This is a genomic window from Chitinolyticbacter albus (assembly GCF_024437655.1).
Classification (GTDB): Bacteria; Pseudomonadota; Gammaproteobacteria; order Burkholderiales; family Chitinibacteraceae; genus Chitinolyticbacter; species Chitinolyticbacter albus.
In genome coordinates, this window is the sequence record NZ_JANBVF010000002.1 from 1 (window position 1) to 54,897 (window position 54,897).

56 protein-coding genes, 10 tRNA genes and 1 riboswitch (1 of these 67 only partly in view) are annotated in these 54,897 nt (G+C 64.4%); of the genes, 16 read left to right on the forward strand and 50 right to left on the reverse strand.

The features are described from left to right. Positions 1–28: 28 nt before the first annotated feature. Positions 29–2,011, reverse strand: a complete 1,983-nt coding sequence (nagE, locus tag NLI84_RS01620; protein ID WP_255987728.1) for an N-acetylglucosamine-specific PTS transporter subunit IIBC — start codon at positions 2,009–2,011, stop codon at positions 29–31. Positions 2,012–2,397: 386 nt separating this feature from the next. On the opposite strand from nagE, the gene NLI84_RS01625 reads away from it, so the two are divergent. From NLI84_RS01625 to bamC, 4 genes are all read left to right on the forward strand, one after another. Next, positions 2,398–3,513 carry an efflux RND transporter periplasmic adaptor subunit gene (locus NLI84_RS01625; RefSeq protein WP_255987729.1) on the forward strand — a complete coding sequence of 372 codons (1,116 nt, stop codon included), beginning with the start codon at positions 2,398–2,400 and terminating at the stop codon, positions 3,511–3,513. Positions 3,514–3,540: 27 nt separating this feature from the next. After that, positions 3,541–6,651, forward strand: coding sequence for an efflux RND transporter permease subunit (locus NLI84_RS01630; protein WP_255987730.1), 3,111 nt, complete (start codon positions 3,541–3,543; stop codon positions 6,649–6,651). Positions 6,652–6,798: 147 nt separating this feature from the next. Next, positions 6,799–7,674, forward strand: coding sequence for a 4-hydroxy-tetrahydrodipicolinate synthase (dapA, locus tag NLI84_RS01635; protein ID WP_255987731.1), 876 nt, complete (start codon positions 6,799–6,801; stop codon positions 7,672–7,674). A 27-nt stretch (positions 7,675–7,701) separates the two neighbouring features. Continuing rightward, the gene (bamC, locus tag NLI84_RS01640; RefSeq protein ID WP_255987732.1) at positions 7,702–8,841 is read left to right on the forward strand and encodes an NlpB/DapX family lipoprotein; all 1,140 of its coding nucleotides are present in this window, start codon (positions 7,702–7,704) and stop codon (positions 8,839–8,841) included. Positions 8,842–8,977: 136 nt separating this feature from the next. Here the strand turns inward: bamC and NLI84_RS01645 are convergent, their stop codons facing one another. From NLI84_RS01645 to ribBA, 5 genes are all read right to left on the reverse strand, one after another. Continuing rightward, a complete protein-coding gene (locus NLI84_RS01645; RefSeq protein WP_255987733.1) occupies positions 8,978–9,484 on the reverse strand; it encodes a phosphatidylglycerophosphatase A family protein in 507 nt (168 codons plus the stop codon). Next, complete coding sequence (thiL, locus tag NLI84_RS01650; protein WP_255987735.1) at positions 9,481–10,434, reverse strand: thiamine-phosphate kinase; 954 nt, start codon at positions 10,432–10,434, stop codon at positions 9,481–9,483. Before thiL ends, NLI84_RS01645 begins: the two co-directional genes overlap by 4 nt. A 3-nt stretch (positions 10,435–10,437) precedes the next feature. Further along, a complete protein-coding gene (nusB, locus tag NLI84_RS01655; RefSeq protein WP_255987736.1) occupies positions 10,438–10,929 on the reverse strand; it encodes a transcription antitermination factor NusB in 492 nt (163 codons plus the stop codon). A gap of 15 nt (positions 10,930–10,944) precedes the next feature. After that, the gene (ribH, locus tag NLI84_RS01660; RefSeq protein WP_255987738.1) at positions 10,945–11,412 is read right to left on the reverse strand and encodes a 6,7-dimethyl-8-ribityllumazine synthase; all 468 of its coding nucleotides are present in this window, start codon (positions 11,410–11,412) and stop codon (positions 10,945–10,947) included. 63 nt (positions 11,413–11,475) lie between these two features. Continuing rightward, complete coding sequence (gene ribBA / locus NLI84_RS01665; protein WP_255987740.1) at positions 11,476–12,570, reverse strand: bifunctional 3,4-dihydroxy-2-butanone-4-phosphate synthase/GTP cyclohydrolase II; 1,095 nt, start codon at positions 12,568–12,570, stop codon at positions 11,476–11,478. A 197-nt stretch (positions 12,571–12,767) separates the two neighbouring features. Between ribBA and NLI84_RS01670 the strand changes: the two genes are divergently transcribed. Further along, complete coding sequence (locus tag NLI84_RS01670) at positions 12,768–13,460, forward strand: sensor histidine kinase (RefSeq protein WP_255987743.1); 693 nt, start codon at positions 12,768–12,770, stop codon at positions 13,458–13,460. A 61-nt stretch (positions 13,461–13,521) separates the two neighbouring features. Next, positions 13,522–15,129: a tetratricopeptide repeat protein gene (locus NLI84_RS01675; RefSeq protein ID WP_255987744.1), complete on the forward strand. Its 1,608-nt coding sequence runs from the start codon at positions 13,522–13,524 to the stop codon at positions 15,127–15,129. Positions 15,130–15,132: 3 nt separating this feature from the next. Here the strand turns inward: NLI84_RS01675 and NLI84_RS01680 are convergent, their stop codons facing one another. Genes NLI84_RS01680 through nrdR form a run of 4 tightly spaced genes read right to left on the reverse strand, consistent with a single transcriptional unit; the run spans position 15,133 to position 17,257 of the window. Further along, a complete protein-coding gene (locus NLI84_RS01680; protein ID WP_255987745.1) occupies positions 15,133–15,294 on the reverse strand; it encodes a YfgJ family double zinc ribbon protein in 162 nt (53 codons plus the stop codon). After that, on the reverse strand, positions 15,291–16,412 hold the full coding sequence (gene ribD / locus NLI84_RS01685; RefSeq protein WP_255987746.1) for a bifunctional diaminohydroxyphosphoribosylaminopyrimidine deaminase/5-amino-6-(5-phosphoribosylamino)uracil reductase RibD: 1,122 nt from the start codon (positions 16,410–16,412) through the stop codon (positions 15,291–15,293). The genes NLI84_RS01680 and ribD overlap by 4 nt, the downstream gene beginning before the upstream one ends. Beyond that, positions 16,409–16,795: a hypothetical protein gene (locus tag NLI84_RS01690; protein WP_255987747.1), complete on the reverse strand. Its 387-nt coding sequence runs from the start codon at positions 16,793–16,795 to the stop codon at positions 16,409–16,411. The genes ribD and NLI84_RS01690 overlap by 4 nt, the downstream gene beginning before the upstream one ends. Before the next feature lie 3 nt (positions 16,796–16,798). Then, a complete protein-coding gene (nrdR, locus tag NLI84_RS01695) occupies positions 16,799–17,257 on the reverse strand; it encodes a transcriptional regulator NrdR (RefSeq protein WP_255987748.1) in 459 nt (152 codons plus the stop codon). A 248-nt stretch (positions 17,258–17,505) separates the two neighbouring features. Here nrdR and NLI84_RS01700 point away from each other — a divergent pair, with 248 nt between their 5' ends. Then, positions 17,506–18,735, forward strand: coding sequence for a phospholipase A (locus NLI84_RS01700; protein ID WP_255987749.1), 1,230 nt, complete (start codon positions 17,506–17,508; stop codon positions 18,733–18,735). A gap of 21 nt (positions 18,736–18,756) precedes the next feature. On the opposite strand, the gene NLI84_RS01705 is transcribed toward NLI84_RS01700, so the two are convergent. The 18 genes from NLI84_RS01705 to NLI84_RS01790 all read right to left on the reverse strand — a co-directional run bounded on the left by NLI84_RS01705 (position 18,757) and on the right by NLI84_RS01790 (position 29,596). Then, entirely contained in the window at positions 18,757–19,425 is a 669-nt protein-coding gene (locus tag NLI84_RS01705) for a Dph6-related ATP pyrophosphatase (RefSeq protein ID WP_255987750.1), read from the reverse strand. 90 nt (positions 19,426–19,515) lie between these two features. Next, positions 19,516–20,760: a serine hydroxymethyltransferase gene (gene glyA, locus NLI84_RS01710; RefSeq protein WP_255987752.1), complete on the reverse strand. Its 1,245-nt coding sequence runs from the start codon at positions 20,758–20,760 to the stop codon at positions 19,516–19,518. 347 nt (positions 20,761–21,107) lie between these two features. Then, positions 21,108–21,662, reverse strand: a complete 555-nt coding sequence (locus NLI84_RS01715) for a hypoxanthine-guanine phosphoribosyltransferase (RefSeq protein WP_255987754.1) — start codon at positions 21,660–21,662, stop codon at positions 21,108–21,110. A 23-nt stretch (positions 21,663–21,685) separates the two neighbouring features. Continuing rightward, complete coding sequence (locus NLI84_RS01720) at positions 21,686–22,249, reverse strand: adenine phosphoribosyltransferase (protein ID WP_255987755.1); 564 nt, start codon at positions 22,247–22,249, stop codon at positions 21,686–21,688. A 21-nt stretch (positions 22,250–22,270) separates the two neighbouring features. Next, the gene (locus NLI84_RS01725; RefSeq protein WP_255987756.1) at positions 22,271–23,563 is read right to left on the reverse strand and encodes an NCS2 family permease; all 1,293 of its coding nucleotides are present in this window, start codon (positions 23,561–23,563) and stop codon (positions 22,271–22,273) included. Between the two features lie 59 nt (positions 23,564–23,622). Further along, on the reverse strand, positions 23,623–24,189 hold the full coding sequence (locus NLI84_RS01730) for a TMEM165/GDT1 family protein (protein WP_255987757.1): 567 nt from the start codon (positions 24,187–24,189) through the stop codon (positions 23,623–23,625). An 86-nt stretch (positions 24,190–24,275) separates the two neighbouring features. Next, positions 24,276–24,377: riboswitch (yybP-ykoY riboswitch) on the reverse strand. Positions 24,378–24,437: 60 nt separating this feature from the next. Beyond that, on the reverse strand, positions 24,438–24,920 hold the full coding sequence (locus tag NLI84_RS01735; protein ID WP_255987759.1) for a low molecular weight protein-tyrosine-phosphatase: 483 nt from the start codon (positions 24,918–24,920) through the stop codon (positions 24,438–24,440). A gap of 56 nt (positions 24,921–24,976) precedes the next feature. Then, positions 24,977–25,204 carry a FeoC-like transcriptional regulator gene (locus NLI84_RS01740; RefSeq protein ID WP_255987760.1) on the reverse strand — a complete coding sequence of 76 codons (228 nt, stop codon included), beginning with the start codon at positions 25,202–25,204 and terminating at the stop codon, positions 24,977–24,979. A 3-nt stretch (positions 25,205–25,207) separates the two neighbouring features. Further along, positions 25,208–27,475 carry a Fe(2+) transporter permease subunit FeoB gene (gene feoB / locus NLI84_RS01745; RefSeq protein ID WP_255987761.1) on the reverse strand — a complete coding sequence of 756 codons (2,268 nt, stop codon included), beginning with the start codon at positions 27,473–27,475 and terminating at the stop codon, positions 25,208–25,210. Continuing rightward, complete coding sequence (locus NLI84_RS01750) at positions 27,472–27,702, reverse strand: FeoA family protein (protein WP_255987764.1); 231 nt, start codon at positions 27,700–27,702, stop codon at positions 27,472–27,474. The genes feoB and NLI84_RS01750 overlap by 4 nt, the downstream gene beginning before the upstream one ends. Positions 27,703–27,906: 204 nt before the next feature. Next, positions 27,907–27,982 (reverse strand) — tRNA-Ala (locus NLI84_RS01755). A 41-nt stretch (positions 27,983–28,023) separates the two neighbouring features. Beyond that, positions 28,024–28,099: transfer RNA gene (locus NLI84_RS01760), tRNA-Glu, on the reverse strand. 43 nt (positions 28,100–28,142) lie between these two features. Continuing rightward, positions 28,143–28,219 (reverse strand) — tRNA-Arg (locus NLI84_RS01765). 51 nt (positions 28,220–28,270) lie between these two features. After that, a tRNA-Glu gene (locus tag NLI84_RS01770) sits at positions 28,271–28,346 on the reverse strand. A 43-nt stretch (positions 28,347–28,389) separates the two neighbouring features. Beyond that, positions 28,390–28,466: transfer RNA gene (locus NLI84_RS01775), tRNA-Arg, on the reverse strand. A gap of 51 nt (positions 28,467–28,517) precedes the next feature. Next, positions 28,518–28,593: transfer RNA gene (locus tag NLI84_RS01780), tRNA-Glu, on the reverse strand. 53 nt (positions 28,594–28,646) lie between these two features. Beyond that, positions 28,647–28,722: transfer RNA gene (locus NLI84_RS01785), tRNA-Ala, on the reverse strand. Between the two features lie 73 nt (positions 28,723–28,795). Beyond that, positions 28,796–29,596 carry an outer membrane protein assembly factor BamD gene (locus tag NLI84_RS01790; RefSeq protein WP_255987765.1) on the reverse strand — a complete coding sequence of 267 codons (801 nt, stop codon included), beginning with the start codon at positions 29,594–29,596 and terminating at the stop codon, positions 28,796–28,798. Here NLI84_RS01790 and rluD point away from each other — a divergent pair. The 4 genes from rluD (at position 29,595) to NLI84_RS01810 (ending at position 33,926) form a co-directional block, all read left to right on the forward strand. After that, entirely contained in the window at positions 29,595–30,647 is a 1,053-nt protein-coding gene (gene rluD / locus NLI84_RS01795) for a 23S rRNA pseudouridine(1911/1915/1917) synthase RluD (protein WP_255987767.1), read from the forward strand. The two genes, NLI84_RS01790 and rluD, sit on opposite strands and share 2 nt — an antisense overlap. Then, on the forward strand, positions 30,634–31,380 hold the full coding sequence (pgeF, locus tag NLI84_RS01800) for a peptidoglycan editing factor PgeF (protein WP_255987768.1): 747 nt from the start codon (positions 30,634–30,636) through the stop codon (positions 31,378–31,380). The genes rluD and pgeF overlap by 14 nt, the downstream gene beginning before the upstream one ends. 153 nt (positions 31,381–31,533) lie before the next feature. Then, positions 31,534–32,478 carry a ZIP family metal transporter gene (locus NLI84_RS01805; RefSeq protein WP_255987769.1) on the forward strand — a complete coding sequence of 315 codons (945 nt, stop codon included), beginning with the start codon at positions 31,534–31,536 and terminating at the stop codon, positions 32,476–32,478. A gap of 68 nt (positions 32,479–32,546) precedes the next feature. Then, positions 32,547–33,926 (forward strand): C13 family peptidase, encoded by a 1,380-nt coding sequence (locus NLI84_RS01810; RefSeq protein WP_255987770.1) that lies wholly within the window; start codon positions 32,547–32,549, stop codon positions 33,924–33,926. Between the two features lie 67 nt (positions 33,927–33,993). Here the strand turns inward: NLI84_RS01810 and NLI84_RS01815 are convergent, their stop codons facing one another. From NLI84_RS01815 to NLI84_RS01855, 9 genes are all read right to left on the reverse strand, one after another. After that, complete coding sequence (locus NLI84_RS01815) at positions 33,994–34,203, reverse strand: hypothetical protein (protein WP_255987772.1); 210 nt, start codon at positions 34,201–34,203, stop codon at positions 33,994–33,996. 24 nt (positions 34,204–34,227) lie between these two features. Further along, entirely contained in the window at positions 34,228–35,028 is an 801-nt protein-coding gene (gene fliR / locus NLI84_RS01820) for a flagellar biosynthetic protein FliR (protein ID WP_255987774.1), read from the reverse strand. Positions 35,029–35,031: 3 nt separating this feature from the next. Further along, positions 35,032–35,301 (reverse strand): flagellar biosynthesis protein FliQ, encoded by a 270-nt coding sequence (gene fliQ / locus NLI84_RS01825; RefSeq protein WP_255987776.1) that lies wholly within the window; start codon positions 35,299–35,301, stop codon positions 35,032–35,034. 10 nt (positions 35,302–35,311) lie between these two features. After that, the gene (gene fliP / locus NLI84_RS01830) at positions 35,312–36,055 is read right to left on the reverse strand and encodes a flagellar type III secretion system pore protein FliP (protein ID WP_255987777.1); all 744 of its coding nucleotides are present in this window, start codon (positions 36,053–36,055) and stop codon (positions 35,312–35,314) included. Continuing rightward, positions 36,048–36,461, reverse strand: coding sequence for a flagellar biosynthetic protein FliO (gene fliO, locus NLI84_RS01835; RefSeq protein ID WP_255987781.1), 414 nt, complete (start codon positions 36,459–36,461; stop codon positions 36,048–36,050). Before fliO ends, fliP begins: the two co-directional genes overlap by 8 nt. Position 36,462: 1 nt before the next feature. Beyond that, positions 36,463–36,894, reverse strand: a complete 432-nt coding sequence (fliN, locus tag NLI84_RS01840) for a flagellar motor switch protein FliN (protein WP_255987782.1) — start codon at positions 36,892–36,894, stop codon at positions 36,463–36,465. Then, complete coding sequence (fliM, locus tag NLI84_RS01845) at positions 36,887–37,903, reverse strand: flagellar motor switch protein FliM (protein WP_255987783.1); 1,017 nt, start codon at positions 37,901–37,903, stop codon at positions 36,887–36,889. Before fliM ends, fliN begins: the two co-directional genes overlap by 8 nt. 39 nt (positions 37,904–37,942) lie before the next feature. Further along, positions 37,943–38,476, reverse strand: a complete 534-nt coding sequence (locus NLI84_RS01850) for a flagellar basal body-associated FliL family protein (RefSeq protein WP_255987784.1) — start codon at positions 38,474–38,476, stop codon at positions 37,943–37,945. Between the two features lie 132 nt (positions 38,477–38,608). After that, on the reverse strand, positions 38,609–39,658 hold the full coding sequence (locus NLI84_RS01855) for a flagellar hook-length control protein FliK (RefSeq protein WP_255987786.1): 1,050 nt from the start codon (positions 39,656–39,658) through the stop codon (positions 38,609–38,611). Between the two features lie 163 nt (positions 39,659–39,821). On the opposite strand from NLI84_RS01855, the gene flhB reads away from it, so the two are divergent. Both flhB and flhA read left to right on the forward strand, forming a co-directional pair. After that, entirely contained in the window at positions 39,822–40,967 is a 1,146-nt protein-coding gene (gene flhB, locus NLI84_RS01860) for a flagellar biosynthesis protein FlhB (protein ID WP_255987788.1), read from the forward strand. 95 nt (positions 40,968–41,062) lie between these two features. Next, positions 41,063–43,159 (forward strand): flagellar biosynthesis protein FlhA, encoded by a 2,097-nt coding sequence (gene flhA, locus NLI84_RS01865; protein WP_255987789.1) that lies wholly within the window; start codon positions 41,063–41,065, stop codon positions 43,157–43,159. 127 nt (positions 43,160–43,286) lie between these two features. Here the strand turns inward: flhA and NLI84_RS01870 are convergent, their stop codons facing one another. From NLI84_RS01870 to folD, 12 genes are all read right to left on the reverse strand, one after another. After that, complete coding sequence (locus NLI84_RS01870) at positions 43,287–43,724, reverse strand: hypothetical protein (protein WP_255987791.1); 438 nt, start codon at positions 43,722–43,724, stop codon at positions 43,287–43,289. Between the two features lie 261 nt (positions 43,725–43,985). Continuing rightward, on the reverse strand, positions 43,986–44,636 hold the full coding sequence (gene nth, locus NLI84_RS01875; RefSeq protein ID WP_255987792.1) for an endonuclease III: 651 nt from the start codon (positions 44,634–44,636) through the stop codon (positions 43,986–43,988). Continuing rightward, a complete protein-coding gene (locus NLI84_RS01880) occupies positions 44,633–45,325 on the reverse strand; it encodes an electron transport complex subunit E (protein WP_255987793.1) in 693 nt (230 codons plus the stop codon). Before NLI84_RS01880 ends, nth begins: the two co-directional genes overlap by 4 nt. Then, positions 45,322–45,957, reverse strand: a complete 636-nt coding sequence (gene rsxG / locus NLI84_RS01885; RefSeq protein WP_255987794.1) for an electron transport complex subunit RsxG — start codon at positions 45,955–45,957, stop codon at positions 45,322–45,324. The genes NLI84_RS01880 and rsxG overlap by 4 nt, the downstream gene beginning before the upstream one ends. Then, a complete protein-coding gene (locus NLI84_RS01890; RefSeq protein ID WP_255987796.1) occupies positions 45,954–46,979 on the reverse strand; it encodes an RnfABCDGE type electron transport complex subunit D in 1,026 nt (341 codons plus the stop codon). Before NLI84_RS01890 ends, rsxG begins: the two co-directional genes overlap by 4 nt. After that, positions 46,976–47,431 carry an HAD domain-containing protein gene (locus NLI84_RS01895; protein ID WP_255987798.1) on the reverse strand — a complete coding sequence of 152 codons (456 nt, stop codon included), beginning with the start codon at positions 47,429–47,431 and terminating at the stop codon, positions 46,976–46,978. Before NLI84_RS01895 ends, NLI84_RS01890 begins: the two co-directional genes overlap by 4 nt. A 40-nt stretch (positions 47,432–47,471) precedes the next feature. Continuing rightward, positions 47,472–48,002 carry an RBBP9/YdeN family alpha/beta hydrolase gene (locus NLI84_RS01900; RefSeq protein ID WP_255987799.1) on the reverse strand — a complete coding sequence of 177 codons (531 nt, stop codon included), beginning with the start codon at positions 48,000–48,002 and terminating at the stop codon, positions 47,472–47,474. Next, on the reverse strand, positions 47,999–50,044 hold the full coding sequence (gene rsxC, locus NLI84_RS01905) for an electron transport complex subunit RsxC (protein WP_255987800.1): 2,046 nt from the start codon (positions 50,042–50,044) through the stop codon (positions 47,999–48,001). The genes NLI84_RS01900 and rsxC overlap by 4 nt, the downstream gene beginning before the upstream one ends. Next, positions 50,041–50,595 (reverse strand): electron transport complex subunit RsxB, encoded by a 555-nt coding sequence (gene rsxB / locus NLI84_RS01910; protein ID WP_255987802.1) that lies wholly within the window; start codon positions 50,593–50,595, stop codon positions 50,041–50,043. Before rsxB ends, rsxC begins: the two co-directional genes overlap by 4 nt. Next, positions 50,592–51,173, reverse strand: coding sequence for an electron transport complex subunit RsxA (gene rsxA / locus NLI84_RS01915; protein ID WP_255987804.1), 582 nt, complete (start codon positions 51,171–51,173; stop codon positions 50,592–50,594). Before rsxA ends, rsxB begins: the two co-directional genes overlap by 4 nt. A 117-nt stretch (positions 51,174–51,290) precedes the next feature. Next, positions 51,291–52,316 (reverse strand): quinone-dependent dihydroorotate dehydrogenase, encoded by a 1,026-nt coding sequence (locus NLI84_RS01920; RefSeq protein ID WP_255987901.1) that lies wholly within the window; start codon positions 52,314–52,316, stop codon positions 51,291–51,293. Further along, positions 52,316–53,173, reverse strand: a complete 858-nt coding sequence (gene folD / locus NLI84_RS01925) for a bifunctional methylenetetrahydrofolate dehydrogenase/methenyltetrahydrofolate cyclohydrolase FolD (RefSeq protein WP_255987805.1) — start codon at positions 53,171–53,173, stop codon at positions 52,316–52,318. The genes NLI84_RS01920 and folD overlap by 1 nt, the downstream gene beginning before the upstream one ends. Positions 53,174–53,544: 371 nt before the next feature. On the opposite strand from folD, the gene NLI84_RS01930 reads away from it, so the two are divergent. The 3 genes from NLI84_RS01930 (at position 53,545) to NLI84_RS01940 (ending at position 53,874) form a co-directional block, all read left to right on the forward strand. Beyond that, a tRNA-Pro gene (locus NLI84_RS01930) sits at positions 53,545–53,621 on the forward strand. 40 nt (positions 53,622–53,661) lie between these two features. Then, positions 53,662–53,738 (forward strand) — tRNA-Arg (locus tag NLI84_RS01935). Between the two features lie 60 nt (positions 53,739–53,798). Then, positions 53,799–53,874, forward strand: a tRNA-His gene (locus NLI84_RS01940). Positions 53,875–54,071: 197 nt separating this feature from the next. On the opposite strand, the gene NLI84_RS01945 is transcribed toward NLI84_RS01940, so the two are convergent. Further along, positions 54,072–54,897, reverse strand: partial view of an amino acid permease gene (locus NLI84_RS01945; RefSeq protein WP_255987806.1) — the 3' portion only. It continues 545 nt past the right edge of the window; 826 of the gene's 1,371 nt are visible here — the last part of the coding sequence; its start codon lies off the right edge, out of view; the stop codon is at positions 54,072–54,074.

Sequence of the window (54,897 nt, forward strand, 5' to 3'; positions counted from 1 at the left end):
GCCGGGGCTCCCCGGCAAGCCGGCCGCTTTACTTGCCCTTGAGCGTGTAGAGCGGGGTGTGGCCGGCCTGGACCTGGCCGCTTGCCGGATTTGCGACGCCGACATACTGGTCGACATTGCTCACCACCACCGGGCTGATCAGCGACTGGGCATGGGCGGACAGGTAGTCCAGATCCAGCTCCAGCACCGGGTCGCCCGCATTGACGCGCGCACCCTGCTCGGCCAGGCGCTTGAAGCCCTGACCACCCAACTTCACGGTCTCGATGCCGATGTGAACGATGATTTCCGCACCATTGTCGGCGACGAGAGCGAAGGCGTGGTTGCTGTTGAAGATCTTGACCAGTGTCCCCGACACCGGGGCCACCACCAGCTTGCCGGTCGGGCGGATGGCGATGCCATCACCCACCGCCTTGCTGGCAAAGGCAGCATCGGGCACCTGATCCAGCGGCACCACTTCGCCACTGACCGGTGCCAGCAGCACCAGATCGCCAGCCGCTTGCGGGGCCGGGGCGGCCACGGTCTGGGCCACGGCAGCCTTCTGCGCCGGAGCCAGCGGAGCCGATTCGATCACGGCCGGGGCAGGCACGCCGCCAGTCAGTGCGCGGCGCATGGCGCCGGCAATCATTTCAGCCTTGGGGCCGACGATGATCTGCACGTTCTTGCTGTTGAGCTTGATCAGGCCCGATGCCCCCAGGCGCTTGGCTTCGGCTTCGTTCACCTTGGCAGCATCGTTCAGCGTCAGACGCAGGCGGGTAATGCAAGCGTCGATAGCCGCCACGTTGGCTGCACCGCCGATCACGCCGACGTAGGAGCGGGCCAGCTGGTCGATATCGTCCGACACCTGGGAGCCACCGACGGCGTCCGGCGTATCTTCCTCGCGACCCGGGGTCTTGAGATCGAATGCCTTGATGAAGAACGAAAACAGCGCGAAGTAGATCACGAACCAGACCAGGCCGACGATGACCACGTAGATCTGGTTGCTCGACGCCGGCTGACCCCAGTTGATGAACATGTCGAACGCGCCTGCCGAGAAGCCGAAGCCCAGGTGGGCATCGAGCGCGGTCAGGATATAGGCCGACAGACCGGTGAGCAGTGCATGGATCAGGTACAGCACCGGGGCGAGGAACATGAACAGGAATTCAAGCGGTTCGGTCACGCCGGTGAGGAAGGCGGTAAAGGCCACCGAGAACAGCACGCCACCGACCGCGGCGCGGCGATGGGCCGGTGCGGCGAAGTACATCGCCAGTGCGGCGCCAGGCAGGCCGAACATCATCACCGGGAAGAAGCCGGTCATGAACATGCCCGCGCTCTTGTCGCCAGCGAAGTAGCGATGCAGATCGCCATGCGCCACCGTTTGCACGCCATCCTTCAGATAGCTGAAATCACCGATCTCGAACCAGGCGATGCTGTTGATCACTTGGTGCAGCCCAGTCGGAATCAACAGACGGTTGACCGTGGCGAACACGCCTGCGCCCAACGCGCCCTGTGCGACGATCCAGTTGCCCGCAGCTTTGATTTCAGCCTGGATCGGTGGCCAGACATAACCAAGGATCAGTGCCAGAACCAGTGCGGACAGACCGGTAATGATGGGCACAAAGCGTTTGCCACCAAAGAAGGCCGCCCAGTCTGGCAACTTGATGTTGTGGTACTTGTTGTAGAGCGCACCGGCAAGCAGGCCGGAGAGAATACCGGCGAGCACGCCCATATTGATCGTCTTGTCGATCACGGCCATGCACTTGGTCAACACGAAAAAGCCGACCGCGCCGGCCAGCGCCGCAGCGCCGTCATTGTCCTTGGCCCAGCCGACTGCCACACCGATGGCGAACAGCAACGCGAGGTTGCTGAACAATGCATCGCCACCCGCGGCAACAAAGGCCCCGATTTGACCGAACGTATCCGGACTCATGATGTCCGGTTGCCCCACGCGCAGCATGATCGCCGCCACGGGGAGCGCCGCAATAGGCAGTTGTAGCGACCGCCCCAGCTTTTGAAGACCGCCCAGCAAACTCATCGTTGCCTCCTGTCTGACTTTTGAATAATGGGTAGGTTTGTGAACCCTGTAGCCGTTGTAATGGGCAAACAGACGCCTGTAAACCTCGGCCGATTATTCCACCTGCCCCCAGGTGCTGCAATGTCAGCGGCAAGATAGCATAATGCTGCATTGCGGTAGCGTGATGAAATAAAAGGCAATTAAGATAAAAAGCCGATTTCGGCCAGTTAGGGACTGCAAACCCAGGCTGGCACGTCATCAGCATGCCAGCCTGCTTTCTTACAAAGTTTGCGCTAGCGCAAACCCCGGCGAGTACCCGTATTGCGTAACAATTTCGCATTATTCACTCGCAAAAAACGCCAAGCCGCTGCGTACAATGGCCGCGCAGCGACCAGCAGAGCCCTCATATGAAAGCGCGTATCGCCCTCATCACCGTCGTCATCCTCGCCGTGGGCGTTGCCGCGTGGCTGGGCCTCGCCGACGGCAAAACGCCGCAACCATCGGCACTACCCAAGCACAACTCCGTCGAGCTTGCCACCGCGGACGTGGCGCGCGTGACCCGCGCCGATCTGGCACGCGCGCTACCCCTGACCGGCACCCTGGCTGCGCTGCAGCAAACCACGCTGACCGCGCAGGTGGATGGCCGCATCGCGGCGGTGGAAGTGCGCCCTGGCGACGCGGTACGCACGGGTCAAGTGCTGGCCCGCTTCGATACCGCGGATCTGGAACGCCAGCGCGCCGTATCTGCCGCCCAACTGGCCAAGAGTCGCGAGCAACTTGCTTACCAGCAGAAGCTGTCGCGCCGCAATGCCGACCTGCTGGCGCAGAACTTCATCTCCAAGAATGCCTTCGACAATACGCAAAGCGAGCTGCAGGCCGCTGCCGCGGATGAGCGCGCTGCGCTCGCGCAGCTCGGCCTTGCCGAGCAGGCCATCACCAATGCGACGGTACGCGCGCCGTTTGCCGGCACCGTCGCCAGCCGCCAGATCGAACCGGGCCAGCATGTCGGCATCAACAGCCCGCTATTCACGGTGGTCGACCTCTCCGAGCTGGAACTCGTCGCCAACGTGCCCTCGGCGCAAATTGCCGAGGTCAAGCTGGGTCAGACAGTGAACTTCCACGTGCAGGGCTATACGCAGGCATTCACCGGCAGCATCAATCGCATCAATCCCACGGTGGATGAGGCCACGAAAACCATTCCCCTCTACCTGCGCGTGCCCAATCCGGACGGCGCCTTGCGCAGCGGGCTGTTCGCCGATGGCCTGCTGGTGCTCGACACGCGCAGTGCCGTGCCCAGCCTGCCGCTGCAGGCGGTCCACGCCGATGGCAAAGCGCGCTACGTGCTCGCCATCGAAGAGGGCAAGCTGGTCCGCCGCGATGTGACTCTGGGCGCGAGCGATCTCAAGCGCGACCGGGTCGAGATCGCCGCTGGCATCGCCGCCGGCGCGCAGGTGCTTGCCAGCAACGCCCGCCTGCCGCCCGGCACCGCTGTCACCATCGTAGCCGACAGCCCCAAGCAGTAAGCCCCCTACCCCGCGCAGGTCCATCCCATGTGGTTCACCCGCATCAGTATCCAGAATCCGGTCTTCGCAACGATGATGATGTTGTCGTTGCTGGTGCTGGGCCTGTTCTCGATCAATCGCCTGCCGGTCGAGGAGTTCCCGGATGTGAAGTTTCCGGTAGTGGTGGTCGCGACCAGCTACCCCGGCGCCTCGCCCGAGATCGTGGAAAGCGACATCACCCGCAAGATCGAGGAAGCGGTGAACACCGTCAGCGGGCTGAAGACGCTGTATTCGTTCAGCTACCAGGGTCTGTCGGTGGTCGTTGCCGAATTCGAGCTCAGCGTCGACCCCGAGATCGCGGTGCAGAACGTGCGCGAGAAGATCGCCGCCGTCACGCCGGGCTTTCGTGACGAAGTCCAGGATCCGGTCATCACGCGTTTCAGCCCCGAGGATGCCCCCATCGTGTCGCTGGCAATCCAGAGCGACACGATGACGCCGCGCGAGATGACGACGCTGGCCGAGCAGGTGATCAAGAAGCGCTTCGAGACCATCCAGGGCATAGGTCAGGCCGCGCTGATCGGTGGTCTGGCGCGCCAGGTGAACATCCGCCTGCACCCGGCTGAGCTTGCCGCGCTCAAGCTCGGCGTGAACGAGGTGATGGACGCGATCCGCGCGCAGAACACCGAGATTCCGGTCGGCACCATCACCACCACCAACCAGGAGCGGGTGATCCAGATCCGCGGCCGGCTGAAGTCGCCGGCCGATTTCGGCCGCATCGTGGTGGCCTGGCGCAACGGCGCGCCGATCTATCTGGATAGCGTCGCCACGGTCGAGGATGGGCAGGCCGAGGACGAAACGCTGGCGCTGGTGAACGGCAAGCGCGCCATCACGCTCGACCTGATGAAGGTCAGCAAGGCCAACACGGTGGCGGTCAGCGACAACGTCCAGGAAGTGGCCGCCGAACTCAACCAGGAGCTCGCCGCCACCGGGGTCACGCTGACCACACTGTACGACAACGCCGAGGGCATCCGCGCCTCGCTGTCCGACGTGCGTGCCACGCTGATCGAGGGGGCATTGCTCACCGTCGCCATCGTGTTCCTGTTCCTCGGCTCCTGGCGCTCAACGATGATCACCGGGCTAACCCTGCCGGTGGCCTTGATCGGCACCTTCTTCGCGCTATCGGTCTCGGGCTTTTCGATCAACGTGATGACGATGATGGCGCTGTCGCTCTGCATCGGCCTGTTGATCGACGATGCCATCGTGGTGCGCGAAAACATCGTGCGCCACGCCGCCATGGGCAAGAACCACACCCGCGCCGCGCTTGAGGGCACCGCCGAAATCGGTCTTGCCGTACTTGCCACCACCTCGACCATCGTCGCCGTGTTCCTGCCGGTAGGCTTCATGGGCGGCATCATCGGGCAGTTCTTCCACCAGTTCGGCATCACCGTGTGTGCGGCGGTGCTGATCTCGATGTTCGTGTCGTTCACGCTCGACCCCATGCTGTCGTCGGTGTGGCCCGACCCGCACGTGCACGGTGGCAAGCGCCCGCTCGGCAAGTTGCTCGACAAGCTGGAGGACGGCATGACCTGGCTCGCCGAGCGCTACAGCCGGCTGATCCGCTGGAGCCTGGCGCACCGCATCGCGGTGATCGCCATTGCCATCGCCAGCCTCGTCATCGCGTTCGGGCTCGCACGCTTCATCGGCAGCGAATTCGTACCCAAGGCCGATCTATCCAAGCTGTCGCTGTCGTTCTCGACCCCGGTCGGCTCCAACCTCGACTACACCGCGGCCAAGTCGCGCCAGATCGAGGCCCTGCTCAAGCGCGAGTTTCCCGAGGTGCGCGGCACCTATGTCACCCTCAATACCGGCCAGGCGCAGGGCAAGCACAACGGCACCATGATGGTGTTTCTCACGCCCAAGAAGGAGCGGGAGCGCGGCCAGGCCGAGCTGCTGCCGCTGATGCGCACGGCGATCAACCGCGTGGCCGGCGTCGAGATCATCTCGCTGGAGCCTTTTGGCGGCGGCGGCCCGGAAGGCAAGCCGATCCGCATCTCCTTGCAAGGGCCCAACCTCGACGAGCTGGCGCGACTGTCGCAGCGCTTTACCGCCGATCTGGCCAAGATCCACGGCCTCGTCGATATCGATTCGAGCATGAAGGCGCCGCAGCCCGCGTTCAACGTCGACATCGATCGCGAGCGCGCAGCGAGCCTCGGTCTGACACCCCAACAGATCGGCGACGCATTGCGCCCCCTGATCGCGGGCGACGCCGTCAGCACCTGGCAGGCGCCCGATGGCGAGAATTACGATGTGAACGTGCGACTCGATCGCGCCGCGCGCAGCGACAACGCCATGCTGGGCACACTGTATCTGGCCAGCCCGAGTAGCGACGCGTCCGGCAATCCGAACATGGTGCCGCTGGCCGAGCTGGCGCGCGTCACCGAATCGACGACACCGGTGCAGATCAGCCGGCGCAACCTCTTTCGCGAAGTGAACATCACCGCCAACGTCGCCGGCCGTACCACCGGCGAAATCCAGACCGAGATCGACCAGCTGCAGGCGGGCTTCAAGCTGCCGCCGGGCTACCGCTTCGTCGCCGAGGGCGACGCCAAGGACATGGCCGAATCGGCCGGCTACGCGGTGGCGGCGCTCGCGCTCGGCGTGATCTTCATTTACATGATCCTCGCCTCGCAGTTCGGCCACTTCCTGCAGCCGCTCGCCATCATGACGTCCTTGCCCTTGTCGCTGGTCGGCGTGCTGCTGGCGCTACTCTTGATGCGCAGCACGCTCAACATCTTCTCCATCATCGGCGTGATCATGCTGATGGGCCTCGTCACCAAGAACGCCATCTTGCTGGTCGACTTCGTCAATCATTTGCGCCGCGAGGGCCGCGAGCGCAGCGACGCGATCGCCGAGGCTGGACGCGAGCGTTTGCGCCCCATCCTGATGACGACGGCCGCGATGGTGATGGGCATGCTGCCGCTGGCGCTTGCCGTCGGCGATGGCGCCGAGCAGCGCGCGCCGATGGCGCACGCCATCATCGGCGGCGTGATCACCTCCACGCTCTTGACGCTGATCGTGGTGCCGGTGGTTTTCACCTGGCTCGATGATCTGGGACACTGGCTGCAACGCAAGACCGGCTTCACGCAGAACGATGCGTGATGTCGCCCGGCGCCCGGGCCTGGGTGTATCGTCCTGCCTCGTCGGCGCCTGTCGGCAATGCCACACGGCACCAAGTTTCCCGGCGCTCGTCGCTTCGGTTAGAATGCCCCTCTTCGAATTCAACCCCATCCGACAGGTAAGCGGCCCATGCTGACAGGTAGCCTGGTGGCAATTGTCACCCCCATGTTTGACGACGGCAGTCTCGATTTCGCCAGTCTGCGCAAACTGGTCGACTGGCATATCCAGGAAGGCACGCAAGCCCTCGTCGCGGTCGGCACCACCGGCGAATCGCCGACCGTAGATGTCGAGGAACACATCGAGATCGTCCGCGTGGTCGTCGAGCAGGCCGCCGGCCGCGTGCCCGTGATCGCCGGCACCGGCGCCAACTCCACCCGCGAAGCGATCCACCTGTCGCAACGGTCCAAGGCCGTCGGCGCCGACTATGGTCTCTCGGTCGTGCCCTACTACAACAAGCCGACCCAGGAAGGCCTGTACCAGCACTACAAGGCGATCGCCGAGCAAGGTGGCCTGCCGACGCTGCTGTACAACGTGCCGGGCCGCACCGTGACCGACATGAGCAACGACACCGTGCTGCGTCTGGCGGCACTGCCGGGCATCATCGGCATCAAGGATGCCACCGGCAATCTGGAGCGTGCAGCCGATCTGGTGCGCCGCGCACCCAAGGATTTCCTGCTGTACAGCGGCGATGACGGCTCTGCGCTGGCCTTCCTGCTGCTCGGCGGCCATGGCGTGATCTCGGTCACGACCAACGTCGCACCGGGCCGCATGCAGCAAATGTGCGCGGCCGCACTCAAGGGCGATGTCGCCAGCGCCCGTGAACTCAACAACAGCCTGCAAGGCCTGCACAAGCACTTGTTCGTCGAAGCCAACCCCATCCCGGTGAAGTGGGCGCTGGAGGAGATGGGCCGTATCGGCTCCGGCATCCGCCTGCCGCTGACCCGTTTGTCCGAGAACGCCCATGGCGTCGTCCGCCAGGCCATGCAAATGGCCGGTGTGCTGTAACCGCAACCCCTAACGCGAAGCCAGTCCATGAACGTGAAGCCCCGCCTGCTGTTTGTCCTGCTGACCGCCGCTCTCGCTGCTTGCAGCTCGGACGACCTCCTGATGCAACGCAAGGTCGACTACCGCTCAGGCAGCGACAACATTGCCAAGAACAGCCTGGAAATTCCACCGGACCTGACCGCACCGGCCAGTACCGGCGGCTACACGCTGCCGGGCAAGACCGCGGTCATCGCGCCTGTCACGCAGACCAAGGCGAGCGAAGACACCGCTGCCCAGCCTGCACACAACGCCAAGGCCCAATTGATGCAGGCCGGTGGCCAGCGCTGGCTGGTGGTGCAGGGTGATCCGGCCAAGGTATGGCCGGAGATCCGTGAATTCTGGCTGGACCAGGGCTTTTTGCTGGCCACCGACAATCCCAGCATTGGCATCATGGAAACCGACTGGCTGGAAAACCGCGCCAACCTGCCGCAGGATTGGGTGACCAAGCTGCTGCGCAAGGTCGCCGACCAGTTCATTACCACTGGCTTCCTCGACAAGTTCCGCACCCGGATCGAGCAAGGCATGCAGCCGGGCACCACCGAAATCTACATTTCGCATCGCGGCATGGAAGAAGTGTTTAGCGATGGTTCGACCGAGGCGCAGGTCGGCGCGGCGGATGCGCAGACCAAGACCGTCTGGACGCCGCGCCCATCCGACCCGGAACTCGAAGCCGAAATGCTGTCGCTGATGCTGCAGCGTCTGGGTATGACCGAAGAGCAGGCGGCTGCCGTGGTCAAGCCCGCAGCGGCGGCCAAGGCCCGTGCGGCACTCACCCAGAACAACACGGCGCTCGCGATCGACGACAGTTTCGATCGTTCCTGGCGTCGCGTCGGCCTCGCGCTCGATCGCATCGGCTACGTGGTCTACGATCGCGACCGCAGCAAGGGGGTCTATTTCGTACGCCGCGCCGATGCGGAGATCGCAGCGGAAAAGAAGACCGGCTTCTGGGCCGATCTGGGCTTTGGCAGTAAGGAAGAAGCCAAGAACAAGGCGCTGCCGGAATACGAGATTCGTCTCGCCCAGCAGGTCAACGGCACCTTGCTCACCGTGGCCGGCAAGGACGGCGCCGCAGTCGACGCGGAAAACCGCGGGAAACTGCTTTCCGCGCTGCAGTCTCAACTGCGCTAAGCGGATCAGCCCCAACAAAAATAGGGTGGCCATGGCCACCCTGTTTTGTATTCGGCGCCCCGCTGCGCATTCAGACCCTGTTTACGATCTTTGCGCGACAGCGCCGGGCCGGAACATTCATGAATAGGCGCTCAGGTCACAATGGCAACCAGCGCAGCAGCAACCATAAGCTGGCGATCGCGTAGGCGGCAGCCATCACGTCGTCGAGCATCACGCCAAAGCCGCCGTGGACCTTGCGATCGAACCAGCGGATTGGCCAGGGCTTGGCGATATCGAACAGCCGGAATGCGGCAAACGCCAGCGCCCAGCCAGCCGGCGTCATCGGCGCCGTGCACAGCACCAGCCACATCGCCACGATTTCATCGACCACGATGCCGCCATGGTCGTGCACGCCCAGCGCGCGCCCCGTGCGCGATGCCGCCCACCAGCCCAGCGCAAAGGCGGGCAGGCAAAGCCAGGCAATCTGCACGGGAGACAGCAGCAAGGCCAGCGCGGCATACAGCGGCAACGCCACCAGCGTGCCCCAGGTGCCCGGCGCATGCCGGGCGAGACCGCTACCGAAGCCCAGCGCAATGAAGTGCGCGGGGTGGGCGGTGAGAAAACGCCAGGTCGGGCGTACCAGTGTGGAAGCAGGATGCGTCATGATGCGAAATGATCGAAGCCGGTGCGGCTCAAGGCGATTTCGTCGCCATTGGCGCCTGCTACGGTCACGCCCTCGCCCGCCTCGATACGGCCTATGCAGGACAGCTGCAAGCCCAGCTCCTGCGCCAGAGCTACTACTCGGGCATGGTGCGCGACAGGGGCGGTGAAACACAGCTCGTAGTCGTCGCCGCCCGCGAGCGCCGCCTGCCGGAGCACGACCTCGGGCAAGCCCGCCAGAGCCGGATGCACCGGCACCCGCTCCCAGGCTATCACCGCCGCGCAAGCGGAACGCGCGCAGATATGGCCCAGATCGCCCACCAGGCCATCGGAGAGATCGAGCGCGGCGCTGGCAAGCCCACGCAGGCGCCGCCCCAGTGCCAGCCGTGGCGTTGGCCAGTCCAGCCGCTCGCCGCATAGGCGCAAGGTCTCTGGATTGAGCACCAGCTCGCCGTTGCGCGCCATCACCGCGACAGCGGCAGCACCGAGCTCGCCCGACACCCATATCTCGTCGCCAGCGCAAGCGCCGCTGCGCAACAGCGGCTGGCCGATCGGCACTTCGCCGGCCACCTGGATCGAGATCGTCAACGGCCCACGCGTGGTATCACCGCCGACGAGCTCGATGCCCGCCGCATCCGCCAGCGCGTAGAAGCCGCGCGCGAATGCGCCAAGCCAGGCCTCGTCGGTGCGGGGCAACGCCAGCGCCAGCGTGCACCAGGCAGGCTGCGCGCCCATGGCGGCCAGATCGGACAGATTGACCGCCAGTGCCTTGTGGCCCAGCGACTCCGGGTCGACATCGGCAAAGAAATGCCGGCCTTCGACCAGCATGTCGACTGACACCGCCAGCGCCATGCCGGGGCGCGGCGCCAGCAAGGCACAATCGTCGCCGACCCCGAGCAAGGCGCGCGGGGTCGGGCGCTGGAAGTAGCGGGCAATCAGCTCGAATTCGTTCACGCGTCAGCCGCGGCGCTTGGCACGCACCGCCTGCAGCTCGGCCGGGCGTACTTCGCCCGCCAGCTTGTCGAGCACGCCGTTGACGAACTTGTGACCATCGGTACCGCCGAAAGTCTTGGCCAGTTCGATCGCTTCGTTGACGATCACCGGATACGGCGTTTCCGGCGTGTGCAGAATCTCGAAGGCGCTGGCGAACAGTACCGCTGCTTCCACCGGGCTCACCTCGTCGAATGGCCGATCGATATGCGGTTCCAGCGCCGATTGCAGCGCCGCCGGCTCCTTCAGCACGCCGTACAGGATGGTGCGGAACAAGGCCTCGTCGGCGCGGCCGAACGCGCTGGTGCTGTCCTTCAGGTAGCGCTCGATACCGTTGACGGTGTCACCCGTCAGCTGCCATTGATAGATGCCCTGCACTGCGAACTCGCGCGCGCGGCGGCGGGCGGACTTGGGCTTGGCGGGTTCGGCGGGAACGGGAATGTGTTGTTCTTCGGTCATGGTATGGCCTTGCGCTTATGCGCGGATCTGTTTCAGAAGGAGCGCCATCTCGACGGCGACGCGCGCGGCATCGACGCCCTTGTCGGTCTGGCGGGCAAGCGCTTGTTCATCGTTTTCGACGGTGAGGATGGCATTGGCAATCGGAATGCCGGCGTCGAGGCCGACGCGCGTCACGCCGGCGCCCGATTCGTTGGCAACGAGCTCGAAATGGTAGGTTTCGCCGCGGATGATGCAACCGAGCGCCACCAGCGCGTCAAAGCGACCGGTCTGGGCCAGCGCCTGCAGCGCCAGCGGCACCTCCAGCGCACCCGGCACCTGGAATTGCGCGATCTCGGTGACGCCGAGCCGTTGCAGCTCGCCGCTGCATGCGGCGTTGAGCGCACCGCAGACGGCTTCGTTGAAACGGCAGGTCACGATGGCAACCCGCAAGCCGGTACCGTCAAGATCGGGCAGCGTCTGCTCGCGATTGGGGGTAAAGCTCATGTTTTCAATCCTGCATGGAGTGGCGGGCTGGCAGGGGCCGACCCGATTGAAGCGGGGCTTGCCTCAGTCCTGTGGCGAAGCAAAACCCGTGATTTCGAGGCCGAAGCCGGCCATGCTCGGAATGCGGCGCTCCGGCGAGAGCACCCGCATCTTGCCCACGCCCAGGTGGCGCAGCATCTGCGCGCCAATGCCGAAGGTGCGCAAATCCCATTTGCGCGGGGCCTCCAGCCTGAGCTCGGGGAGCGCGCGCGCCAACAGCTCCTCGCCGCCTTCGGGGCGATGCAGCAGCACCATCACGCCGCAGCCGGCATTGGCGATCGAGGTCAGCGTCTGCCGCACGGTCCACGAGTGGTTGCAGGTGCCCAGATCCAGCCAGTCCACGACCGACAACGGTTCGTGCACGCGCACCAGCGTTTCGCTGTCGGGATGCGGCTGGCCCTTGACCAGCGCGAGATGGGTGGCGTCGCTCATCTTGTCGCGGAACACGGCAAGCTCGAATTCGCCGGCGAAGGTGTCGACGGTGCGCCGCCCCATGCATTCGATCAGCGATTCGTGCTGGCTGCGATAGTGGATCAGATCGGAAATGGTGCCAACCTTGAGGCCATGCTGCTCGGCGAAGGCCAGCAGTTCGGGCAGCCGCGCCATGGTGCCGTCGTCGTTCATCACTTCGCAGATCACCGACGCCGGCTGCAACCCCGCCAGTTGCGCCAGATCGCAACCGGCTTCGGTGTGGCCCGCGCGCACCAGCACACCGCCAGGCTGGGCCAGAAGCGGAAAGATATGGCCGGGGGAGACGATATCGCCAGGCTTGGCGTCGAACGCCACCGCCTTTTGCACGGTGAGCGCACGATCGTAGGCGGAGATGCCGGTGGATACGCCTTCGGCGGCCTCGATCGATACGGTGAAATTGGTGCCGTGGCTGGAACCGTTGTGGTTCACCATCAGCGGCAGATTAAGCTGCTTGCAACGCTCCGCAGTCAGCGTCAGGCAGATCAGGCCGCGCGCATGCTTGGCCATGAAGTTGATCGCCTCGGGGGTGACGAATTCGGCGGCAATGACGATGTCGCCCTCGTTCTCCCTATCCTCCTCGTCGACGAGGATGACCATTTTCCCGTTACGGATATCGGCAATGATGTCCTGGATGGCTGAAATCGGCATGGCATGTGGCAAAGAGCGAAGGTATGGCTAGGATACCTTGTTGCAGTGCACTTGGCTGCAGTGTTAGCCCCTATGCCGTGGTTTACCGGCGGCCGCCGCCGCAATATATTCGAGTTTCATGATATTCATTGGTTTGCTGCCAGCTTCGCCCACAATGGCGTGAGGGCAAACCCCCAAGGCACTACAGGGGAGACACGATGACCGAAGCGACACCGCAAGCCGACATCACGCTGTTCCTGGCGTCGTCGGTGCACGACATGAAGAACTCGCTGGGACTGCTCGGCGGCATGGTGGAAAAGCTGGTCGCCGAACTACCGCCCCACAGCGGCGCCGACCGTGCCGACTACGCGCACATGCTGTACGAGCTCAAGCGCATCAACGACAACCTGATGCACCTGCTCACCGTGTACAAGCTGGGCAACGCGCTCTACCCCTTCGATCCGGTTCCCACCCTCATCGCCGACCTGTACGCCGATCTGGCGGTGCAGAACCGCGTGCTGTTCAGCACGCGCCAGCTGGCGCTGCAGATCGACGTGTCAGCCGATCTCACCGGCTATTTCGATGTCGACCTGATCGCCGGGGTGATCGGCCATGCGCTCGTCAACGCGGCCAACTACACGCGCGACACGGTGCGGCTGTCGGCCCGCGAGCTGGGCGGCGCTCTGGAACTCAGGGTGGAGGACAACGGACGCGGCTATCCGCCCGCCATGCTGCTCGACAGCCGCGCCGGCCTCACCGGAGTCGATTTCTTCAGCGGCAGCACCGGGCTGGGTCTTTACTTCGCGCACGAGGTGGCGCGGCTGCATCGCAACCGCGAGCACATCGGCTCGCTGCGGCTGGAAAACGGCGGCACATTCGGCGGTGGCTGTTTCGTGCTCACCCTGCCCTGAATCGATACGCCGCGTTCCGCGTGCGCATCTTTCCCGAATCCACATCAGGCGACCTGACCGCATGAGCTCCAATCCCCTCGCCCCATACCAGTGCCTCGTCGTCGACGATTTCCAGGGTATGCGCAGCATGCTGCGCGACATGTTGCGCGATTGCGGCGCCAAGAACATCGAGATGTCGTCCAGCGGCAAGGAAGCCATCGCCCTGCTGGCCGAGAACAAGTTCGATATCGTGCTGTGCGATTACAACCTGGGTAGCGGCAAAAATGGTCAGCAGGTGCTGGAGGAAGCCAAGCTGCGCCACCTGATCGGCCCGGCCTGTACCTGGATCATGATCACCGCCGAGAAAAGCTCGGACTGGATCATGGGCGCCGTCGAGTACCAGCCCGATGCCTACCTGATCAAACCCATCACCACCGAGCTGCTGCTCAACCGGCTGGAGCGCATCGCCGCCAAGAAGCAAGCCTTCGCCGAGATCGACCAGGCCATCGTCAACAAGCAGTTCCTGCGCGCCATTGCGTTGTGCGATAGCAAGCTGAAGACCGACACGGCCAACGCAGCCGAACTGCAGCGCATCAAGGGCCAGCTGCTGCTGAACGCCGGTGATCTTGATGCCGCGCGCAAGCAGTTCGAACAGGTGCTGACGCTGCGCGAGCTCGCCTGGGCGCGCACCGGGCTTGGCCGGGTCTGCTACGAGCAGGGCGACTACACGGCCGCACGCGACCACCTGCTGCAGGTGGTGCAAACCCAGCGCACCTATCTCGAAGCCTACGACTGGTTGGCCCGCGCGCAGCAGGCCCTCGGTGACAACGAAGCGGCCGAGGCCGTGCTGGCAGACGCGCTCAAGCTCTCGCCCAACTCGCCACAACGACAGAAAAACCTGGGCCAGCTCGCGATGAAGCGCGGCGATCTCACCACTGCCGACGAGGCCTTCCGCAAGAGCATCCAGGTGGGCGAACACTCCATACTCAAGACGCCGGACGCCTATATCGGATTGGCCAAGGTCTGCAGCGCCAGCGGCAACGGCGGCGAAGCACTCAAGGTGCTCACCGCCGTGCAGCGCCAGTTCGACAGCGATGACGTGAAACTGCGCGCCAAATCGGCCGAAGGGCTGATCTACAAGCAGGAACACCGGCTGGCCCAGGCCAATACGCTGGCCGCCGAGGTGGACGAGCTGCTGCAAGCCAGCACCGAACTGCATGACGACGCGGCCAGCATCGAGGCCGCCGAGCTGTTGCTCGCCACCGGCCGCAAGGACAGCGCAGTGAAGCTGTTGCAACAGGTGGTGAGGAACAACCACGAGAACAAAGGGCTGATCGCCCAGGTGCAGACCGTATTCGATGGCGCGGGCATGCAGCAGGAAGGCGCCGTGCTGGTCGAAGGCAGCCGGCGCGAAGCGGTGGATTTGATGAACCGCGGCGTGCTGCTGGCGCGCGACGGCAAGCTCGTCGAAGCGCTGGACGCGATGCGCGCCGCCAAGATAGCGCTGCCCAACAACGCACGCGTGCTGCTCAACTTCGCCTACGTGGCCGTGCTGTTGCTGCAGCGCGACGGCGCCAACCGCGAGCTGATCGCCGAAAGTCGGCAGGCGCTGCTGCACGCCAACCAGCTCTCGCCCGGCGAGAAGCGCTTCGCGCAGCTGATGGAGGCGCTGGCGCTGCTGGCGGGGTAGTCGTCAATCGCTCGAGGGCGAGGGCGCGGGCGGGGCCTCGATGCGCGACTTGGACTTGAGCTCGTTGCAATGCGGGCAGAAATAGCTTTTGGCGCCACACGCCTGCAGCACCTCCAGTGGCTGGCCGCAGTCCGGGCATGGAATAGTGGCTTGGCTTTCGCTCATGGCGGTTCCCCCGATAAAGTGCTCACGTCGGTGTAGCGCAGCACGGTACGCAGGTCCTCACCCACCATGCGGCGCTCGATCACCGAAAGCGCCTGCCTTTCGGCCAGCGAGGCCAGCGTGAAATCGGCCAGTGGCTTGCCACGGCCAATCAGCACCGGCGCCTGATACAGCACAATCTCGTCGATAAGGCCCGCATCCAGCAGCGCGCCCGCCAGCACGCCGCCCGCCTCGACCGTCACCTCGTTGAGACCGCGCCGGGCCAATTCCGCCAGCACGCCCGCCAAGTCGACGCGCCCATTGGCGCCGGGCAGCAGCAGCACTTCGGCGCCGGCCGCTTCCAGCACCGCCCGGCTGGGGCTATCGAAAGCGCCGACGACGAGCACGCCCGAGCTTTGCAGCAAGCTGGCCGATGCCGGTGTGCGCAGCGTGCTGTCGAGCACCACGCGCAAGGGCTGTCGGCCCTGCCAGAACACGCCTTGTGGCTCGCGTACCGTCAGCTGCGCATCATCCGCCAGCACTGTGGTCACGCCGGTCAGCATGGCGCAGGAGCGTGCCCGCAACCGTTGCACATCGGCGCGCGCAGCCGGGCCGGTGATCCATTGCGATTCTCCGCTCTCCAGCGCGATCCGGCCATCCAGGCTGGCCGCGAGCTTGAGCCGCGACCAGGGCCGGCCACGCACCATGCGGGACAAAAACCCACGATGGTGCTCCAGCGCCTGCTCGCGCAGGAGGCCCGATTGCACCGCGACGCCGGCCGCAGCGAGCCGGGCCAGCCCCTGCCCTGCCACCAGCGGGTTGGGGTCACGCAGGGCAGCGACGACGCGTGCCACGCCAGCGGCGATCAATCCGTCGGCGCAGGGCGGCGTACGACCGTGGTGGCTGCAAGGCTCCAGCGTCACATAGGCGGTGGCGCCGCGCGCCGTCTCACCCGCCTGGCGCAGCGCCATCACCTCGGCGTGCGGCCCGCCAGCGGCCTGGCTATGGCCTGCACCGACCACCATCCCATCCTTGACCAGCACGCAACCCACGCTGGGATTGGGGCTGGTGATGCATTGGCCACGCGCGGCAAGGCGCAGCGCCTGCTGCATATAGCCATGATCGGCGCCGTCGAAACTCATGCCCGCCCCACCGGGGTGACCCGCAATGCCGTCCACACGGCGTCGACCACCAATTGTTCCTGTGGCTCAAAGCCGCGGGCCGCCATCATTTCCGCCATCCGAGTCTCGTCCAGATCGCAGCGCAGCACGCCGGGCTTGGGACGACACAGCCACACACGGGTCGTGGGCTGCAGCATGGGCGCAAGATCGGCCCAACGCTCCGTGAGCATGGCGCTGTCCGACACGAACAGCACGGCAATATCGAGCTCGGTGCTGGCCAGTTGCATGCCATCCGGCAACACGGCAAACAACGGCGTGACCGCGTCGGGCAAGGCTTGCAGCGCGTAGCGCATGCCCGGAGCGAAGCCCAGTTGTTCGGGCAGGCTGAGCACATCACCGGACATGGATCAATCCTTGGCTTTGGCGACTTCCTTGATCACATCGCGGAAGTCGTCGAGATCGGAAAAACTGCGATAGACCGAGGCAAAGCGGATATAGGCCACCTTGTCGAGCTTGGCGAGCTCGTTCATAACCATTTCACCGACCTGGCGCGACATGATTTCGCGATCACCGACGGTAAGCACCTTCTGGATGATGCGGGCGATGGCCTCGTCGACCAGCTGGGTCGGCACCGGGCGCTTGTGCAGCGCGCGATGGAAGGAAGTACGGATCTTCTCGCGATCGAAGTCCACGCGCTGGCCATTGGTCTTGACCACCTGCGGCAGCCGCACCTCGGCAGTTTCGTAGGTGGTGAAGCGCTTGTCGCACACCGCGCAGCGACGGCGGCGGCGCACGGTATCGCCCTCCTCGGACACTCGGGAATCGACGACCTGCGTATCGGGCGAACCACAGAACGGGCATTTCATGGTGGCGGAAGTACCGGGTGAAAGATCGGAGTCTGGGGCGAGGATAACCCGCGACTCGCCGCTTGGAAACGTTGCGCCGATCGGATCCGGCTCAGTCGTGGCGTGAAAGCCGGGCACCAGACCTCGAAGGTCTTGCCGCCAGCCCGTCGCAGCGGCCCGTGCCACTTTTCACAGCCGCACCGGGCCGAGCACGTGCTTTGCTGAGTGCAACCGGCGCGTATCGGCGCCGATCGCACGACGAGCCCATCATGCACCAGCCATTTACGTTACACCGCGTTGCATCCACTCCCGCCTGCGGCATCGGCCTGCTTTTGACTGCGCTGGCGTGGCCGGCGGCCATCCATGCTTCCATCGCCGTTGCGCCGATGCCGCGCCAGGTCGACGTGACGGACTCGCTCGACCTGACCTTGCTGGTGTTCGAGGATGGGCAGGCGGGAACGCCACCCCATTCGCTCGAGGCCAGCCTTACCGCCAACCCGCAGGAGCCCGTCAAGATCATCCTTAACCGGGTGGCCGACCCACCCGCCGTGCCCGGTCAGCCGCGCAAGGTGCGCTATTCCGGCGTGGTTCCGCCGACGGTGCGCGGCGAAGTGCGACTCGAGCTGCTGGAGCTGGACGTGGCGCCGATGATGATAGGCCTCGCCCGCCGCACCGATGCCGAGCCCGTACCGTTGCCGGTGGTCAGCGAAGCCACCGTCGCCACCACCGCCGTCGTGGAGCCGCCGCCCACCGGTGCGACACGCGCGCCGCAGGAAAACCCGGCTGCGCTGTCGCGGCTGTCGTTCCACGATCCGGTTTACTTCGCCGTCGGCGTCAATGGCCGCGAGTACACGCAGTTCCAGTTCAGCCTCAAGTTCCGCCTGTTCGAGCCCGATACGCCGCAATCGCGATCGCTGCTCGACAATCTGTACGTCGGCTACACGCAATCGGCGCTGATGGATCTGGCTGCCGATTCCTACCCCATCCACGATTCGCTGTACAACCCCAGCGTGTACTACTACCTGCCCGATACCGGGCTCAATGCAGGCTGGCTGACCCGCACCTCGCTCGCCGCCGGCTATGAGCACGAATCCAATGGCGAGGACGAGGCGGATTCGCGCGCGCTGGAAATGCTGTTCGTCAAACCGACGTTCTACCTGGGCGACCCGGCCGACTGGCACTGGACCTTCTCGCCCAAGCTTTACTACTACGCGAAGAAAGGCGACTACAACCAGGACATCGAAGACTACCGCGGCTATGGCGACTATCGCCTCACCTTCGGCCATCCGCAGTCGCTGGAACTCGCCGCGACCATGCGGGCCGGCACCCAGAGCTACGCCAGCGGCAAGCTCGAGGTGACCTATCCGCTGGCGCAATGGGTGCCCAGCATGATGGGCTACCTCTACCTGAGCTATTTCGACGGCTGGGGCGAAACCTTGATCGACTACAACCGCCGCAGCAACGCGCAGTTCCGCATCGGCTACAGCCTGTGGCGGTAACAGCAACGCCCTGATCGCGGCTCAACCGGGGCAATCGAGGCGCAGCGCGTGAAAACGCCCGCTGCGGTCGATTTCGCGCGGCACAACGTCGAGCGGGCGGGAAAAACCTGGCATATCGGTCACCAGCGTGTGGAACTCGCCATGCTCGCCGCAGCGGTCGATGCCGGGCGGCAGGCTGGCGATCCAATCAGCGTCATACCATGCGCCACAAAAGTTACCGTCAAGCTGCTCGGTATCGACCGTCACCACGCGCGTGCGAATACCGCGCGCCAGGATTTCCGCCGCCAGGGCCGCCGTGTTCTCCCCCATCAGCGGAAACACGCATTGCCAGCCGGCGGGCTCGATATAGCTGCGGCGGTATTCGGCGATGCCGTTGTGGAACAGGTCGCCGAACGCGATGGCGTTGATGGCAAGGCCACTCGCCTTGAGGCCTTCGACCACGCAGCGCTGGTAAACCGGGTTCGGTGGAAACACCTGCGGCAGTTCGATCGCCGCCAGCGGCAAACCGAGCCGCGCGGCCTGTGCTTCCACGATCGCCAGCGGCGTGTTCTGGTAAGGCACCCAGCCGTCGACATGGGTCGTGCACAGGCCGACCACGTTGTAGCGCGCATCCTCGCGCAGCCGCAGCAACGAGAGCGCGGAATCCTTGCCGGAGGACCAGCTGACCATCACATCGAGCCGAACATTCATCGACCAACCTCCCAGTCCGTATGGCAAAAACAAACCCCGTGCAGGAGCAACGGGGTTTGTCTCGGAACCGGCCGCCAGGCCGGCGACGGATCAGCCGTAGACCGGAAAGCGCGCAGTCAGCGCCTTCACCTTCTCGGCGACGGTAGCGAGGTTGGCTTCGTCTGCCGGATGGTCGAGCACGTCGGCAATCAGGTTGGCCACGATGATCGCCTCGGCTTCCTTGAAGCCGCGGGTGGTGATCGCCGGGGCGCCGATACGGATGCCCGAGGTTACGAACGGGCTTTCCGGATCGTTCGGGATCGCGTTCTTGTTCACGGTGATGTGCGCCTTGCCCAGCGCCGCGTCGGCGGCCTTGCCGGTCAGGCCCTTGGGGCGCAGATCGACCAGGAACACGTGCGATTCGGTGCGGCCGGAGATGATGCGCACGCCGCGCTCGGCCAGCGTCTTGGCCATGGCCTGGGCGTTCTTGATCACCTGTTCCTGGTAGGTCTTGAACTCGGGGGTCGCCGCTTCCTTGAACGCAACGGCCTTGCCGGCGATCACATGCATCAGCGGGCCGCCTTGCAGCGTCGGGAACACGTTGCTGTTCAGGCTCTTCTCGAATTCCGCCTTCGCGAGGATGATGCCGCCGCGCGGGCCGCGCAGCGTCTTGTGCGTGGTCGAGGTGACGAAATCGGCGTACGGCACCGGGTTCGGGTAGACGCCGGCGGCGATCAGGCCAGCGTAGTGCGCCATGTCGACCATGAAGTAGGCACCGACCTTGTCGGCGATCTCGCGCATGCGTGCCCAGTCGAAACGCAGCGCATAGGCCGAAGCACCGCCGATGATCAGCTTGGGCTTGGCTTCGATGGCGATGCGTTCCATCTCGTCGTAGTCGATCTCTTCGTTCTCGTTGAGACCGTAGGGCACGATGTTGAACAGCTTGCCCGACAGGTTGGCCGGCGAGCCGTGGGTCAAATGGCCGCCGTGGCCCAGGTTCATGCCCATCACGGTGTCGCCCGGCTTCAGGATGCTGAAGTACACGGCCTGGTTGGCTTGCGAGCCCGAGTGCGGTTGCACATTGGCGTACTCGGCGCCGAACAGCGCCTTCACGCGGTCGATTGCCAGTTGTTCCACCACGTCGACGTGCTCGCAACCGCCGTAGAAACGCTTGCCGGGGTAACCCTCAGCGTACTTGTTGGTCAGTTGCGAGCCCTGCGCCTCCATCACGGCCGGGCTGGTGTAGTTTTCCGAAGCGATCAGCTCGATGTGTTCGTGCTGGCGCACCACTTCACCGGCGATGGCGGCGGCGAGGTCGGGATCGTATTGGGCGATGGAGACAGACTTGGAGAACATGGGTTCCGTTTTCCGTAGGCGATTGAAAAAACTGGCGCAATTCTACCACGAGCATCGCCGAAATCGCCGTGGAATGCGGCAAGCAGCCATGAACGCCATTCATGATGCACAGCGATCGCCGGCGCGCGGCGTGCGCTTAGCCCATGCCGAGCAAGGCCCCGATCCGGATACCGCAGCGCATGCACGCGGCCGATACGCGGTGCGGGAACCCGAAGAAGCCGCGCAATTTAAGCAGTGTGTAGCACGCCAGCCGGGGCGGCTTGGCCACCCCGTGCGACGGATCGGGCATCCAGGTTGCATAAAAAAAGGCGACCTCACGGCCGCCTCTGCAACTGGGTCGGAACGCGTCAAAGCCCCTTTACCGCATAGATCGCCAGCGTGTTGCGCCAGTAGCCCTGGTAATCCATGCCGCAGCCGAACAGGAAGCGATCTTCGACCTTGAGGCCGACAAAATCAGCCGCGATGCCCGGTGCCTTGCGGTCGTGCTGCTTGTCGACCAGCACCGCCACCAGCACCTCCTTGGCCCCCTGGCGCTTGCAGAAGTCGACCACCGCTGCCAGCGTGTGCCCTTCGTCGAGGATGTCGTCGATGATGACGATGCTGCGGCCCTTCAGCTCCTCGGTCGGCGCGACCTTCCAGTTGAGTGCGCCGCCGCTGGTCTCGTGCCGGTAGCGCGTGGCATGCAGGTAAGAGCATTCCAGCGGGAAACTCAACTTGGGCAGCAGGTGGCCGGCGACGATCAGCCCGCCATTCATGATGGTGTAGACGATGGGGTTGCTGTTGGCGACGCGCGCGGTGATGGCGGCGGCCATGCGATCGAGCGCGGCATGCACCTCCGCTTCGCTGTGCAGGCAGTCGGCGTTGTCGATGATGGTGAGGGCGGCGGGCAATTCCAGCGTCATGCTTGTCTTCCGGTTCGGTCGGCTCAGTGGCCGGCAAAGTCGCAAATCGTATACAACGGGATATTCTTCTCGGCGATCAGCTTCGAGCCGCCAAGCTCGGGCAGATCGACGATGGCCGCAGCCTCGACCACCGTGGCGCCGAGGCGCTGCAGCAGCTTGGCGGCGGCGATCATGGTGCCGCCGGTGGCGACGAGGTCGTCGATCAACAACACGCGATCGCCCGGCTTGCAGGCGTCGGTGTGGATCTCAACCGTGGCCGAACCGTATTCGAGCTCGTACTCCTCGGCCTCGGTCAGGTAAGGCAGCTTACCCTTCTTGCGTATGGGCACGAAACCGAGGTTGAGCTCATACGCCACCACGGCCCCGAGGATAAAGCCGCGCGCATCGACGCCGGCGACGAAATCGAGCCGCATGCCCATATAGCGGTGGACAAAGGTATCGACCAGCAGGCGGAAGGTCTTCGGGTCCTGCAGCAGCGGGGTGATGTCGCGGAACATCACGCCCGGCTCCGGCCAATCGGGCACCGTGCGGATGCGGGACTGGATGTAGTCGGCGTAGAGCGGCAGATCGTCGGGCAGCTTTAACATGGCGGGCCTGTTGAGTAGCGCTTAGTGGAAGAAGGCGAACTTCACCACCCACAGCGCGGCGATGATCACCACGGCCGGGGTCAGGTCGCGAAAACGACCGGCCAGCGTCTTGATCACCACAAAACTGATGAAGCCGAACGCGATGCCGTCGGCGATCGAAAAGGTGAACGGCATGGCCAGCGCGGTCATCACTGCCGGCGCCGATTCGGTCAGGTCGTCCCACTCGATCTCGGCAAGGCCCCTGGCCATCAGCACCGCCACGTAGCACAGCGCGGGCGCGGTGGCATAGGCCGGCACGGTCTTCGCGAGCGGCGAGAACAACAATGCGGCCAGGAACAACAGCGCGACGACGACCGAAGTGAGGCCAGTACGCCCGCCCACGGCGGTGCCGGCGGCCGATTCGATATAGGCGGTGACCGACGAGGTGCCCATGGCCGCGCCGGCGGAAATCGTCACCGAATCGGCGAGCAGCGCGCGCTTCAAGCGCGGCAACTTGCCGTCCTTGTCGAGCAAGCCGGCGCGGTGCGACACGCCGATCAGCGTGCCGGTGGTGTCAAACAGATCAACAAAGAAGAACACGAACACCACGCCCAACAGGCCCACGTTCAACGCGCCGGCGAGGTCCATCTGCATGAAGGTCGGCGCGAGTGACGGCGGCGCGGAGAACACGCCTTCGAACTTGGACAGGCCAAACAGCACCGACAGCACGGTCACCGTGAGGATGCCGATGATGATGGAGCCGTGCACGCGGCGGTATTCCAGCGCCACGATCAGGAAGAAGCCGAAGATCGCCAGCAGCGTGGTCGGTGCGTGGATACTGCCCAAGGTCAGGTAGGTCTCCGGGTGCGGCGCGATCACGCCGGCATTTTTCAGCGCGATGATGGCAAGGAAGAAGCCGACACCGGCCGAGATCGCAAACTTCAGCGACCGCGGAATGGCGTTGACCATGGCTTCCCGCACCTTGAAGAGGCTCACCGCGAGGAAAATGATGCCGGAAATGAACACGGCCCCCAGCGCCACCTGCCAGCTCACCCCCATACCCTTGACCACGGTGAAGGTGAAATAGGCGTTGAGGCCCATGCCCGGCGCCAACGCGATCGGGTAGTTGGCGACAAGACCCATGATGGCGGTGCCAAGCGCCGCGGCAAGGCAGGTCGCGGCAAATACCGCGCTGAAATCCATGCCGGTGGCGGACAGGATCGAGGGGTTGACGAAGATGATGTAGGCCATCGTCAGGAACGTGGTGAAACCGGCCAGAACCTCGGTCCTGACGTCGGTGCCATGTTCCTTCAGCTTGAAGAACGATTCCAGCATGCAAGGCTCCCTGAGATCGACAAACGATCGATAGTTATTGGTTCTGGTTATCCGCCACGCTAGACGCCGAAGTTGGCGAGCGCAAGCACGCCGAGCACGGTGAACATTGCTGCGGCGGCAAAGCGGACATAGCGCAGGAGATGCAGCCGGTCGCTGATCCACTGGCCCAGCCATACCGCCGGCACGTTGGCGATCATCATGCCGAGCGTAGTGCCGACCACCACCATCCACAGCGGCGCATACTTGATGGCCAGCGCCACGGTGGCGACCTGCGTCTTGTCGCCGATCTCGGCGAGGAAAAAGGCGATGGCGGTAGCGATAAAGGCACCGTAGGGCTGGACCTCGGAATCGCCTTCATCCACCTCGTCGGGGATACAGGCCCAGGCCGCGATGGCCAGGAAGCCGATACCGATCATCCAGCGCAGCACATCGGCGTTGACGAAGTGGGCGACCCACTGGCCGACCCAGCCTGCAGCGAAATGATTGAGGATGGTGGCGACGAAGATGCCGGCCACGATGGGCCAGGGGCGGCGGAACCGGGCAGCGAGGATCAGGGCCAGTAGCTGGGTCTTGTCGCCGATTTCAGCGAGAGCGACCACACCGGTCGAAACGAGGAAGGCATCCATGCGGGGCATACTCCGGCGGTGGGCAACGCGAGGCCATGCCACACGGCCCACCCAGAGCGTGCGTGCATGGTCCTCAGGTCTTGCCTAGCCTCGCAGACTGCGAGGCCGGATGCGCCATGGGCTGCGGCCCAAGTATGTTGACGCATCCCCCGCGGCGACTGGCGCGCGGGCGGCTACTCCCCCGAAGGGCAAAAGCGGGCAGTCTACCGGCGCTTCCTTACAACGGCAATCGCGGACTTTGCCTATGGTCAACGTTTCAATTGTTCGCGCGCGTGCTGCAGCACGCCGGCGCAACCGTCCTCGACCAGATCGAGCACGTGCTCGAAGCCTTCAGGCCCGCCGTAGTACGGATCCGGCACTTCACGCTCGCCATGCCGTGTGGCGAACTCGAGGAACAGCCTGACCTTGTGGCGATGCTCGGCCGGGCAACGCCGTTGCAGGATGGAATATTGTCCCTCGTCCATCGCCAGGATCAGATCGAAATGGCGGTAGTCGTCGGCACAGACCTCGCGCGCGCGCAGGCTGGATAAATCATAGCCACGACGCTGGGCGTGCGACTGCGCACGGCGATCCGGCGCCTCGCCGACGTGGTAGTCGTGCGTACCGACCGAATCGACTTCGATCTCGCCCGCCAGCCCCGCCGCCTCGACCAGATGCCGCATCACGCCATCGGCGGTCGGGCTGCGACAGATATTGCCGGTGCACACCATCAGAATTGCGTAGCGCTGCATCGTCATTTCCTGCTGTGGTGCAAAACCGTGATTGTAACCGCAGCCCAAAGCGCACCCTAATCCAGCCAGCGCAGCAAGGTGGAGGGCGCCTGCGCGCAGCAGCCTTGGCACGATTTGCCGGCGCAACCGCTGCCGGTGTGGGCCAGCTGCAGCTTGCCGCGCCCCGCCCAGTCCTCGGCCATACGCTCCACGGCGGACACCTCGACGCCGAAGTGCAGCGCCACCTGCGCCGCGGCGATGGTGCCGCGGCCTTGCAGGTATACCTTCAGTTCAAGCAAACCCATGATTCATGCCTCCATGGCGCGTGGCAACCGGATCAGGCGCGGCAACGCGATCAACGCGGCACACCCGCCCATGCACAGGCCCACCGCCAGCCAGCCTTGCCAGGCCATGACCCCGAAGCTGGCCAGTTGGTAGTAGCTGCTGGCAACGCCGTAGCCGACGGCAAAGGTCCAGACCGCAGCGAACAGTGACCAGCGCACGCCGAGCTCCACCCGTATCGCCCCCAGCGCGGCAAGGCAAGGCGTATAGAGCAGGATGAGCAGCAGGTAGGCAAACGCGCCGACGGCGCCATCGAAGCGCGCCTGCATCGCGGCGAAGGTGGACACCGACGCCTCGAGCGCGCTGGCCGCCTCAGCCTGGTTAGTCAGATCGCCGACGGACAGCCCCAGCGGATCGGCCAACTTGTCGACGAGGCCTGCAAGATTGTCCGGCACCGTCTGCCAGGCCGCCTGCAAGCGCGCGCCAAGCACAAAGGCCTCGTCGCCTGCGGGCTCGGGGGTATACAGCGCATTCAGCGTGCCGACCACCGCTTCCTTGGCCAGCACGCCGGTGAACAGGCCTACCGCCGCCTGCCAGTTATCGGGCTCGATGCCAAGCGGGGAGAAAGCCGGGGCGATGGTCTGGCCGACTGCAGCCAGCACCGACTGCTCGCTGTCCTCGTGCCCCAGGCTGCCATCGGTACCGAGGGTATTGAGGAGGGTCAGCACCATGACCATGGGCACGATGATGCGCCCGGCGCCCGCCACGAAATCACGCAGCCGCTGCATCGCGCGACGGACGATGACCATGGGCCGGGGCAGGTGATAGAGCGGCAGCTCCATCACCAGCGGCGTCCCGTCGCCGGGCAGCAGGCTGCGGCGCAGCAGCCACGCGGTGGCCACGGCGCAGGCGATGCCGACGAGGTAGAGCGCGAACACCACGTTCTGCCCGCTCGCGGGAAAGAACGCCGCGGCGAACAGCGTATACACGGGCAGGCGTGCGCCGCAGGACATGAAGGGCGCCATCATCGCGGTGAGGATACGGTCGCGCCGGTTTTCCAGCGTGCGCGTCGCCATGATGGCGGGCACGTTGCAGCCGAAACCGATCAGCAAGGGCACGAAGGCCTTGCCCGGCAGCCCCAGCGCGCGCATCGCGCGATCCATCACGAAGGCGGCGCGCGCCATGTAGCCGCTGTCCTCCAGCGCGGAGAGGATCAAATACAGGCTGGCGATCACCGGAACAAAGGTCGCCACGGTCTGGATGCCGCTGCCCGCCCCGCGCTGCAGCACGATCAGCCAAGCCGGCGCATTCCAGCTGGCCAGCACGCTGGCCGGACCGTCGACCAGCAGCGCCCCGAAGCCCTGGTCGAACACATCGATCAAGGCGCTGCCGACATCGATGGTGAACAGGAACATCAAATACATCACGCCCAGGAACACCGGCAATCCCAACCAGCGATTGAGCACCACCCGGTCGATGCGTTCAGTTGCCGAGCGCGAGGCCTGCCCCAGCACGCGGCGCGCGGCACGGCAGGCCTCGCCGGCGAAGCGGTAACGCGCATCGGCGATCAGGATATCGGCATCCACATCGTCGGCTGCGGCAATCCGGGCCTGCACCTTGGCCACCAGCGGCAACAGCGCCGGGTGATCCTGCTCGGCCAGCGAGTCGCCCTCCAGCAATTGCAGGGCGGTGCGCGCGGCGTGTTCCCCTGCTTCGGGCAGCAGGCCGGCCAGCGCGGTGATGCCCGTGCGCGCCGACGCCGGCAAATCGAGCGTGATACGCGGCGCGGCCGCGGTGCCCAGCACGACGGCCGCCTTCAGCTCGCGGATGCCGTGGCGGCGTGCGGCGGAAATGGCCAGCACCGGGCAACCCAGTTGCCGCGCCAGCGCGTCGCTATCGATCTCGACGCCGGCCGCGGTCGCGACATCCACCATATTGAGCACCAGCATCAGCGGCACGCCGAGCTCGAGCAGTTGCGTGGTCAGGTAGAGATTACGTTCCAGATTCGCCGCGTCGACGATATTGACGACCAGATCGGCCCCGCCCTCGCGGATGAAATCGCGCGCCACGCGCTCGTCGGCAGCGCCTTCGCCAGCGGCGTTGAGCGTGTACAAGCCGGGTAGATCGATGATCTCGACCTGCACCCCTTCGTGGCGCAGCACGCCACTCTTGCGCTCGACGGTCACCCCGGGCCAGTTCCCCACCTGCTGGCGGCTACCGGTCAGCACATTGAACAAAGTGGTCTTGCCGCAATTGGGATTGCCGATCAGCGCCACCCGGCGCGGCGCACTCATGACACGGCCTCGACCAGCAGCATCGCCGCCTCATGCTTGCGCAGGCTGAGCGTATAGCCGCGTACCGTGATCTCGTAGGGGTCGCCCAGCGGTGCCACCCGCACCACGGTAAACCCCGTCCCCGGCATCACCCCCATCGCCAACAAGCGCTGCCGGTACGCCTTGTACCCGGGCCCGAACGCCAACACCGTTCCCCGCTCGCCTGACTTCATTGCCGATAGTTGCATGATCGCCACCCTAACTGATAGTGGTTCTCATTTTGTACCCGGCTGCAATACCGGCATTGATCGATATCAATGTGGAAGGCATCGCGTGATCACGGAAAATCACGTCGCCCACCTGCGCACGCGGGCAGCGACGGAGAGCGGAAACGAAAAAGCCGGCGCAAGGCCGGCTGGTTCGGTAGCAACGATCAGATGTCGCCAGGTGAGTGGTGGAGCTAAGCGGGATCGAACCGCTGACCTCTTGCATGCCATGCAAGCGCTCTCCCAGCTGAGCTATAGCCCCACGATGCTGGAGTCGATACGACAAGTGTCGGACCAACGTATTGGCGTCCCCACGGGGATTCGAACCCCGGTTATCGCCGTGAAAGGGCGGTGTCCTAGGCCTCTAGACGATGGGGACTGAGGCGACGTTGCTTCATACCGACAACAACGTGACATATAGGTGGCGCACCCGGAGCGATTCGAACGCCCGACCCTCTGGTTCGTAGCCAGATACTCTCTCCAACTGAGCTTCGGGTGCGCAGCAAACTTTCCTGGTGGGCCGATACCGCCAGCCCTAGCCAAGATAACTTGGCGTCCCCACGGGGATTCGAACCCCGGTTATCGCCGGGAAAGGGCGGTGTCCTAGGCCTCGAGACGATGGGGACTGAGGCGACGGTGCTTCATACCGACAACCACGTGACATATAGGTGGCGCACCCGGAGCGATTCGAACGCCCGACCCTCTGGTTCGTAGCCAGATACTCTATCCAACTGAGCTACGGGTGCGCAGCAAACTTTACTGGTGGGCCGATACCGCCAGCCCTTGCCAAGATAACTTGGCGTCCCCACGGGGATTCGAACCCCGGTTATCGCCGTGAAAGGGCGGTGTCCTAGGCCTCTAGACGATGGGGACGTCTAACACTTTCAGAATCAAATCGGTCGCCGAAGCGACCGACTCTGGGATCTTGGTGGAGCTAAGCGGGATCGAACCGCTGACCTCTTGCATGCCATGCAAGCGCTCTCCCAGCTGAGCTATAGCCCCGAAAGAGATGCGCATCTTAGACGCGCCCTCCTACCCCGTCAAGCGATTCCTGCAGATTTTTTGCAGTCCGCGCTTACCAGGGCGCCCACCATGCACGGTCTTCCAGGAAATCGGAATCCAGCACCGAGCTGTTGGGATAGTTCTGGGTCAATATGCGCTTGGTATCGTCGCGCAGCTCGTTCAGCCCCAGCTTGTCGTAGGCGCGCACCATCATGCCCAACGCCGGCTCGACCTGCTTGGTATTGGTATAGGTCTCGATCAGATACTTGCCACGGTTGGCCGCGGCCAGATAGGCGCCGCGCTTGTAATAGTACTTGGCGACGTGCAACTCGTAGTTGGCGAGCGCGCCGATCAGATACCCCATGCGCGCCTCGGCATCGCCCACGTACCGGCTCTCGGGGAAACGGGTGACCAGTTGCTTGAAGCTCTCAAACGAATCGCGCGCCGCCTGCGGATCGCGCTCGGACATGTCCTGCTTGGCCATCCACGACAAAAAGCCCTGGGCTTCGTTGAAGTGGACGAGCCCGCGCAGATAGAGCGCGTAATCCATCGACGGATGCGCCGGATATTGCTTGATGAAGCGATCAATGGCCGACAGCGCTAGCAGCGGCTCCTGATCCTTGTAATGGTTGTACGCCGATTCCAGCATCGCCTGCTGGGCGTGACGACCGTACGGATAACGCGCCTCGAGCTTCTCCAAGAGCTTGTTCGAAGCCTCGTAGTTCTTGTCAGCCTGCTCGGCCTTGGCCTGCGCATAGAGCTTCTCGGCTGACCAGCCGCGTGTTTCGTCCTGTTCGGTGGGGGTGGAGGAACAACCGGCGATCAGGACAGCTGCAATCGAGGCGGCAAGGAAACGCGGTAGAATCTGGTTCATGATGCATTCCGAAATCGAATCCGACGATTATAACGAGTTCGCCGATACCCGTGTCCTGACTGCACCAGGCGAAATCGCCGGTGAGCGACTGGACGCCGCATTGGCCAGACTCCTTCCCGAGTTTTCGCGCAGCCGCCTTGCCGGCTGGATCAAGGATGGTCGTGTCACCGTCGACGGCGCACCGGCCAGCCCCAAGACCAAACTATGGGGCGGAGAAACGCTGACCGTCGACACCGAACCCAATCCCGAGGAAGTGGCATTCCAGCCCGAGGATGTGCCGCTGGACGTGCTCTACGAGGACGATACCGTCCTCGTGATCAACAAGCCTGCCGGTCTCGTCGTCCACCCCGGCAGTGGCAACTGGTCCGGCACCGTGCTCAACGGCCTGCTGTATCGCTATCCGGAACTGAAGGCCGTGCCGCGCGCCGGCATCGTCCATCGCCTGGACAAGGACACCAGTGGCCTGATGGTGGTGGCACGCACGCTGGCCGCGCAGCATCACTTGGTCCAGCAGTTGCAGGCGCGCAGCGTCAAGCGCCACTACCTGGCCATCGCGCAGGGGCTCGTCAGGGCCGACGGCAAGGTCGACGCCCCCATCGGCCGCCATCCGCGCGAACGCATCAAGATGGCGGTGACCGGCAACGGCAAGCCCGCCGTCACCCACTATCGCGTGCTGGAACGGTTTTCCGCGCATACGCTGATCGAATGCCGACTGGAAACGGGGCGCACCCACCAGATCCGGGTACATCTGGCGCACATCGGCCATCCGCTCGCCGCCGATCCGGTCTACGGCGGCCGGCCCAAGCTGTTCGCGCCCGAGATCATGCTGGCGCTGGAAGGCTTTGCCCGGCAGGCCTTGCACGCCAAGAAGCTGTCTCTGGTGCACCCCTTGAGCGGCAAGACCATGACCTGGCGCGCGCCGCTGCCCGAGGATTTCGAGCTGCTTATCGCCGCGTTGCGCGCCGAGCAGGGCCTCTCCGAAGAGGATTGGGACGACGACTGGGACGACGACGACGAGGATGGCGTCGAGGTGGTCTATGTCCGCGACTGACACCCTGCCCGTGCTCGTTCCCGACTGGCCGGCGCCGGCGCGCGTGCGCGCCTTGGTCACCACGCGGGCGGGCGGCGTCAGCGCCAAGCCGTTCGATACGCTAAACCTGGGCGACCACGTGGACGACGTTCCGGCATATGTCGCAGAAAACCGCCGGCGCGTTGCGGCGTTGCTGCCCGGTGAACCGCTGTGGCTCACGCAGGTGCATGGCACCCGCGTGGCCGATGCGGCAATCGAGACGAGCGGCGCGCAAGCCGATGCGGCGATCGCCCGGCAAGCGCGTGCCGTCTGCGCCATCATGACTGCGGACTGCCTGCCCGTGCTGCTGTGCGATCGCGCTGGTACCGTGGTCGGCGCGGCGCACGCCGGCTGGCGCGGGCTCTGCGATGGTGTGATCGAAGCCACGGTGACGGCCATGGGCCAACCCGGCGAGACCTTGCTTGCGTGGCTGGGGCCCGCCATCGGCCCCGCCGCCTTCGAGGTGGGCGACGAGGTGCGCGCCGCCTTCGTGGCCCGGGACGCCGCAGCCGCAGCCGCCTTCAAGCCGGGCGCGCAGCCCGGAAAATGGTGGGCGGGTATCTATCAGCTGGCCCGGCAGCGCCTGGCCCGGTTGGGAGTCCATGCCGTGTATGGCGGCGAGCTCTGCACGGTCAGCGACCACGAACGGTTCTTTTCCTATCGCCGGGATGGCCGCACCGGTCGCATGGCCTCGCTGATCTGGCTGGAAGACTGAACGTCACGGGGCTGGGGCAGGCCACCGCATGCGTATGGCTGTATCGATTAGCCGAATACCCAACAGCAAGGCCGCTGATACGCCGATCCGCCACAAAGTTGCATTTGCACGTATACTCTCGGCCTTCGCCACCTGCCCCTCATCGCCCCTCCCATGAGCACCCTGAGCTGGATCATCACCGCAAGCCTCTTGGGCAGCCTGCTGAGCGTTGCCGCTGCCAGCGGTATCGCGTATCTGGCCAAGCCGCACTGGGTACCCAAGCTGGTGAGCTTTGCGGTTGGCGCGCTGCTGGCGGCGGTGTTCCTGGAAATCCTGCCGCACGCGCTCGGCGAGCATGGCCACGAGCATGCAAGCACACCCACCGTGAGTGCCAGCACGGAACACGATCATGTCGACGGCGAGCGTGACCACGACCACGCCGAAGCCGCGCCAACCGAGGCCGTGGCCCACGCCCTGGAAGGCGGGGGCGCCAGCGTCGCCGCGGTATCGGCCACGCTGCTCGCCGGCATCCTGCTCTTTTTCGTGCTGGAAAAACTGGTGATCTGGCGCCACTGCCATCACGACGAATGCGAAGCGCACGATGGTCAAGAACATCACGATGACCATGCGGGCCATGGGCATGCTCATGGGCACGGACACGGCGAGCACGGCCGGGCCGGTGCCATGATCATGATCGGCGACACCTTCCACAACTTCCTCGACGGCGCCGTCATCGCCGCCGCCTTCATGGCCGATACCTCCGTCGGCATCGCCACCGCACTGGCCATCATCGCGCACGAGATTCCGCAGGAAGTGGGCGACTTCATCGTGCTGCTGCATTCGGGTTACAGCAAGGCCAAGGCGCTGCTGTTCAATGTCGTGTCGTCGCTGGCAGCGCTGGTCGGCGGCCTGCTCGCCTATTTCTCGCTGCAAACGGTGCAGCAACTGCAGCCCTACATTCTGGCGCTGGGCGCCGCCAGCCTGATCTATGTCGCCATCGCCGACCTGATTCCGGGCCTGCACAAGCGCACCCGGCTCTCGGACACCGTGCAGCAGGTGGCGCTGATTGCGGCCGGCGTGCTGCTGATCGCCCTGCCCCATCTGTTTCTGCCACACTGAATCAGCGCCGGACGGCAAGCGCCCGGCCTCGTGGTAAGCTCGACAGCAGCTCAACTTCGCCGGCTGTCATGTTCCGCTCACGACCTGGACTGATCACCCTCGCACTGCGCAGCCTCGTGCTGCGCGGCAACCCCATCGAACACTGGCCGGCCTCGCTATTCTGGCTGATCTGGCTGACCGTGCTGTCGCTCAGCGCGGAGATCGCCGTGCTGATCTGGTGGCGCGGCTACCCCGGCGAGATCAACGTCTTCGCCTTGCCGGCGGCGCTGATGCCGCTGCTGTGGCTGCTGCTGGTCGGCCAATGGTTCGGGCCGCGCGAGCAGCGTTGGGCGCAACGGCTGCCGGTGATGTGGATGGCCCTGTCGCTGCTGCTGCTGCCGCTGTGGGTCGGCGGGTACGAGTTGCTGCGGCAGCCTTGGTGGGACGGCCGTGCAGCCCAGCTGTGGCGCTATCGCTTGTCATGGACGCTGGTGTTGCTGCCGTACTGCTGGCTGGGTCTCGCGCTGCTGCGCCAGCTGTGGCGCAGCGGGCGACTGCGCGCGCTGGTGACCACCTTGATCGCGGTCGGCGGACTCGTGGGCTTCCAGCTCTATTACCCCGAATCGCCGCTCTGGTTGGCCGATGCGCAGGATACCCAGGACGTCGCCGAACCGGTCGCCCCGACACCGCCGCTCCCCGAAACCGCGCTGTTCTTTCGCCAACCCGAGCTGCTGCACCAGGCGCTGAACCAGCTGACGCCGGAAGTGCCCGGCGCCGTCGATGTCTACACCATCGCCGTGGCAGGCTTCGGTGGCCAGACGGTGTTCCTGCGCGAGGCCGAGGCTGCGCGCCAGCGCTTCGCCGATCCGCACGGCGGGCGGGATGTGCTACTCGCCAACGCCGCCGCCAGCGCCGATCGCCGGCCCATGGCCAGCCGCGACACCCTGGCAGCCACGATCCGCGAGGTCGGTCGGTTGATGAATCCCGCCGAGGACATGCTGGTGCTCTATCTCACCAGCCATGGCGGCGAGGATCACGCGTTCAGCCTGTCCTATCCCGAGCTGGAGCTCGCCCCGATCACGCCGCAATGGCTGGCCGAAACGCTCAAATCAGCAGGAATACGCTGGAAGCTGGTCGCCGTTTCCGCCTGTTATTCCGGCGGTTATCTCAAACCGCTGGCCGATCCCTACAGCGCTGTAGTGACTGCCGCCGATGCCAAGCACACCTCGTTCGGCTGCTCGGACAACGAGGAATACACCTACTTCGGCCGCGCCTTCATCGTCGATGCGCTGGGTAAGGAGGCGCGACTGCAGCCCGCGTTCAACGCCGCCAAGGCCGCCATCCTCAAACGCGAAGCCGCCGAGGAGTACGAGCACTCCAATCCGCAGCTCGCCCTCGGCGCCGAGTTTGCGCGGCGCTTTCCCGTGCTTCCATTACGCCGCGGCCCGCTCGCACCAGCCGAGCGCTGAACCGCCACCGGCGGCAGCGCGCGTGTAGCAGCCTCACACGCAGGAGGCGCGCCCTTGCGGCTCCGCGTTACTCGTTTTCGGCGCGGGGGCCGGCTTGATCCTCCGGTTCCGCCCGATCTTCGGTGCGCTTGATCTGGCCCTTGCGCTTGAGCCAGAACAGCAGCCATGCCGGCAGAAATCCCAGGAAAAAGAACAGCAGCCCGCCCTTGATCACGTCGCCCGTGCCAGCGGCAAACATGACGATCACGTAGAGGTAGCCGATCAGAATGATGTACACGGTGCAATAGCCAAGGTAGGAAGATCAGCGCGCCGCAGGCTGCCCCGCGAACAGCCCCGCCATCTGCGCCACGCGCTCGACAAGCCCGGCAATCAGGCTCTCGATATGAGGAGGCAGGAAAGGCAGCATGATGGATACGGTAGCCACGCCGATCGCCAGCATCAGTGGAAAACCCACCGCGAACACATTGAGTTGCGGCGCCGCGCGCGTCATCACGCCGATCGCGAGGTTGGTGATCAGCAAGGAACCGATCACCGGCAATGCCAGCAAGACCCCCATGCGAAAGATCATCCCGCCCTGCTCAGCCAGCAGCCTGAAGCCGGCGGCGCCGAGCGGATCGGCAACGATGGGCACCTGGCCAAAGCTTTCCACCAGCACCTTGAGCATCACCAGATGCCCGCCCAGCGCGAGGAAGACCAGGATATTGAGCAGGCTGAACAACTGGCCGACCACGGGGGTGTTGGCAGAGGTTTGCGGATCGTAGAACATCGCAAATCCCATGCCCATCTGCAGGCCGGCGATATTGCCCGCCATCTCGACCGTGGTGAACACCAGGCGCACCGCGAAGCCGATCGCCAGCCCGATCACCAGCTGGTTCACCGCGATCAGCACACCCTGTGGCGACACCACAGCAAAGGCCGGCGGAGCGGGCAACAGCGGCGAAATCAGCACCGTGAGCAACAGGCACAGCGGCACGCGCACCTGCATGCTGATGGAGCGGCTGGAATAGAAGGGGTCGGCCAGCATAAAGCCGAGCACGCGCAAAAAGGGCCACCACAACAGGGCTAGCCAGAGATCGATCTGCGCCTGGGTGATCGTGAGCACGGCTCACCCTATCATTTGCGGAATGCTCTCGTAGAGCCGGATGGTGAAGTCGACCACGATCTGCACCATCCACGAGCCGGCGAAGATGAACACGAGGAAAGCGATCAGGAGCTTGGGGATAAAGGACAACGTCGCTTCGTTGATCTGCGTCGCCGCCTGGAACACGCTGACGATCAGGCCGGTGATAAGGATGGCGACCAGGATGGGGCCTGCCACCAGCACCATCACCTCCATGCCGCGCTGCACCAGCGATACCACGGTTTCCGGCGTCATCGCGTCTCTCCTATCCGACGTAGAAGCTCTGCACCAGCGAGCCCAAGAGCAGCGTCCAGCCATCGACCAGCACGAACAGCATCAGCTTGAACGGCAGCGAGATCATTACCGGCGACACCATCATCATCCCCATCGCCATCAGGATACTCGCCACCACGAAGTCGATGATGAGAAAGGGGATGAACACCATGAAGCCGATCTGGAACGCAGTCTTCAATTCACTGGTCACGAAGGCTGGCACCAGCACCTTCAGGCCCACATCCTCCGGCCCCTTGGGCTGGGCGGTGCCGGAGAGCTCGATAAAGAACGCCAGATCCTTCTGCCGCGTCTGCTTGAGCATGAAGTCCTTCAGCGGTACCGAGCCCTTGTCCACCGCCTGCATAAAGGTCAGCTGCTGCTCGCCGTAGGGCTTGTAGGCCTCGTTATAGATGCGATCGAGCACCGGCGACATCACGAACAGCGTGAGGAACAGCGATAGCCCGACGATCACCTGGTTGGGTGGCGCCTGCATAGTGCCAAGCGCCTGGCGCAGCAAGGAGAGCACGATGACGATGCGGGTGAACGCCGTCATCATCAGCAGCATCGCCGGCAGGAAAGTGAGCGCCGTGAGGAACAGCAGCGTCTCTATGGTCAGGCTGTACGCCGTGCCGCCAGCCGCCCCCTGCGTCGCCGTCATAAAAGGCACGCCCGGATCGGCAGCCATTGCAGGCATTGCCGCCAAAGCCAATGCGGCAAGAGGCAGCCATTTACGCATCGGGCTTGTTCCGTTTCATCAAGGCCGCCAGCTTTTCGGCGAACACGGGGATTGCCGCCTGCGGCGCGGGTGGCGCGTCAGCCGGGCGCGGCAGGGTATGCAGCAGATTGACGTTCTCACTGGTCACGCCAACCACGAGCCAGGTCGACTCGACCTCGACGATGACCACCCGCTCCTTGGCGCCGACCATCACGCCCGACACCACGCGCAGGCGGCTGCCAGCGGCCATCGGCAACAGTGAGAAACGACGCATCAGGAAGGCAGCGGCGACGATGAGCGCGATGACGAAGCACAGCGCGAGCAGTGTCTGGCCGAACTGCGCGATGCCAGGGCCCGGCACTTCGGCCGCATGAGCGGCCAGCGGCAAGGACCACAGCGCCGCGTAGCGGCACGGCAGGCGGAACATGTTACTTGTGCAGGCGGCGGATGCGTTCCGCCGGGGTGATGATGTCGGTCAGGCGGATCCCGAATTTGTCGTTCACGACGACGACTTCGCCCTGAGCGATCAGGCAGCCGTTGACGAGGACATCCATCGGTTCGCCAGCCAAGCCATCGAGTTCGACCACCGAGCCCTGCGCCAGCTGCAGCAGGCTGCGGATGGCGATCTTGGTGCGACCCAGCTCCACGGTCAGCGTGACCGGGATATCTAGAATCATGTCGATGTTGTTCGGGCCGCTGCTACCGGGCAACTGCGCGTCGAAGCGCTCGAAGATATCGGCCGGCTGGACCTGTGCGGCAGGTGCGGGAGCGGCGGCGGCTTCCTCTTCGGCCTGTTCGGCCATCGCGGCCGCCCAGTCGTCCATCACGTCGCCATCTTGCTGCGGCGTGTCGTCAGCCATTTTGCTCTCCCAGCTTCTCGTCGTCCGCGCCAAGACCGCCTTCGGACGAGCTCAGCACCTTGTTCACGCGCAATGCGTATTGGCCGTTGAGAATACCATACTTGCATTCGAGCACCGGCACCCCGTCCACCTCGGCGACGATGGCCTGCGGAATCTCCAGCGAGATCACATCACCGGACTTGAGGTTGACGATGTCACCCAGCGTGATCTTGGCATTGCCCAGCGTCGCCACGAGATCGACCTCCGCGTTCTGTACCTGTTTCTGCAACAGTTTGAGCCACCGATTGTCCGCTTCGATGCGGTCGGCCTGCATCGAGCTGTAGAGGATGTCGCGTATGGGCTCGATCATCGAGTACGGGAAGCAGATGTGGAAATCGCCGCCACCGGCGCCCAACTCGATCTTGAACGTGTATGACACCACCACTTCGGTCGGCGTGGCGATATTGGCGAACTGGGTATTCATTTCCGAGCGCACGTAGCCGAACTCGCACTCGAATACCGGCTTCCAGGCCTTCTGGTACTCCTCGAACACCACTTCCAAGAGGCGCTGGATGATGCGCTGTTCGGTCGGCGTGAAATCACGCCCTTCCACCCGCACGTGATAGCGGCCATCGGAGCCGAACAGGTTGTCCACCACCAGGAACACGAAATCCGGGTCGAAGATGAACAGACCGGTGCCGCGCAGCGGCTTCATGTGGATCAGGTTGAGGTTGGTCGGCACCACCAGGTTGCGGATGAACTCGCTGTACTTCTGCACCTTGATCGGCCCGACGCTGATCTCGGCGTTGCGGCGCATGAAATTGAACAGCGCCACGCGCAGATAGCGGGCGAAACGCTCGTTGATGATTTCCAGCGTGGGCATGCGCCCACGCACGATGCGTTCCTGACGGCCGATGTCATAGGCGCGCACCGACGAGGCGTCGAGCTGCTCGTCGCCTGTATCCTCCTCGCCGGTCACACCGCGCAATAGCGCGTCGACCTCTTCCTGGGAAAGGATGTCGTCCGCCATGATTACCGCTTAAGTGATGCGCTGAACCGTGTTATCGGCTCATTGCATGATAAATGTAGTGAAGTTCACCGAGAGTACACCTTCGTCCTTGCTATCCACGTGCAACATCTGATTGATGTTATCGCGGATCTCACCCGCCAGCTTGTCAGTGCCGGCCACAGTGCGCACCTCGGCAGGCGCTTTGCTGCGGATCAGCTTGATCGTCTCGGCCTGCACCTTGGGCAGGATATTCTTCAGTTCGGCCTGAGTTTCCGGATCGGCCACTTCGAGCACGATCTCGGTCTGCACCACCATGTCCTCCTCCTCGCTGCTGAGGTTGGCGGTGATGGTCTGTAGCTTCTCGTAGACTGGCGGCATCTCATGCTCCGCCTTCTTCTTGGCCTTCTTCTTATGGCCGCCTTCGGACTGCGATGCACTCGACTCATCGTATTGCTCGGTCGCCGGCGAGCGCAGTAACAGAAAGGCAACGACACCCAGCGCAACAACCAGCACCAGCGCAACGACCACGACGATCAGCACGATCGTCATCGTCTTCTTGCCCTTGCCAGGCTCCACGACTTTCGCCTCTGCCATTCTCACCTCTTCCTGATTCGGAAAACACCCCGGTTGGACAGGGTGATTCTGGGTTGTTACACGCGCAGTTTATAACCCAAAATTGTAAGAAAAACAAGCATCAAGGCTTACGTCTTAACCCAGTTTCTTGCATCAAGCGTAAAGACTGAGCCCCGATCGCGCCACGGGCAAATGCACGGCACCAGACAGCTGTTCGACATTGAGCGTTTCGGCCTGATCACCATTGGGACCACCCGGGCCTTGCGGTTGGCTACCGCCCTGTTGCTGCTGTCCGGCGGACGCCTGTTGCTGCTGCGTATGCTGGTTCAGCGTATCGGACGCCACCTGCACGTTGACCAGCTGGATGCCCTGGTCGGCCAGCAGCGCCGACAGCCTTGGAGTAGCCGCGGCCAGCGCTTCGCGCACGCCGGCGTGCTGGCTGGCAAACACCACGCTGGCGTTGTCCGCAGCCAGCGACAAGCGCACTTCCATCGGCCCCAGGTGCGGCGGGTTCAGCTGCATTTCGATCTGCTGCTCCTGCTTGCCCAGCATCAGCGCCACGCGTTGCGCCACGGCGTCCCCCCAGCGATTACTGCCCACGGGCTCTGGCACATAGTGGCTGGGCTTGACCGCCGGTGCTTCGCTCTTGGCGACGCTGGGCTGGCTGGTGGTTTCGCTTGCAGCCCGGAACATGGGGGGGGCCGTTTCGGCGTCGACCGGCAATTCCTCACCCTCGCTGTGGGTAGCAAGCGGCAAGACCTTGCCGTCGGCGGCAAGTTCTGCCTTGCCTTCCTTCACCGACGCCTGCGCCAATTGCGACGCCGTGCTGGCTTCTTCCTTGCCGGTCGCGCCGGGCTTGCCGGTCGCGCCGGCCAGCCACGCCTTCATCGCCGCGACCGGGTCGCTGGTGCTGTCGAGCCCGGATGCGACCGGCAGCTTGATGGCCTGCACGTCCGGGTTGGCGCTCAACTGCAGCTCGGCGAGCCAGGCGTGCGCGGCCACGCGGCCAGCCAGATCCGGCGTATCGGCGCTGGCCTTGCCCTGTTTTTGCTTGAGGGGTAGCGCCTTGCCATCGCCGTTCATCTCGTCGGCGAATACCTTGCCAAAGCTCTCCCTTTCCTCGCCCTTCGCGGCGGGTGCTGGCGTGTTTGCGGGTTTGTTGGCAGCCTGGCTGTTGCTGATCAGATGCACGGCGCTGGGCATGTTGGGAATTCCCTGGTTGGCTGGTTCGCCCAATTACAAGCAAATCCAATGCCAGCCCGCCATGCCAGGGAGCACCGCGCGGTATAGGGCCGTTTTTGGTCCTGTGCAGCCGTGACACAATCGACGGCAGGCCCTAGACTTGCCCACAGCAAGGAGCGGGTGCATGGCCGAAGATTCAGACGCAGAAAAAACCGAAGCGGCGACGGGAAGGCGCCTGGAAGAGGCGCGTCGCAAGGGGCAGATCCCACGCTCGCAGGAGCTCTCCACCTTTACCGTGCTGCTGGGCGGCCTCGTCGCCATCCTGGTGATGGGGCCGGACCTGATGGACGTGTTCAGGCAGTTGTTCATCTCCGAGCTGACGTTCGATCGGGCCGAGCTGATCGACCCCAACCTGCAGCTCACGCAATTCGTTGCCGCCTGCGGCGAGGCCTTGAAGGCCATCCTGCCCTTGTTCCTGGTTTGTGTGATCGTCGGCGTGAGCACGCCGCTGGCCATCGGTGGGTTGCTGCTCACCACCGAGACGCTGACGCCCAATTTTTCCCGGATGAACCCGGCTACCGGCATCAAGCGGATGTTCTCGATCCGCTCGCTGGTGGAAATGACCAAGACCATACTCAAATCCGCCCTGATCGGCGGCGTGGCTGCCGCCGTGCTGTGGAGCGAGCGGGACGAGTTCGTCCAGCTGATCACCATGCCCGAGGACGTCGGCTTTTCGTATCTGTGGCAGATGATCCGCCACACCTTGCTGCTGGTGGTCGGCGGCATGGCGCTGATCCCGTTGATCGACGTGCCCTACCAGTTGTGGGATTACTACAAAGGCCTGCGCATGACCAAGGAAGAGGTCAAGCGCGAGTACCGCGAATCCGAGGGCGATCCGCAGATCAAGGGCCGCATCCGCCAGCTGCAGCGCGAAGCGGCGAGAAAGCGCATGATGGCCAATATCCCCAAGGCCGATGTGATCGTGACCAACCCGACCCACTATGCGGTGGCGCTGCAATACACATCCAAGATGCGCGCGCCGGTGGTCGTCGCCAAGGGCGCCTTCCTCCTGGCCGAGCGCATCATCGAGATCGGTGAGGAGCACAAGGTGACGGTGGTACGCACGCCCCCGTTCGCCCGCGCGCTGTATCACCATGCCGAGCTCGGCGAGGAGATTCCCGCGGCGCTCTACACGGCCGCAGCCGAAGTGCTGGCGTATATCTTCCAGCTGCGCGAGTTCCGTCGCCAGGGTGGGCAGGAACCCAGACTGAACGACACGCTGCCGGTACCGCCCGAGCTCGACCCCGGAGCGCCGAGCACCACACCCTGAGCATTCCGGTAGAATCGCCCGCAACCCGTAAGCACCACCCGCCGAACTGCCGCAAACGCAGCCTAGAACTTACTACTGTGAACAGACCCTGACCCATGTGGTGGCGTAACTTCAACTACACCAAGCTCGCCGGCCCCGTGCTGGTGCTGATGGTGCTCGGCATGATGATCCTGCCGCTGCCGCCGCTGCTGCTCGATCTGCTGTTCACCTTCAACATCGCGCTGTCAGTCGTGGTGCTGATGGTCAGCCTCTACACGCGCGAGCCGCTTGAGTTCTCCAGCTTTCCCACGGTGCTGCTGTTCACCGCGCTGTTGCGGCTGTCGCTCAACGTCGCCTCGACCAAGCTGGTGCTCACCGAAGGCCACACCGGCGGCGATGCGGCCGGCAAGGTGATCGAGGCCTTCGGCCACGTGCTGATCGGCGGCAACCTCGCCGTCGGCATCGTCGCCTTCGTCATCCTCACCATCATCAACTTCGTCGTGATCACCAAGGGTGCCGGCCGGATCGCCGAAGTGAGCGCCCGCTTCACGCTGGACGCCATGCCCGGCAAGCAGATGGCGATCGACGCCGATCTCAACGCCGGCCTGATCGGCGAAGAGGAAGCGCGCCGCCGCCGCAGTACGATTGCGCAGGAAGCGGATTTCTTCGGTTCCATGGATGGTGCGTCCAAGTTCGTGCGCGGCGATGCGGTCGCCGGCATCCTGATCATGGTGATCAACCTGGTGGGCGGCCTGATCGTCGGCGTGGTGCAGCACGATCTGCCCTTTGCCGAAGCCGGCGAGACCTACACGCTGCTGACCATCGGCGACGGCCTCGTCGCCCAGGTGCCCGGCCTCATCATCTCGGTGGCAGCCGGCATCGTGGTGTCGCGCGTCGGCACCGACAAGGATATCTCCGAGCAGCTGCTGGGCCAGTTGTTCGCCAACCCGCAGGTGCTCTATATCGTCGCCAGCGTGATGGCCATCCTCGGCATCATCCCCGGCATGCCGCACCTCGCGTTCCTGACCATGGCCGCGCTCGCGGCTGGCATCGCCTGGTATATCGAAAAGCGCGAACGGGAAAAACTGCTGGCACCACCGCCCGCTCCAGGGCAGCCCGGCGTGCCCGGTCAACCGGGCCAGCCCGGTGCCGTGGCCCCGGCCGAGCAACCACTGCAAGAAGTCAGCTGGGCCGACGTGCAGCCAGTCGATCCGGTCGGGCTGGAAGTGGGTTACCGCCTGATACCGCTGGTCGATCGCAACCAGGATGGCGAACTGCTGCGCCGCATCCGCGGCATCCGCAAGAAGCTGGCGCAGGAACTGGGCTTTCTGATGCCCGCCGTACATATCCGCGACAATCTCGAGCTCAAGCCCAACCAGTACCGCATCCTGCTCAAGGGCGTCGATGTCGGCGTCGGCGAGGCCTATGCCGGGCAATGGCTGGCGATCAATCCGGGCAATGCCTCCGGCTCGCTGGCAGGCACCCAGACCAAGGACCCCACTTTCGGCCTGCCCGCCACCTGGATCGACGCCAGCCTGCGCGAACAGGCGCAAGCCATGGGCTACACCGTGGTCGACACCTCCACCGTCGTCGGCACGCATATCTCCAACACGCTGCAAGGCCACGCTGCCGAATTGCTCGGCCGCGAGGAAGTGCAGGCGCTGCTCGATCATTTCGCCAAGGAGTCACCCAAGCTGGTCGAGGACATCGTGCCCAAGATGGTGCCGCTCGCCACGCTGCAGAAGGTGCTGCAGAACCTGCTGGACGAAGGCATGCACATTCGCGATCTGCGCACCATCCTGGAAACGCTAGGCGAGCACTTTCCGCGCAACCAGGATCTGGACGAGCTCACCGCGGCCGTGCGCGTCGCGCTGGGCCGCGCCATCGTCCACCAGCTGTTCCCCGGCGAGAACGAATTGCCGGTGGTGGCGCTGGAACCGCAACTGGAAAACATCCTGCTCTCGGCCGCCAGCGGCAAATCCCCCGGCGGGCTAGAGCCGGGCCTTGCCGAGCGCCTGCTGAAACAGGCCTCGCAATTGACCGAGAACCTGGAGGCGCAAGGCCTCTCCACCGTGCTGATCACCCCGGCCCAGCTGCGGCCGATGCTGAGCCGCTTTTTGCGCCGCTCCATCCCAGGCCTCAGAGTGATCTCGCACACCGAGATTCCGGACAACAAGACGATACGGATCGTTGGGGTGCTGGGGGCGGCGTGAACATCAAGCGCTCGCTGGCTGCCGCTACGAGCATCGACACATAACGTGTACGTAATACGATACGAATCCATGAGGCGCGTACTGCGCACCCCGTGGCGGACTTCCATCGGTGCTCCTCGCCTCGGCTTCACTCTTTCTCGGAAGGGGACTCCAGCCTCAACTTGGCAGACACCGCGTTCTTTCTAATTTGTTCGGTTATGCGCTTGTCCGAGATGGTATTGCTGAAGCATGTCATGAAGATTTGCTTGAACCCGGACTCGCCAATTATTTTTGTCGGTGACTCGGAATGCCACCCAGGAGGATAGGTGGCAACCATGCTCTCATAAACGCAGTCGCATGCCACAAACGCTGGTTGCAGTGCTTCGGTAAGCGTGGGCGCAATGACGAGATCAATTTCAGTCTGACTAGGCGCCTTCCCTCTAGCTGCAGTTGCCCGACGCACATACTCTGCCACTTGAGGCGCAACAATCGCACTACGGCAACCCCTTAGCACTTCCTTTTTCACTTCCTCCGGAACGGCTTCCGCCGCGGAACTGGCCTCAACCAAAGCGAAGACAGCAAGCATTGCAAATCCCGAAAAACTGCACTGCTTCATAGCATCACCATCACTCTTTAAATTGAATTGATCTGGTACGGTATGGCATTCCAGGCAATCAATACAAACTGTTTACCAGACTCCCAGTGAACTGTCGTAAAGGGGAGCTCATGGCGTACTGCCGGGGAGCGATCCTTCGCGCCATTGATGCTGAAGCCATGGCTGCAGTACCAAATCGCAGCCCACTCATTGCAACGCCAAACATGCTTCCCCGTTTAAAAGCAACTTCGGCTAACGCCCCTTGGGCGGCGTCAGTTCCTTCGGCCGGTAATCGCACACATCGTTCACCACGCAGCGCCAGCATTCGGGACGGCGGGCCTTGCACACGTAGCGGCCATGCAGGATCAGCCAGTGGTGCGCATTGAGACGAAACTCCGGTGGGGTGACCTTCAAGAGTTTCTGCTCGACCGCGTTCACGTCCTTGCCGGGCGCAAGCCCCGTGCGATTGCCAACGCGGAAGATATGGGTATCGACCGCGATGGTCGGCTCGCCAAAAGCGGTGTTGAGGATCACATTGGCCGTCTTGCGACCGACGCCGGGCAGCGCCTCCAGCGATACGCGGTCGCGCGGTACCTCGCCGTCGTGCTGCTCCAGCAGGATGCGACAGGTCGCCAGCAAGTGCTTGGCCTTGCTGCGATAGAGCCCGATGGTGGCGATATACGATTCCAGCCCCTCCTGCCCCAGCGCCAGGATGGTGGCGGGGGTGTTGGCCACCGGATAGAGCCGGCGCGTTGCCTTGTTCACGCCGACGTCGGTCGCCTGCGCCGACAGCAGCACGGCGGTCAGCAACTCGAACGGCGTGGTGTATTCGAGTTCGGTGGTCGGATTGGGGTCGAGCTCGGCGAGGCGTTGGTAGAAGGTGTAGCGGGTAGCCTTGTTCATGCCGGTTCTGTGTGCAGTGGGACGGATGGCGCCGCGGCGCGGCGTTCGGCGCGACGATCGAGTAGCTTCTTGCCGGTGATCAGCAGCGCCAGGCCGAAAAAGGCGCCAGGCGGCAGGCTGGCGAGCAGGAACTGGTAGCCGGCATCGGCCGGAATCACATGGATGGTCCAGGCCCGCGCGACGGGCCCAAAGACCAGATCGAGGTTGGAAAACAGTGTGCCGCGCGCCGCGAGCTCGCGGATCGCCCCCAACCCCGCCAGCACGCCGGTCAATCCCAGCCCCATCATCAGCCCGTCCCAGCCGGCCGCCAGCACGGGCTGGCGCGAGGCGAACGCTTCGGCGCGCGCCAGCACGATGCAATTGGTGGTGATCAGCGGGATGAAGATGCCCAGCACCAGATAGAGCCCATGCGCGTAGGCGTTGAACAGCAGGTCGACCATGGTGACGAGCGCGGCGATGATCAGGATGAAGATGGGGCTGCGCAGCTCGTTCGGCACGAAGTCGCGTACCGCCGCCACCGCCATCCCCGAGAGCAGCATCACCATGCTGGTCGCCAGCCCCAGCGATACCGCATTGACGATATTGCTGGAGATCACCAGCACTGGACACAGCCCCAGCAATTGCACGAGGCCAGCGTTCTGTTTCCACAGCGCGTTGCTGGCGATCTCGCGAGCTTCGCTTCGGTTCATCGCTCCCCCTCCTCGCCAAACAGCATCACGCGCCGTGCCGCCACCACTGCCAGCGCCGCTTTCACCGCCCGTACTACCGCACGCGGCGTGATCGTTGCGCCGGCCATGTAGTCGAACCGGCCGCCGTCCTTGGTCAATGCCCATTGCGACTCAGGGGGCGATTGCAGCGACGCGCCGGTGAACTGCGCGCTCCATGCCGACTTGGTCGCTTCGATATAGTCGCCCAAGCCCGGGGTTTCCTTGTGGCCGATCACGCGCAGCGCCAGGACGCGCCCGTCACGGCCCACGCCCACCAGCAGCCTGATCGCCCCGGCGTAGCCGTCGGGCGCGGTGGCTTCGATCACCACGGCCTGCGTCACCCCCAAGCGCTGCGCCGGATAGGCCTGCGCCGTCGCCTGGCCAAGCTGGGCGGCTGCATCGGCTGGCAAGGTGATCGCGTCGGCGACGGGATCGTTGTCGTAATGGATACCCGGCAACGCCTCGCCCAGCAGCGCCAGCCGCGCGGCCTGCTCGTTGTCGGCGACGCGCGCGCGCGTCAACAGCCAGGTGACCGACATCAGCGCGGTGCAAATGAGTGCAAACACCAGCAGTGTCAATGCGCCGCGCAGGCTGCTTCGCGCCGCCGAGCTCATCGCGCACCCTTGCGCCCGAACACCGCAGGCTGCGTGTACTGGTCGATAAAGGGCGCGGCGATATTCATGATCAGTACGGCAAAAGCTACCCCATCTGGATAGTTGCCAAAGCTGCGGATCAACCAGGTAAGCAGGCCCGCGAGCGCAGCAAAGAGCAGCCGGCCGCGCGGCGTGGTCGGTGCCGTGACCGGATCGGTAACAATAAAGAAAGCCGCCAGCATCACCGCGCCGGTACTGAGCTGGAACAGTGGTGACGCGTACTGCTGGGCATCAAGCAGATGCGCAAGACCCGAACAGGCTACGACGGCGCCCAGATAGCCCACCGGCAACTGCCACGGGATCAGCTTCTGCCGCCACAGCAGCAGGCCACCGGCCAGCCAGCCAGCGGCGATCCATTCGCTGCCCTTGCCGCCGATATCGCCGAATTGGGGCGATTGCAGGATCGCCGGCACCATCTGGCCCTGGCGCAGCGCGGTACGCACTGCGTCCAGCGGCGTCGCCGATGCGATCGCATCGAACCCCACGCCGGGGGGCAAGGCGCCAGCCAGGATCAAGCGGATCTGGTCGAGCGCGGATAGATCCAGCGCCGGCAGCACCAGGGGCGCGCCCCAGCGCGCCATCTGCGCCGGAAAGGACACGATGAGCACGGCAAAACCGACCATGCCCGGGTTGAACGTGTTCTGCCCCAGCCCGCCAAAGGCGTGCTTGGCCAACCCGATCGCTACCACCGTGCCCAGCACCACCAGCCACCACGCCGCCAGTGGCGGCATGCACAGCGCCAGCAGCCAGGCCGTCACCACGGCGGAGCCATCGGTCAGCGCCGGCTGCAATGCGCGCCCGCGCAGCTTCAGGCAGATCGCTTCGGTCAGCAGCGCCGTCGCCGTTGCAAGCAACAGCTGCAGCAGCAGGCCGATGCCGTAAACACCGACATGCAGCACGATGCCCGGCAGCAAGGCCACCGCCACGGTGAACATCACCCGCTGCAGCGGCGTCGGCTCGATCAGGAAGGGGGAGGTTTTCATGCGCGCCGCCTGAGCGCAAAGCGACCGAACGATAGCGCATGCAACGGATCGAAGCACCCGGACCGGCTTGCCCAGCGCCGTACAAAGCACAGGTCATCCCCGGTCAGACCGGTTTCAGGATTGATCAGGAATACCCCGGGTGCGGCAGGTCTGAACTGGCTTTCGTCGTCATCAAGCACCAGTCGCTCGCCCACCGCGAAGTAGTGGCAAAACCAGTCGATCTCCTCCTCGCGCGCACGGCCAGGAAATTCTGGCGTGCAACCGATGACCCTGGCGCCGAGCCGGCCCAGCAGCAATTGCAGTTCCGCTATTGTGCGATTGCAGCGCCAATTGGAAGAAACCACCACGTCGACATGGGGATAGCCGCGTAGCGCCCGCTCAAGCAACGGCAGATGTTCCAGTGTTTCCACAAATCCGGGATGCAGCACGCCATCGATATCGAGAAATAGCACTGCCGGACCCGGTGTACGCACGATCAGCTGGGCATCCGCGCTATGCATCGCGGCTCCACGGCGCGAGCAAGGCGCGTCCTGCCGGCCAATCATCTAGGCCGGAGGAATCGGCATTCAAGTGGCCATGCGCGCCGGCGTCCACCAGCTTGGCACCCCAGGCACGCGTGATCCGCTCGCTGAATTCGAAGTCAGCATATGGATCGTTGCGACTGGCTACAACGAGTGTGGGAAATGGCAGTGCCTGCTGCAGCAACGTGAACTCCGCCGCCGCGGCGGGGAAAACCGGGCCGTCGGGGTCGGGCACCGCCACCAGCAGCGCGCCGCGGATGGATCGAGGGCGTTGGCTTGCCCAGTGCGCGACCAGCAGGCAGCCCAGACTATGCGCCGCGAGCACGCAATCGGGCCCGGCGTTCGCGACGGCGGCATCGAGCCGGGATAGCCAGGCATCCCGCTGCGGCTGGTTCCAATCGGCTTGTTCGACGCGGCGGGTATCGGCATGCAGCGCTTCCCAACGGCTTTGCCAATGCTCGGGGCCTGAGCCGCCGATGCCGGGGACAGTCAGCACGATCATGACTTTTCCTCGTCGCCGCGCTGCGCCGGTTGGTCCTCGCTTTGGCGCTGCGCGGACGTTTCTTCCCCCTGGCGCTGCGCAGCGACGCGCGCCATGGCGGCGGCGATCTTGGCTTTCTTTTCTGCTTCCAGCGCGGCGCGTTCGTCCACGCTCATTGCGGCGAGGCGCGCGGCCTCCATCTCGCGCTTCTGTTGCTTGGGGTCCGCCGGCGGCGGCGCCAGCGTGCCGGTCCGACGCGCCTTGGCGGTCGCCATCGCCTGGCGGATGCGCTCGGCGCGCAGCGCGGCGGCATCGTCCGAGCCAGCAGGCGTCGCCGCGGATTCGGTGAGGGCCGGCGCCGGCGTGGCTGGTTCGTTCTGCGCGGCGGCAACTGACGGCAAGACGGGGTCAGGGGTGTCGCCGGTGGCCGGCGTGCCGGCCCGGCGCGCGGCGGCGCGGGCCATGGCGGCGGCGATCTTGGCTTGTTTGTCGTCCATGCTGGGCGCTCCTTTCGATGCGGCTACGGTATCGCCTGCAGGCATAGAGGCGTTCGCTGCGCTGGCCTGCTCCACGGCCGTAGCGGCCTGCGCCGTCTTGGCTGCGGCTTCGGCTTTGCCCGCTGCCTGCTGCTTGGCCGCGGCAGCACGCGCGGCCAAGCGCTCGGCCTTTTCCTGCTTGTCGCGTTCCAGCCGGAACTGGCGGAAGGTGTGGCGCTCGCGGGCGAGATCCGCCGCCTGCTTGTCACGCTCGGCCGCCCAGATCTCGGACTTGGCGTAGCGATAATAATCGACCAGCCGGATATGACTGGGGCAGACGTAGGCGCAGGCGCCGCACTCGATGCAGTCGAACAGGTTACGCTCCTGCGCGCGGCCGAACTGCTTGCTGCGGGCAAACCAGTACAGATCCATCGGCTGCAGCTCGGCTGGGCAAGCATCGGCGCAGGCGCCGCAGCGTATGCACGGCATCTCGGCTGGTGCGCGCGGCAAGATGGCCTGGCTCTTGGCGAGCAGACAGTTGCCCGCCTTGGTGAGCCCGGCCGCGAGCGTAGGTAGCGCGAAACCCATCATCGGCCCGCCATAAATGCAGGCTTCCATCTCGTCGTGAGCGCCGGCGTGATGCAGCAGGAAGTCGAGCGGCGTGCCGAGCAGCGCCTCGACATTGCCGGGCTTGGCCACCGTGCCCGTCAGCGTGACGATGCGGCTGATCAGCGGCTCGCCGTGCTCCAGCGCGCGGTAAGCGGCGTAGACGGTGCCAACATTGAAGCACTGCACGCCCAGATCGGTGCTGCGCACGCCGGCCGCCACCTCCTTGCCAGTGAGGATGCGGATCAGCTGCTTGGCGCCGCCCGATGGGTAGATCGTCGGCACAGCGACGATGTCGATGGCGCTACCGCCGGCGGCCAGCCGCATCGCCTCGATGGCCTCGGGCTTGTTGTCCTCGATGCCGACCAGTACTTCGCTCGCCTGCGTGAGCTCGGCCAAGAGGGCGATGCCGGCGACGATTTCGCCGGCCCGTTCGCGCATCAGCCTGTCGTCGCAGCTGATATAGGGCTCGCACTCGGCGCCGTTGATCACCAGCGTTTGCAGCGCGCCCCCCGTGAGTTTGAGATGCGACGGAAACATGGCGCCACCGAGGCCAACCACACCCATGTCGCGCAGGTAGTCGCGGATCGCCCGGACATCGCCCGCGGCCAGCCAGTCGCGCCATGGCACCGGCTGGCGCTCCAGCCAGCGCTCTTCGCCGTCAGTGGCGATCACGATGCAGGGCGCGGCCAGCCCCGAAGGGTGGGCGCTGGGGCGCGGCTCGATGGCGAGCACCGTGCCCGAGCTCGACGCGTGCACGGCGGCCGATAGCGTACCGCTCGCCTGCGCGATCATCTGCCCCTTCAACACCCGCTCGCCGACCGCCACCAGCGGCTCGGCCGGGCTGCCGATATGCTGCGACAGCGCAATGATCAGTTGCGGCGGCAAGGGCGCAGGCTCGATCCGGCTGCCGTTCGACGCCATCTTGTGTTCGGGCGGGTGCACGCCGCCATGAAAGCGATGGAGCTGGCGCACGCTCATGCCACCACCTTGAGCGGGATGGTCGGGTAGCGCCAGGTGGGTATGGTGACCCCCACAGGCAGCATGGCGATGCAATCGACCGGACAGGGAGCGATGCACAGCTCGCAGCCGGTGCATTCGGCGGCGATCACCGTGTGCATATGCTTGGCCGCGCCGACGATGGCGTCGACCGGACAGGCCTGAATGCACAGGGTACAGCCGATGCAGCGCGCCTCGTCGATCACCGCCAGCGCGCGGGGCGCGGGCGCACCGTGCTCGGCATTCAGCGGCTTGTAGTCGCGCCCCAGTAGTTCAGCCAGCTTGCGCACGCCGTCATCGCCACCGGGCGGGCATTGGTTGATATCAGCCTCGTCGTTGGCAATGGCTTCGGCGTACGGTTTGCAGCCGGGGTAACCGCACTGACCGCATTGGGTCTGCGGCAGGATGGCGTCGATCTGCGCCGCGATCGGGTCACCTTCGACGCGAAAACGGACCGCCGCGAAGCCGAGCACTGCGCCCAGCAGCAGCGCGAGGCCCGCCATCAGCATCAGCGAGAGCCCCAGTGCGCTCATCGCACCATCCCGGCAAAGCCCATAAAGGCGAGGCTCATCAATCCAGCGGTGATCAGCGCGATGGGCGTACCGCGCAGCGCCTCGGGCACGTCCGCGCCCTCCAGCCGCTCGCGGACTGCGGCGAACAGGATCAGTACCAGCGAAAAGCCGACGGCCGAACCGAAACCGAACAGCAGTGATTCGGTGAAGCCATGCCGGGCCTGCGCATTGATCAGCGGCACGCCGAGCACCGCGCAGTTGGTGGTGATCAGCGGCAGATAGATGCCCAGCACCTGATACAGCACCGGGCTCATCTTGTGGATGAACATCTCGGTGAACTGCACGATGGCCGCGATCATCACGATAAAGGCCAGCGTGCGCAGGTATTCCAGCTGCCAGGCCACCAACAGCTGGTCGATGCACCAGCTCACTCCGGAACCAAGCGTCAGCACGAAAGCCGTCGCGAGGCCCATGCCGACCGACGCTTCCAGCTTCTTGGAAACCCCCATGAAGGGGCACAGGCCGAGGATGCGCGTCAGCACCACGTTGTTGACGAACACCGCGCCGACCAGCACCAGGAGATAGTGATTCAGTTCCATCGTCATCCGCGTGCGCACGGACAGGGCCGGGGCAACTAGTCGCGTTCAGAGCAAAACGGGGCCATCACCCCGCACCAGTCGAATCGAGCAACGCCGCGCCGGCGCCGCCCGTTTCGATCAGAAACGCGTGCGCGCGATCACTTCGGCGCAGTCGGCCACCAGCGCCGGGCCGTGATAGATCAGACCACTATAGAGCTGCACGAGGCTAGCCCCGGCGTGGATCTTATCGACCGCATCCTCGCCCGACAGAATGCCGCCGACGCCGATGATGGGCACTTCGCCCTGCAGCAGCTCGGCGAGCTCGCGGATCACGTGAGTGGACTTGGCACGCACCGGTGCCCCCGAAAGGCCACCGGCCTCGTTGCCATGCGGCACATGCTCGACGCCGACGCGCGACAGCGTGGTATTGGTGGCGATCACCGCATCGATCTTGCTGGCAACAAGCCGCTCGGCGATATCCTCGATCTGGTTGGCCTCCAGATCCGGCGCGATCTTCAGCGCCACCGGTACATAACGGCCATGCTGGTCCGCCAGCGCGATCTGCTTTTGCTTCAGCCGTGACAGGAGCTGGCCCAACTCGTCCGCCTGCTGCAACTGGCGCAGGTTCTTGGTGTTGGGGCTGGAGATATTGACCGTGACGTAGCTGGCGTACTCGTACACCTTTTCCAGCCCAATCAGGTAATCATCGGTGGCATTCTCGATCGGCGTATCGAAGTTCTTGCCGATATTGATGCCAAGGATGCCCTTGTACTGCGACTCGCGCACATTGGCGATCAGCGCATCGACCCCATCGTTGTTGAAACCCATGCGGTTGATGATGGCTTCGGCCTGGGGCAGGCGGAACAACCGCGGTTTGGGGTTGCCCGGTTGCGGCCGCGGCGTGACGGTGCCCACCTCGATGAAGCCGAAACCAAAATCGGCCAGCGCATCGATATGTTCGCCGTTCTTATCGAGCCCGGCCGCGAGGCCCACCGGATTGGGGAAGGTCAACCCCATCACTTGCACCGGATCGGGCTCGATGCTGGGCGTGAAGGCGCGCAGGAAGCCGAGCGAATGCAACGCATCGGCAGCTTTCAGGGTCAGGCGGTGCGAACGCTCGGCGTCGAGCATGAACACCAGCGGGCGAAACAGGCCGTACGCCATCATGCCCCCGCGCGGTTGACGCAAGCGTCGTAGGTGTTCTGCATCAGCGTGGCCACTGTCATCAGGCCGACGCCACCGGGCACCGGGGTGATCCAGCTGGCACGCTCAGCAGCGGCGGCGAATTCCACGTCGCCAACGAGCTTGCCAGTCTCGAGCCGGTTGATGCCGACGTCGATCACGATGGCGCCCGGCTTGATCCAGGCGCCCTTCACGAATTCGGGTATGCCGACGCCGGCCACCACCACATCGGCGCCGGCCACCTTGGCGGCCAGATCCTTCGTCTTGCTGTGGCAGACGGTGACCGTGGCGCGCGCCAGCAGCAGTTCCAGCGCTTGCGGGCGGCCGACGATATTGGACGCGCCGACGATCACCGCATCCTTGCCGACGAGATCGATGCCGGTACGCTCCAGCAGCGTCATCACGCCACGCGGGGTGCATGGGCGCAACAACGGCATCTTCAGCGCGAGGCGGCCGATGTTATAGGGGTGGAAACCATCGACATCCTTCACAGGATCGATCAGCTCGATGATCTTTTCGGCGTCCAGGTGCTTGGGCAGCGGCAGTTGCACCAGGATGCCATCGACGGCATCGTCGTCGTTCAGTTGCTGCACCAGCGCCAGCAGGTCTTCCTCGCGGGTATCGGCCGGCAGATCGTAGGCAATCGAAGTAATGCCGGCGTTTTCGCACTGCCGCTTCTTGTTGCCAACGTACACCTGGCTCGCCGGATCGCTACCGACGAGGACCACGGCCAACGCCGGTGCGCGATGGCCACCGGCCACGCGTGCGTCTACGCGAGCGCGCACGTCGCGTATGATTTCCTGCGAAATGACCTTGCCGTCGAGGATTTGTGCAGACATCGGGAAACTCCATGAAAACCGGCGTGATGCGCCGATCAATGCGAGAAAAGCGGGGGTAAACAGATAGGGCGTATTGTCGCATCCCTGCTTGAGCGGACAAACCCCGGCGCACCGATAGATTTGTTGCAGCATGCAACACGTGCCGTGGAATCACGCCCAGAAACCCCACGCGGCCGTTCAAGACCTGCGCAGCGCACGCGGTGCCGGGTTGCATTGGCAAGCGCGTGCGCGCTCACCAGCCGGTTTTATCGGCGACACGCAGCACCAGCCAGCCGCCAGCACGACGCCCAAGCCGACGTGCGCCTGCGGCGGAGATTGCTGCGCAGTGGCTTGACCGCTTTCCCGAATCCCGCTATATTCGCGCCTCTGTTCGGGGCGTAGCGCAGCCTGGTAGCGCATCTGCTTTGGGAGCAGAGGGTCGTGAGTTCGAATCCCACCGCCCCGACCAGACTTGTGAGATTTGGCATTTGGTAGAGCTGTTGCACCGGGCGCTCGTAGCTCAACCGGATAGAGCAACGGCCTTCTAAGCCGTAGGTTACAGGTTCGATTCCTGTCGAGCGCGCCAGACCTCGCATAAACCCAGTTTCAATCAGACGGCCAAAACCGGATGATGCACCGCTCAGCGGTGGCTGTAGCTCAGTTGGTAGAGTCCAGGATTGTGATTCCTGTCGTCGTGGGTTCGAGTCCCATCAGCCACCCCAGATAAAACCCCTTGAGAAATCAAGGGGTTTTTTCTTTTTTACCCGGTCTTAACGAGCCACTTAACGCCATTGCTTGCCCGGATGACTGCCTTACTCACTTTGCGGCAGGTCGGTCAACAAGTCATCGACGACAACATATAACCCTCCCCCCAAAAAAAGCCGGTCAATGACCGGCATTGGGGGAACAGGCGCGGGAGCTAGCCCGGGTTGGTAGCCACCTGACGCTTCTGCTTGAACAGGTAGCCGATGCCGAGCACCACAAGCCAGGCTGGGATCAGTTCGACCGAGATCCGGGTGCCGTCGTTCATAGACATGATCACCAGAATGGCGGCCATAAAGCTGAGGCAGAGGTAGTTGCCAAACGGACTCCACAGCGCCTTGAACTTGGTGGTGACGCCCTCGGCGCCCTTGGCCTTGCGGAACTTGAGGTGCGCCAGACTGATCATGGCCCAGTTGATGACCAGGGCAGAGACCACCAGGGACATCAAGAGGCCGAAGGCCTTGCCCGGGATCAGGTAGTTGATCAGCACGCACAGCAAGGTGGCGGCAGCCGAGATGGTGAGGGCTGTCAGGGGAACACCGCGCTTGTTGGTCTTGAGCAGCGCCTTGGGGCCGTTACCCTGTTTGGCGAGGCCAAACAGCATGCGGCTGTTGCAGTAGACGCAGCTGTTGTAGACCGAGAGCGCGGCGGTCAATACCACCAAGTTCAGCACGTTGGCCACCAGCTCGCTGTCCAGCGCGTGGAAGATCATTACAAACGGGCTACCCCCTTCCACCACCTTGCCCCAGGGATAGAGCGAGAGCAGCACGGTCAGGGCGCCGATATAAAAGATGAGGATGCGGTAGATCACCTGATTGGTGGCCTTGGGGATGCTCTTTTCGGGATCATCGGCCTCTGCTGCTGTGATGCCGACCAGCTCCAGCCCACCGAAGGAGAACATGATGATGGCCATGGCCATCACCAGACCGTGCACCCCATTGGGGAAGAAGCCGCCCTGGGCCCAGAGGTTGCTGACCGTGGCT

Excerpts from the sequence above, each read along its gene's own strand:
- NLI84_RS01750 (WP_255987764.1), bottom strand. The coding sequence starts at position 27,702 with ATGCAACTATCGGCAATGAAGTCAGGCGAGCGGGGAACGGTGTTGGCG.
- ribD (WP_255987746.1), bottom strand. The coding sequence starts at position 16,412 with ATGAGTTTCGACGGCGCCGATCATGGCTATATGCAGCAGGCGCTGCGC.
- fliP (WP_255987777.1), bottom strand. The coding sequence starts at position 36,055 with ATGCGTAAATGGCTGCCTCTTGCCGCATTGGCTTTGGCGGCAATGCCT.
- fliN (WP_255987782.1), bottom strand. The coding sequence starts at position 36,894 with ATGGCTGACGACACGCCGCAGCAAGATGGCGACGTGATGGACGACTGG.
- NLI84_RS01890 (WP_255987796.1), bottom strand. The coding sequence starts at position 46,979 with ATGAAAACCTCCCCCTTCCTGATCGAGCCGACGCCGCTGCAGCGGGTG.
- NLI84_RS01705 (WP_255987750.1), bottom strand. The coding sequence starts at position 19,425 with ATGAATGTTCGGCTCGATGTGATGGTCAGCTGGTCCTCCGGCAAGGAT.
- rsxC (WP_255987800.1), bottom strand. The coding sequence starts at position 50,044 with ATGAGCGTGCGCCAGCTCCATCGCTTTCATGGCGGCGTGCACCCGCCC.
- rsxG (WP_255987794.1), bottom strand. The coding sequence starts at position 45,957 with ATGAGCTCGGCGGCGCGAAGCAGCCTGCGCGGCGCATTGACACTGCTG.
- NLI84_RS01690 (WP_255987747.1), bottom strand. The coding sequence starts at position 16,795 with ATGTCCGGTGATGTGCTCAGCCTGCCCGAACAACTGGGCTTCGCTCCG.
- NLI84_RS01850 (WP_255987784.1), bottom strand. The coding sequence starts at position 38,476 with ATGGCAGAGGCGAAAGTCGTGGAGCCTGGCAAGGGCAAGAAGACGATG.
- NLI84_RS01870 (WP_255987791.1), bottom strand. The coding sequence starts at position 43,724 with ATGCTTGCTGTCTTCGCTTTGGTTGAGGCCAGTTCCGCGGCGGAAGCC.
- NLI84_RS01920 (WP_255987901.1), bottom strand. The coding sequence starts at position 52,316 with ATGGCGTACGGCCTGTTTCGCCCGCTGGTGTTCATGCTCGACGCCGAG.
- nth (WP_255987792.1), bottom strand. The coding sequence starts at position 44,636 with ATGAACAAGGCTACCCGCTACACCTTCTACCAACGCCTCGCCGAGCTC.
- NLI84_RS01735 (WP_255987759.1), bottom strand. The coding sequence starts at position 24,920 with ATGCAGCGCTACGCAATTCTGATGGTGTGCACCGGCAATATCTGTCGC.
- NLI84_RS01720 (WP_255987755.1), bottom strand. The coding sequence starts at position 22,249 with ATGTTAAAGCTGCCCGACGATCTGCCGCTCTACGCCGACTACATCCAG.
- NLI84_RS01730 (WP_255987757.1), bottom strand. The coding sequence starts at position 24,189 with ATGGATGCCTTCCTCGTTTCGACCGGTGTGGTCGCTCTCGCTGAAATC.
- rsxB (WP_255987802.1), bottom strand. The coding sequence starts at position 50,595 with ATGAGCGCACTGGGGCTCTCGCTGATGCTGATGGCGGGCCTCGCGCTG.
- fliO (WP_255987781.1), bottom strand. The coding sequence starts at position 36,461 with ATGTTCCGCCTGCCGTGCCGCTACGCGGCGCTGTGGTCCTTGCCGCTG.
- NLI84_RS01855 (WP_255987786.1), bottom strand. The coding sequence starts at position 39,658 with ATGCCCAGCGCCGTGCATCTGATCAGCAACAGCCAGGCTGCCAACAAA.
- flhA (WP_255987789.1), top strand. The coding sequence starts at position 41,063 with ATGTGGTGGCGTAACTTCAACTACACCAAGCTCGCCGGCCCCGTGCTG.
- NLI84_RS01880 (WP_255987793.1), bottom strand. The coding sequence starts at position 45,325 with ATGAACCGAAGCGAAGCTCGCGAGATCGCCAGCAACGCGCTGTGGAAA.
- dapA (WP_255987731.1), top strand. The coding sequence starts at position 6,799 with ATGCTGACAGGTAGCCTGGTGGCAATTGTCACCCCCATGTTTGACGAC.
- NLI84_RS01625 (WP_255987729.1), top strand. The coding sequence starts at position 2,398 with ATGAAAGCGCGTATCGCCCTCATCACCGTCGTCATCCTCGCCGTGGGC.
- NLI84_RS01630 (WP_255987730.1), top strand. The coding sequence starts at position 3,541 with ATGTGGTTCACCCGCATCAGTATCCAGAATCCGGTCTTCGCAACGATG.
- glyA (WP_255987752.1), bottom strand. The coding sequence starts at position 20,760 with ATGTTCTCCAAGTCTGTCTCCATCGCCCAATACGATCCCGACCTCGCC.
- ribBA (WP_255987740.1), bottom strand. The coding sequence starts at position 12,570 with ATGCCGATTTCAGCCATCCAGGACATCATTGCCGATATCCGTAACGGG.
- fliQ (WP_255987776.1), bottom strand. The coding sequence starts at position 35,301 with ATGACGCCGGAAACCGTGGTATCGCTGGTGCAGCGCGGCATGGAGGTG.
- flhB (WP_255987788.1), top strand. The coding sequence starts at position 39,822 with ATGGCCGAAGATTCAGACGCAGAAAAAACCGAAGCGGCGACGGGAAGG.
- NLI84_RS01740 (WP_255987760.1), bottom strand. The coding sequence starts at position 25,204 with ATGGGTTTGCTTGAACTGAAGGTATACCTGCAAGGCCGCGGCACCATC.
- NLI84_RS01645 (WP_255987733.1), bottom strand. The coding sequence starts at position 9,484 with ATGACGCATCCTGCTTCCACACTGGTACGCCCGACCTGGCGTTTTCTC.
- folD (WP_255987805.1), bottom strand. The coding sequence starts at position 53,173 with ATGTCTGCACAAATCCTCGACGGCAAGGTCATTTCGCAGGAAATCATA.
- NLI84_RS01675 (WP_255987744.1), top strand. The coding sequence starts at position 13,522 with ATGAGCTCCAATCCCCTCGCCCCATACCAGTGCCTCGTCGTCGACGAT.
- nagE (WP_255987728.1), bottom strand. The coding sequence starts at position 2,011 with ATGAGTTTGCTGGGCGGTCTTCAAAAGCTGGGGCGGTCGCTACAACTG.
- NLI84_RS01900 (WP_255987799.1), bottom strand. The coding sequence starts at position 48,002 with ATGATCGTGCTGACTGTCCCCGGCATCGGCGGCTCAGGCCCCGAGCAT.
- pgeF (WP_255987768.1), top strand. The coding sequence starts at position 30,634 with ATGTCCGCGACTGACACCCTGCCCGTGCTCGTTCCCGACTGGCCGGCG.
- NLI84_RS01725 (WP_255987756.1), bottom strand. The coding sequence starts at position 23,563 with ATGCTGGAATCGTTCTTCAAGCTGAAGGAACATGGCACCGACGTCAGG.
- feoB (WP_255987761.1), bottom strand. The coding sequence starts at position 27,475 with ATGAGTGCGCCGCGCCGGGTGGCGCTGATCGGCAATCCCAATTGCGGC.
- rsxA (WP_255987804.1), bottom strand. The coding sequence starts at position 51,173 with ATGGAACTGAATCACTATCTCCTGGTGCTGGTCGGCGCGGTGTTCGTC.
- NLI84_RS01670 (WP_255987743.1), top strand. The coding sequence starts at position 12,768 with ATGACCGAAGCGACACCGCAAGCCGACATCACGCTGTTCCTGGCGTCG.
- nusB (WP_255987736.1), bottom strand. The coding sequence starts at position 10,929 with ATGACCGAAGAACAACACATTCCCGTTCCCGCCGAACCCGCCAAGCCC.
- bamC (WP_255987732.1), top strand. The coding sequence starts at position 7,702 with ATGAACGTGAAGCCCCGCCTGCTGTTTGTCCTGCTGACCGCCGCTCTC.
- NLI84_RS01810 (WP_255987770.1), top strand. The coding sequence starts at position 32,547 with ATGTTCCGCTCACGACCTGGACTGATCACCCTCGCACTGCGCAGCCTC.
- ribH (WP_255987738.1), bottom strand. The coding sequence starts at position 11,412 with ATGAGCTTTACCCCCAATCGCGAGCAGACGCTGCCCGATCTTGACGGT.
- NLI84_RS01700 (WP_255987749.1), top strand. The coding sequence starts at position 17,506 with ATGCACCAGCCATTTACGTTACACCGCGTTGCATCCACTCCCGCCTGC.
- NLI84_RS01790 (WP_255987765.1), bottom strand. The coding sequence starts at position 29,596 with ATGAACCAGATTCTACCGCGTTTCCTTGCCGCCTCGATTGCAGCTGTC.
- NLI84_RS01680 (WP_255987745.1), bottom strand. The coding sequence starts at position 15,294 with ATGAGCGAAAGCCAAGCCACTATTCCATGCCCGGACTGCGGCCAGCCA.
- nrdR (WP_255987748.1), bottom strand. The coding sequence starts at position 17,257 with ATGAAATGCCCGTTCTGTGGTTCGCCCGATACGCAGGTCGTCGATTCC.
- rluD (WP_255987767.1), top strand. The coding sequence starts at position 29,595 with ATGATGCATTCCGAAATCGAATCCGACGATTATAACGAGTTCGCCGAT.
- fliM (WP_255987783.1), bottom strand. The coding sequence starts at position 37,903 with ATGGCGGACGACATCCTTTCCCAGGAAGAGGTCGACGCGCTATTGCGC.
- NLI84_RS01715 (WP_255987754.1), bottom strand. The coding sequence starts at position 21,662 with ATGACGCTGGAATTGCCCGCCGCCCTCACCATCATCGACAACGCCGAC.
- NLI84_RS01805 (WP_255987769.1), top strand. The coding sequence starts at position 31,534 with ATGAGCACCCTGAGCTGGATCATCACCGCAAGCCTCTTGGGCAGCCTG.